General features: G+C 60.9%; 48 protein-coding genes and 2 pseudogenes (2 of these 50 only partly in view). 27 read left to right on the top strand and 23 right to left on the bottom strand.

The genetic code is table 11. The features are described 5' to 3' along the window. From AC07S6_RS09725 to AC07S6_RS09705, 5 genes are all read left to right on the top strand, one after another. Window positions 1-315, top strand: the 3' portion of a protein-coding gene (locus AC07S6_RS09725) for an ABC transporter ATP-binding protein (RefSeq protein WP_495112208.1). It extends 381 nt beyond the left edge of the window; the window shows 315 of its 696 coding nt (coding positions 382-696); its start codon lies off the left edge, out of view; its stop codon occupies window positions 313-315. Window positions 316-328: 13 nt separating this feature from the next. Continuing rightward, window positions 329-1,597 carry a Zn-dependent hydrolase gene (locus AC07S6_RS09720; RefSeq protein ID WP_495112207.1) on the top strand — a complete coding sequence of 423 codons (1,269 nt, stop codon included), beginning with the start codon at window positions 329-331 and terminating at the stop codon, window positions 1,595-1,597. Further along, window positions 1,594-2,997 carry an amidase gene (locus AC07S6_RS09715; protein WP_495112206.1) on the top strand — a complete coding sequence of 468 codons (1,404 nt, stop codon included), beginning with the start codon at window positions 1,594-1,596 and terminating at the stop codon, window positions 2,995-2,997. The genes AC07S6_RS09720 and AC07S6_RS09715 overlap by 4 nt, the downstream gene beginning before the upstream one ends. Window positions 2,998-3,586: 589 nt before the next feature. Further along, window positions 3,587-4,450, top strand: a complete 864-nt coding sequence (locus AC07S6_RS09710; protein ID WP_495112205.1) for a LysR family transcriptional regulator — start codon at window positions 3,587-3,589, stop codon at window positions 4,448-4,450. Between the two features lie 58 nt (window positions 4,451-4,508). Then, entirely contained in the window at window positions 4,509-5,513 is a 1,005-nt protein-coding gene (locus AC07S6_RS09705; RefSeq protein ID WP_054897430.1) for a LacI family DNA-binding transcriptional regulator, read from the top strand. On the opposite strand, the gene AC07S6_RS09700 is transcribed toward AC07S6_RS09705, so the two are convergent. The 6 genes from AC07S6_RS09700 to AC07S6_RS09675 all read right to left on the bottom strand — a co-directional run bounded on the left by AC07S6_RS09700 (window position 5,510) and on the right by AC07S6_RS09675 (window position 12,466). Continuing rightward, window positions 5,510-6,235 (bottom strand): SDR family oxidoreductase, encoded by a 726-nt coding sequence (locus AC07S6_RS09700; RefSeq protein WP_197883089.1) that lies wholly within the window; start codon window positions 6,233-6,235, stop codon window positions 5,510-5,512. The genes AC07S6_RS09705 and AC07S6_RS09700 overlap by 4 nt on opposite strands. A 138-nt stretch (window positions 6,236-6,373) precedes the next feature. Beyond that, window positions 6,374-7,906 (bottom strand): FGGY-family carbohydrate kinase, encoded by a 1,533-nt coding sequence (locus AC07S6_RS09695; RefSeq protein WP_495112204.1) that lies wholly within the window; start codon window positions 7,904-7,906, stop codon window positions 6,374-6,376. Between the two features lies 1 nt (window position 7,907). Further along, the gene (locus AC07S6_RS09690) at window positions 7,908-8,987 is read right to left on the bottom strand and encodes an alcohol dehydrogenase catalytic domain-containing protein (protein WP_034128169.1); all 1,080 of its coding nucleotides are present in this window, start codon (window positions 8,985-8,987) and stop codon (window positions 7,908-7,910) included. Between the two features lie 25 nt (window positions 8,988-9,012). Beyond that, complete coding sequence (locus AC07S6_RS09685) at window positions 9,013-10,005, bottom strand: ABC transporter permease (RefSeq protein ID WP_197883083.1); 993 nt, start codon at window positions 10,003-10,005, stop codon at window positions 9,013-9,015. Then, on the bottom strand, window positions 9,971-11,479 hold the full coding sequence (locus AC07S6_RS09680; RefSeq protein WP_495112203.1) for a sugar ABC transporter ATP-binding protein: 1,509 nt from the start codon (window positions 11,477-11,479) through the stop codon (window positions 9,971-9,973). Before AC07S6_RS09680 ends, AC07S6_RS09685 begins: the two co-directional genes overlap by 35 nt. 63 nt (window positions 11,480-11,542) lie before the next feature. Next, complete coding sequence (locus AC07S6_RS09675) at window positions 11,543-12,466, bottom strand: substrate-binding domain-containing protein (RefSeq protein WP_495112202.1); 924 nt, start codon at window positions 12,464-12,466, stop codon at window positions 11,543-11,545. A 294-nt stretch (window positions 12,467-12,760) separates the two neighbouring features. Here AC07S6_RS09675 and AC07S6_RS09670 point away from each other — a divergent pair, with 294 nt between their 5' ends. Next, a complete protein-coding gene (locus tag AC07S6_RS09670; RefSeq protein ID WP_054897426.1) occupies window positions 12,761-13,432 on the top strand; it encodes a sterol desaturase family protein in 672 nt (223 codons plus the stop codon). A gap of 65 nt (window positions 13,433-13,497) precedes the next feature. Here AC07S6_RS09670 and AC07S6_RS09665 read toward each other — a convergent pair whose 3' ends face one another. The 4 genes from AC07S6_RS09665 to AC07S6_RS09650 all read right to left on the bottom strand — a co-directional run bounded on the left by AC07S6_RS09665 (window position 13,498) and on the right by AC07S6_RS09650 (window position 19,287). Then, on the bottom strand, window positions 13,498-14,934 hold the full coding sequence (locus AC07S6_RS09665; RefSeq protein WP_054897425.1) for a pre-peptidase C-terminal domain-containing protein: 1,437 nt from the start codon (window positions 14,932-14,934) through the stop codon (window positions 13,498-13,500). A 166-nt stretch (window positions 14,935-15,100) separates the two neighbouring features. Then, a complete protein-coding gene (locus AC07S6_RS09660; RefSeq protein ID WP_495112201.1) occupies window positions 15,101-16,165 on the bottom strand; it encodes a lipocalin-like domain-containing protein in 1,065 nt (354 codons plus the stop codon). Further along, window positions 16,155-18,617, bottom strand: coding sequence for an ABC transporter permease (locus AC07S6_RS09655; RefSeq protein ID WP_495112200.1), 2,463 nt, complete (start codon window positions 18,615-18,617; stop codon window positions 16,155-16,157). Before AC07S6_RS09655 ends, AC07S6_RS09660 begins: the two co-directional genes overlap by 11 nt. Window position 18,618: 1 nt before the next feature. Then, on the bottom strand, window positions 18,619-19,287 hold the full coding sequence (locus AC07S6_RS09650) for an ABC transporter ATP-binding protein (RefSeq protein WP_020301318.1): 669 nt from the start codon (window positions 19,285-19,287) through the stop codon (window positions 18,619-18,621). Between the two features lie 274 nt (window positions 19,288-19,561). Between AC07S6_RS09650 and pmrG the strand changes: the two genes are divergently transcribed. The 4 genes from pmrG (at window position 19,562) to AC07S6_RS09630 (ending at window position 24,270) form a co-directional block, all read left to right on the top strand. Next, complete coding sequence (gene pmrG, locus AC07S6_RS09645; RefSeq protein WP_198862020.1) at window positions 19,562-20,242, top strand: lipopolysaccharide core heptose(II)-phosphate phosphatase PmrG; 681 nt, start codon at window positions 19,562-19,564, stop codon at window positions 20,240-20,242. 181 nt (window positions 20,243-20,423) lie between these two features. Further along, window positions 20,424-22,079 carry a lipid IV(A) 4-amino-4-deoxy-L-arabinosyltransferase gene (arnT, locus tag AC07S6_RS09640; RefSeq protein ID WP_197883072.1) on the top strand — a complete coding sequence of 552 codons (1,656 nt, stop codon included), beginning with the start codon at window positions 20,424-20,426 and terminating at the stop codon, window positions 22,077-22,079. A gap of 28 nt (window positions 22,080-22,107) precedes the next feature. Next, entirely contained in the window at window positions 22,108-23,625 is a 1,518-nt protein-coding gene (locus tag AC07S6_RS09635) for an ArnT family glycosyltransferase (RefSeq protein WP_495112199.1), read from the top strand. A gap of 336 nt (window positions 23,626-23,961) precedes the next feature. After that, a complete protein-coding gene (locus AC07S6_RS09630; RefSeq protein ID WP_495112198.1) occupies window positions 23,962-24,270 on the top strand; it encodes a DUF6124 family protein in 309 nt (102 codons plus the stop codon). A gap of 398 nt (window positions 24,271-24,668) precedes the next feature. Here the strand turns inward: AC07S6_RS09630 and AC07S6_RS09625 are convergent, their stop codons facing one another. From AC07S6_RS09625 to AC07S6_RS09600, 6 genes are all read right to left on the bottom strand, one after another. Continuing rightward, window positions 24,669-25,382: an ATP-binding cassette domain-containing protein gene (locus AC07S6_RS09625; protein ID WP_168224105.1), complete on the bottom strand. Its 714-nt coding sequence runs from the start codon at window positions 25,380-25,382 to the stop codon at window positions 24,669-24,671. Next, window positions 25,382-26,125 (bottom strand): ABC transporter permease, encoded by a 744-nt coding sequence (locus AC07S6_RS09620; protein WP_495112197.1) that lies wholly within the window; start codon window positions 26,123-26,125, stop codon window positions 25,382-25,384. The genes AC07S6_RS09625 and AC07S6_RS09620 overlap by 1 nt, the downstream gene beginning before the upstream one ends. A gap of 8 nt (window positions 26,126-26,133) precedes the next feature. After that, on the bottom strand, window positions 26,134-27,333 hold the full coding sequence (locus AC07S6_RS09615; protein ID WP_495112196.1) for a YcaO-like family protein: 1,200 nt from the start codon (window positions 27,331-27,333) through the stop codon (window positions 26,134-26,136). Beyond that, window positions 27,320-28,129: a SagB/ThcOx family dehydrogenase gene (locus AC07S6_RS09610; protein WP_495112195.1), complete on the bottom strand. Its 810-nt coding sequence runs from the start codon at window positions 28,127-28,129 to the stop codon at window positions 27,320-27,322. The genes AC07S6_RS09615 and AC07S6_RS09610 overlap by 14 nt, the downstream gene beginning before the upstream one ends. Next, window positions 28,126-28,983, bottom strand: a complete 858-nt coding sequence (locus AC07S6_RS09605; protein ID WP_495112194.1) for an McbB family protein — start codon at window positions 28,981-28,983, stop codon at window positions 28,126-28,128. Before AC07S6_RS09605 ends, AC07S6_RS09610 begins: the two co-directional genes overlap by 4 nt. Before the next feature lie 64 nt (window positions 28,984-29,047). Beyond that, on the bottom strand, window positions 29,048-29,260 hold the full coding sequence (locus AC07S6_RS09600) for a hypothetical protein (protein WP_495112193.1): 213 nt from the start codon (window positions 29,258-29,260) through the stop codon (window positions 29,048-29,050). Between the two features lie 430 nt (window positions 29,261-29,690). Here AC07S6_RS09600 and AC07S6_RS09595 point away from each other — a divergent pair. Continuing rightward, window positions 29,691-29,968: pseudogene (locus AC07S6_RS09595) on the top strand (DUF6124 family protein). A 710-nt stretch (window positions 29,969-30,678) separates the two neighbouring features. Here AC07S6_RS09595 and AC07S6_RS09590 read toward each other — a convergent pair. Further along, complete coding sequence (locus AC07S6_RS09590; RefSeq protein ID WP_495112192.1) at window positions 30,679-36,948, bottom strand: amino acid adenylation domain-containing protein; 6,270 nt, start codon at window positions 36,946-36,948, stop codon at window positions 30,679-30,681. A 490-nt stretch (window positions 36,949-37,438) separates the two neighbouring features. On the opposite strand from AC07S6_RS09590, the gene AC07S6_RS09585 reads away from it, so the two are divergent. Next, complete coding sequence (locus AC07S6_RS09585) at window positions 37,439-38,233, top strand: helix-turn-helix transcriptional regulator (RefSeq protein ID WP_495112191.1); 795 nt, start codon at window positions 37,439-37,441, stop codon at window positions 38,231-38,233. Continuing rightward, window positions 38,233-39,702, top strand: a complete 1,470-nt coding sequence (locus AC07S6_RS09580; protein WP_495112190.1) for an efflux transporter outer membrane subunit — start codon at window positions 38,233-38,235, stop codon at window positions 39,700-39,702. The genes AC07S6_RS09585 and AC07S6_RS09580 overlap by 1 nt, the downstream gene beginning before the upstream one ends. Here the strand turns inward: AC07S6_RS09580 and hpaA are convergent. After that, complete coding sequence (hpaA, locus tag AC07S6_RS09575; RefSeq protein ID WP_495112189.1) at window positions 39,629-40,489, bottom strand: 4-hydroxyphenylacetate catabolism regulatory protein HpaA; 861 nt, start codon at window positions 40,487-40,489, stop codon at window positions 39,629-39,631. The genes AC07S6_RS09580 and hpaA overlap by 74 nt on opposite strands. A gap of 128 nt (window positions 40,490-40,617) precedes the next feature. On the opposite strand from hpaA, the gene AC07S6_RS09570 reads away from it, so the two are divergent. The 8 genes from AC07S6_RS09570 to hpaI all read left to right on the top strand — a co-directional run bounded on the left by AC07S6_RS09570 (window position 40,618) and on the right by hpaI (window position 47,912). Continuing rightward, on the top strand, window positions 40,618-41,283 hold the full coding sequence (locus AC07S6_RS09570) for a fumarylacetoacetate hydrolase family protein (RefSeq protein WP_495112188.1): 666 nt from the start codon (window positions 40,618-40,620) through the stop codon (window positions 41,281-41,283). Beyond that, complete coding sequence (locus AC07S6_RS09565) at window positions 41,280-42,050, top strand: fumarylacetoacetate hydrolase family protein (protein ID WP_089042195.1); 771 nt, start codon at window positions 41,280-41,282, stop codon at window positions 42,048-42,050. The genes AC07S6_RS09570 and AC07S6_RS09565 overlap by 4 nt, the downstream gene beginning before the upstream one ends. A gap of 5 nt (window positions 42,051-42,055) precedes the next feature. Beyond that, window positions 42,056-43,516: a 5-carboxymethyl-2-hydroxymuconate semialdehyde dehydrogenase gene (gene hpaE / locus AC07S6_RS09560; protein WP_495112187.1), complete on the top strand. Its 1,461-nt coding sequence runs from the start codon at window positions 42,056-42,058 to the stop codon at window positions 43,514-43,516. A 154-nt stretch (window positions 43,517-43,670) separates the two neighbouring features. Further along, a complete protein-coding gene (gene hpaD / locus AC07S6_RS09555; protein ID WP_197883054.1) occupies window positions 43,671-44,528 on the top strand; it encodes a 3,4-dihydroxyphenylacetate 2,3-dioxygenase in 858 nt (285 codons plus the stop codon). A 15-nt stretch (window positions 44,529-44,543) separates the two neighbouring features. Further along, window positions 44,544-44,936 carry a tautomerase family protein gene (locus AC07S6_RS09550; protein WP_197883052.1) on the top strand — a complete coding sequence of 131 codons (393 nt, stop codon included), beginning with the start codon at window positions 44,544-44,546 and terminating at the stop codon, window positions 44,934-44,936. A gap of 39 nt (window positions 44,937-44,975) precedes the next feature. Next, window positions 44,976-46,280: an MFS transporter gene (locus AC07S6_RS09545; RefSeq protein WP_072433831.1), complete on the top strand. Its 1,305-nt coding sequence runs from the start codon at window positions 44,976-44,978 to the stop codon at window positions 46,278-46,280. Between the two features lie 11 nt (window positions 46,281-46,291). Further along, a complete protein-coding gene (gene hpaH, locus AC07S6_RS09540; RefSeq protein WP_014719076.1) occupies window positions 46,292-47,095 on the top strand; it encodes a 2-oxo-hept-4-ene-1,7-dioate hydratase in 804 nt (267 codons plus the stop codon). A 16-nt stretch (window positions 47,096-47,111) separates the two neighbouring features. Then, complete coding sequence (gene hpaI, locus AC07S6_RS09535) at window positions 47,112-47,912, top strand: 4-hydroxy-2-oxoheptanedioate aldolase (protein WP_495112186.1); 801 nt, start codon at window positions 47,112-47,114, stop codon at window positions 47,910-47,912. A gap of 62 nt (window positions 47,913-47,974) precedes the next feature. On the opposite strand, the gene hpaR is transcribed toward hpaI, so the two are convergent. Beyond that, complete coding sequence (hpaR, locus tag AC07S6_RS09530) at window positions 47,975-48,397, bottom strand: homoprotocatechuate degradation operon regulator HpaR (protein WP_014719078.1); 423 nt, start codon at window positions 48,395-48,397, stop codon at window positions 47,975-47,977. Window positions 48,398-48,604: 207 nt separating this feature from the next. On the opposite strand from hpaR, the gene AC07S6_RS09525 reads away from it, so the two are divergent. The 5 genes from AC07S6_RS09525 to AC07S6_RS09505 all read left to right on the top strand — a co-directional run bounded on the left by AC07S6_RS09525 (window position 48,605) and on the right by AC07S6_RS09505 (window position 52,778). Beyond that, entirely contained in the window at window positions 48,605-49,903 is a 1,299-nt protein-coding gene (locus tag AC07S6_RS09525) for an NAD(P)/FAD-dependent oxidoreductase (RefSeq protein ID WP_020301330.1), read from the top strand. 133 nt (window positions 49,904-50,036) lie between these two features. Further along, the gene (locus AC07S6_RS09520; RefSeq protein WP_034134255.1) at window positions 50,037-50,402 is read left to right on the top strand and encodes a cupin domain-containing protein; all 366 of its coding nucleotides are present in this window, start codon (window positions 50,037-50,039) and stop codon (window positions 50,400-50,402) included. 13 nt (window positions 50,403-50,415) lie between these two features. Further along, window positions 50,416-51,237 (top strand): molybdenum cofactor biosynthesis F family protein, encoded by an 822-nt coding sequence (locus AC07S6_RS09515; RefSeq protein WP_495112185.1) that lies wholly within the window; start codon window positions 50,416-50,418, stop codon window positions 51,235-51,237. After that, the gene (locus tag AC07S6_RS09510) at window positions 51,230-52,033 is read left to right on the top strand and encodes an SDR family NAD(P)-dependent oxidoreductase (RefSeq protein ID WP_313042299.1); all 804 of its coding nucleotides are present in this window, start codon (window positions 51,230-51,232) and stop codon (window positions 52,031-52,033) included. The genes AC07S6_RS09515 and AC07S6_RS09510 overlap by 8 nt, the downstream gene beginning before the upstream one ends. After that, a complete protein-coding gene (locus tag AC07S6_RS09505) occupies window positions 52,023-52,778 on the top strand; it encodes an SDR family oxidoreductase (protein ID WP_057974995.1) in 756 nt (251 codons plus the stop codon). The genes AC07S6_RS09510 and AC07S6_RS09505 overlap by 11 nt, the downstream gene beginning before the upstream one ends. Window positions 52,779-52,893: 115 nt before the next feature. Here AC07S6_RS09505 and feaR read toward each other — a convergent pair whose 3' ends face one another. The 3 genes from feaR to AC07S6_RS09490 form a co-directional block, all read right to left on the bottom strand. Beyond that, a complete protein-coding gene (gene feaR / locus AC07S6_RS09500) occupies window positions 52,894-53,835 on the bottom strand; it encodes a transcriptional regulator FeaR (protein WP_181125097.1) in 942 nt (313 codons plus the stop codon). A gap of 114 nt (window positions 53,836-53,949) precedes the next feature. Further along, window positions 53,950-54,516, bottom strand: a complete 567-nt coding sequence (locus AC07S6_RS09495) for a DUF3156 family protein (protein WP_181125096.1) — start codon at window positions 54,514-54,516, stop codon at window positions 53,950-53,952. Further along, window positions 54,479-55,978, bottom strand: a complete 1,500-nt coding sequence (locus AC07S6_RS09490) for an APC family permease (RefSeq protein WP_054897404.1) — start codon at window positions 55,976-55,978, stop codon at window positions 54,479-54,481. The genes AC07S6_RS09495 and AC07S6_RS09490 overlap by 38 nt, the downstream gene beginning before the upstream one ends. A gap of 217 nt (window positions 55,979-56,195) precedes the next feature. Between AC07S6_RS09490 and AC07S6_RS09485 the strand changes: the two genes are divergently transcribed. Continuing rightward, on the top strand, window positions 56,196-57,518 hold the full coding sequence (locus tag AC07S6_RS09485) for an alginate export family protein (protein WP_495112184.1): 1,323 nt from the start codon (window positions 56,196-56,198) through the stop codon (window positions 57,516-57,518). Window positions 57,519-57,550: 32 nt separating this feature from the next. On the opposite strand, the pseudogene AC07S6_RS09480 reads toward AC07S6_RS09485, so the two are convergent. Next, window positions 57,551-57,671 (bottom strand): annotated as a pseudogene (locus AC07S6_RS09480) (flavin reductase family protein) (its annotated part continues 353 nt past the right edge of the window); the annotation flags it as partial.

Raw genomic sequence — 57,671 nt, 5'->3', positions numbered from 1 at the left:
CATGCGTTGTCCGGCGGCGAACAGCAGATGCTGGCCATCGCCCGCGCCCTGCTGAACGACCCCAAGCTGCTGATCCTCGACGAACCCACTGAAGGCCTGGCCCCGGTGATCGTCGACGAGCTGGTGAAGATCCTGCGCAAGGTCAAGGACGAGGGCCTGCCGGTGTTGCTGGTGGAACAGAACCTGATGGTCTGCGACAAGCTCGCCGACCGCCATTACGTGCTCGAACAGGGCCGCGTGGTGTACGAGGGCAGCGCCGCTGACTTCCGCGCCGACCCGACGATCAAAAACCGTTACCTGGCCTTGAGTGCCTGAGTGGAGATTCCTGATGAATAGTCTTGCGCAACCTCTCCAGAGCAATGCCCCGCTGATCAACCGCGACCGTTTGTGGCAGTCGCTGATGGACCTGGCTCGGCTCGGCGCCACGGCCAAGGGCGGCGTGTGTCGCCTGGCCCTCACCGACCTGGACCGCCAGGCCCGCGACCTGTTTGTGCAGTGGTGCGAGGCCGCCGGGTGCAGCATCAGTGTGGATGCCATCGGCAATATCTTCGCCCGCCGTCCTGGCTGCAACCCCGCCCTGCCCCCGGTCATGACCGGCAGCCATATCGACACCCAGCCCACCGGCGGCAAGTTCGACGGTTGCTACGGGGTAATGGCCGGGCTGGAAGTGATCCGCACGCTCAATGACTTGCAGATCGAAACCCAGGCGCCCATCGAAGTGGTGGTGTGGACCAACGAAGAAGGCTCGCGCTTCCCGCCGTGCATGATGGGCTCCGGGGTATTTGCCGGGAAGTTCGACTTGCAGGAGACTCTCGACAAACTCGACGACCAGGGCCTGTCGGTAGGCAGCGAATTGCAGCGCATCGGCTATGCCGGTGCCCGTGCGGTGCTGGGCCATCCGGTGGGCGCTTATTTCGAGGCGCATATCGAGCAAGGCCCGGTGTTGGAGGACCAGGCGATTACCCTGGGCGTAGTGATGGGCTGCCTGGGCCAGAAGTGGTTCGACCTGACCCTCACCGGCGTAGAGGCGCATGCGGGCCCAACGCCCATGCACCTGCGCAAGGATGCCCTGGTGGGTGCTGCCGAGGTGGTCAGCGCGGTCAACCGTATCGCCCATCAGCATCAGCCTCACGCCTGCGGCACCGTCGGCTGCCTTAACCTGCACCCTGGCTCGCGCAACGTGATCCCCGGCCAGGTGCACATGACCATCGACCTGCGTCACCTGCACGCCGACAAGCTGCAAGCCATGGTCGATGAAGTGCGCGCAGTGATCGAAGACGCGGCCGCCCGCCACGGCTTGACGTTTGAACTGACGCCGACTGCCGACTTCCCGCCGCTGGACTTCCACCCGGCCTGCGTCAACGCCGTGCGCGAGGCTGCCCAGGCATTGGGCTTGAGCCATATGGACATCGTCAGCGGCGCCGGGCATGACGCGATTTTCGTCGCTGAACTGGGCCCGGCCGGGATGATCTTTGTGCCGTGCGAAGGCGGCATCAGCCATAACGAAATCGAAAACGCCGCGCCGGATGATCTGGCCGCAGGCTGCGCGGTGTTGCTGCGTGCCATGGTCAACGCGGCGCAGGGAGTTCAAGCATGAGTGAGATCGGCCAATTGACGGCGGTGCAACTGCTGCAACACTTTCGTGACAAGACCTTGTCGCCCGTGGAGGTCACCGAAGACGCGTTGCTGCGCATCGAGCGCTACAACCCGGTGGTGAATGCTTACTGCCATGTCGACCCGCAAGGCGCCCTGGACGCTGCGCGGGAGTCGGAACAACGCTGGTTCAAGGGCGAACCTTGCGGCGCCCTGGATGGCGTGCCGGCGTCGATCAAAGACCTGACGCTGACGGTCGGTATGCCCACGCGCAAGGGCTCACGCACCTCCAGTGCCGAGGGCCCGTGGGACGTGGACGCGCCCTTCTCGGCCTTCATGCGCAAGGCCGGCGCGGTGCTGCTGGGCAAGACAACCACCCCGGAATTCGGCTGGAAAGGCGTCACCGACAACCCGCTGTACGGCATCACCCGCAACCCGTGGGACACGCGCACCACCGCCGGTGGCTCGTCCGGGGGCGCCGGTGCGGCAGCGGCGTTGAACCTGGGCGTGCTGCACCAGGGCAGCGACGCCGGCGGCTCGATCCGTATTCCCTGTGCGTTTACCGGCACCTTCGGGATCAAGCCGACCTTCGGCTATGTGCCGCAATGGCCGGCCAGCTCCATGACGATCCTGTCGCACCTGGGGCCGATGACGCGCACCGTGGAAGACAGTGTGCTGATGCTGCAAGCCGTGGCGCGACCGGATGCACGGGACGGCTTGATCGGCGCGCCGCGAACCACGCCCTGGCTCGTTCCAGGGACGGACTTGAAAGGGTTGCGTATCGCCTATAGCCCCACGTTCGGCTATGTGCAAGTCGACCCGCAAGTCGCCCAGGTGGTGGATCAGGCTGTGCAGGGCCTGGTGCAACTGGGCGCCCATGTCGAGCAGATCGACCCCGGTTTCAGCGACCCGCTGGAGGTGTTCAGCACCCTATGGGCTGCCGGCGCAGCACGCCTGACCGGCACGATGAGCGAGGCGCAAAGGCAACTGCTGGACCCAGGGCTGCTACGCATTGCACAACGGGGCGAGCGCTTGAGCCTGGATGATTTCAACGCAGCCCTGGAAGCCCGGGCGGCGCTGGTCGCACGGATGGCGGCTTTCCATGAGCATTACGATGTGCTGGTGTCACCGATGATGCCGATCACCGCGTTCGAAGCCGGGCACAACGTACCGCCGGGTTCGGGAATGACTGAGTGGATGGAATGGACGCCGTTCACCTACCCGTTCAACCTCACCCAGCAACCGGCGGCGTCAGTGCCCTGCGGGTTGGCGGCAAATGGCTTGCCGGTGGGCTTGCATGTGGTGGGGGCGCGGTTTGCTGATGAGCAGGTGTTGAGGGTATGTCACGCGTATGCACAGGCATTCCCCACAGCGCACTTGCACACACCGAAAATCCCGACCTGAAATACACATAACTGTGGGAGCTGGCTTGCCTGCGATAGCGCGGGTTCAGTCAGCACATTGGCCTCTGACACACCGCCGTCGCAGCTTCTACACAATTTTGTAGGTTGTAGCAGCCAACGGTAACCACGATGCGAAGCGAGCCGCTCTTGATCTTGCTCTTGATCTGCTTTTGATCTTGATCTCAGGCGCCCCGTTAAACCACGCTGGCCGGAATTCGACAGGGATTTGGGGGGTAAACCGGCAGGGATGCCGGTTTAGCCCCCAAATCACTGGCGGATTACGGGCACACCGAGCCTAAGCGAGGTGCCGAGTGGTGGGGCAAGAGCGTTTTGCTTACTTTGCCGCTTTTGCAAAGTGAGCCGCTGTAAGAGCGGAACCCTAAGTGGCCGTTACCGCAGCAATGGATATGTACACAACCCAATTGTGTTGACTGTCAGGCCGCCTTCGCGAGCAAGCCCGCTCCCACAGTTTGATTGCGGGGTGCCAGGTAGAGAAGCGTCGGCTGAAAGGCCGCTATCGCAGGCAAGCCAGCTCCCACAGGTTTGACCGCATTCCTTTACACTGTCCCCCATTCATCCCCGGGGGCTTCATGGACATCGAACTGGCACGCACCTTCCTCGAAATCACCCGCTGCGGCAGCCTGGCCGCAGCGGCCGAGAAACTGCACGTCACCCAGACCGCCATCACTGCTCGTGTCAAAAACCTCGAGAACCAGCTCGGCTGCACGCTGTTCGTGCGCAACCGTGCCGGTGCGCGGCTGACCGCCGACGGCGAGGCCTTCGTGGTGTACGCCAACCAGTTGCTGCAAACCTGGGAAGCCGCCCGCCGTGACCTGCCATTGCCGGACGGCTATCGCAATGTGCTGCATATCGGCGGGGAGGTCAGCTTGTGCAACCCGTTGATGCTCGGCTGGGCCAAGGCGCTGCGCGAGCAGATACCGGGGCACGCCTTGCGCACCGAAGTGCGTGAAGGCGAATACCTGCTGCGCCAACTGGAGCTGGGTGTGCTAGATGCCGCCTTGGTGTTCCAGCCGCAATACTGGCCGGGCTTGCAGGTGGAGCAGGTGCTGGAAGAAAAACTGATTCTGGTGCAACTGGCGAGCAAACCCTCGCCCTACGTGTATATCGACTGGGGCCAGGGTTTTCGCCAGCAACACGACGCTGCCCTGCCCGACCGTGCGCGTACCGCGCTGAGTTTCAACCTGGGGCCGCTGGCGTTGCAGTACATCCTGGAGAATGGCGGGGCTGGTTACTTCCGCACGCGGGTGGTGCAGAGCTACCTGGACAGCGGCGTCATGCAGCGCGTGGCCAAGGCGCCGGAATTCAGCTTTCCGACCTACCTGGTGTATTCGCGGGCGCGAGATTCAGCGGTGTTGCAGCAGGCCTTGGAACTGCTGCGCGAGGTGGTGAAGGCCGAAGGCGACTGGTCGCAACGCTGGGATCCGCTGATTTGAATCACTCTACGCTTGCGCACATGCTAGCCTGCTGGTGTTTACTCTCGCAGTCTTACCGATGAACAAGAAAAAGTCCGTCACCATCAGCGACATTGCCAAACGGGTCGGCATGACCACCATTACGGTGTCCCGCGCTTTGAGCAAACCCGACCTGGTCAAACCCGCCACCCTGGCGCGCATCCTGGAAGTGGCACGCGAGCTGGACTACGTGCCCAACGCTTTCGCCCGTGGGCTCAAGCGCAGTGAAAGCCTGATCATCGGGGTCATCACCGCATCGGTAGACAACCCGTTCTACAGCGAGATGATCAAGGCGATTTCCCGCGAGGCGAAAAAGCACGGCTACACCATCATGCTGGTGGACACCGATGAGCTGGAAGAACTCGAAAGCAAGGCGGTCGATACCCTGCTGGGCTATCGCGTGGCGGGGATCATCCTGTCGCCGGTCTCCGACGAGCCGAGCTACCAGCCCGACTACCTGGAGCGCCTGGGCAACGGCAAGACCCCGGTGGTGCTGCTCGATCGCACGATCCACGACAGCCCGTTCAGCCGCGTGGTGCTCGACAACTACCACAGCGGCCTGCAAGCCGCGCACTACCTGTTACGCCAAACCCCGAACCTCAAGCGCCTGCTGGTGCTGACCGGCCCCGAGCACTCCCGTATCAGCGTGGAGCGCCTCAAAGGCCTGCGGGAAGTGCTGGCCGAACATCCCGACATCCAGGTCGAGGTGCAAGCGGGCGACTACACGCTGATGCCGGCTTACCTGCATACCCTCGATTACCTGGCCGCGCACTCGGCACCGGACGCGATCATGGGTTTCAACCAGTTGATCACCCTGGGCGCCCTGCGCGCGTTGCGCATGCACAACATCGCCCATGACAGCTTGACCATCTGCGGAATCGACCGCCTGCCCTTCGCCGATATCTTTGGCGTGCCGATTGCCTGCGTGGCCCACGACGCGTCCCTGGCCGGCAGCAGTGCGGTGCGCCTGCTACTTGACCGCCTGCAAGACCCGCACAAGCCACGGGACAAAGTGGTCATCGCCGGGCAGTTGGAAAACGGCTAGCGGCTGGTGTAGCCGCCGTCCACCGGCAGGCTCACGCCACTGATCATGCTGGCCGCGTCGCTAAGCAAAAACAGCACCGGCAGCGCCACTTCCGCCGGTTGCGCAAAACGCCCCAAAGGAATCGCTGCCAGCGCCGGGTCGCGCTTGGCCGGGTCGGACCAGGCCATGGCCGCCATCGGCGTCAAGGTCACGGTGGGGTTGACGCTGTTGACGCGTATGCCAAAACGGCCCCACTCGGCGCATTGCACGCGGGTGATCGCATCCAGTGCAGCCTTGGAGGCGCAGTAGCTCAGGTGATCATCCAGCGCCACCAACGACGCCTGGCTGGAGACGTTGACGATGCTGCCGGCCATGTTCGCCTCGATCATCTTTGCCGCGACCCGGCTGGCCACTTGCGCAGCGGCGCGGGCGTTGACACTCATCACTTGGTCGAAGGCGCTGGCGCTGATGGCCGCGGCAGGCTCCAGGCGTGAGATACCGGCGCAGTTGACCAGGCCGTGCAGAGGCGGCAAATCTTGCAGGGTTTTGTCGAGGGCGACGCTGTCAGCGATATCTACGCACAGGGTGTGGCACCCCAATGCAGCCAACGCCTGGGCATCGCGACCGAGAGCGAAGACTTCGGCGCCGCTGGCGATCAGTTGCTGGGCAATTTCGCGACCGATGCCGCTGCTGGCACCAGTGACGAGGATGCGCTGGTGCGAGAAGTCGAAGGTGGTGGTCATAAATAAAGATCTCAAAATCAATGAAGATCCACTGTGGGAGCTGGCTTGCCTGCGATAGCGCAGTGTCAGTCTCCTTATCGGGTGCTGATACACCGCTATCGCAGGCAAGCCAGCTCACACATTTTGGACAGTGTTGAATCAGGGGGTTTGCAGGTTGTGCATGATCGGTTTCAGGGCCGGATACAGCTTCAGGTACTCGGCAAACGCCCGGTCATAGGTCATGACATTCTCCCGCTTGGGCTGCGCCCGCAATTGCAACTGCACCCAGCCGGTGTCCATCTGCCCATCACTCACCAGCCCCACCGTATGCGCCGCCAACAACGCCGCGCCCAGGGCCGCTTCTACCTCTTGCACGATGGTGTACACCGGATAGCGTGTGACGTCGGCGATGATCTGCATCCACAGGTCCGAATGGCTCGCCCCGCCCACCACAATCAAGCGCGGGTCCAGGGAATGCGCGCCCTGGCTGCCCGCTTCGATATTGTGGCGCAGGGCAAAACTCACGCCCTCCAGCACCGCGCGGTATAGGTGAAAGCGACTGTGGTAGAGGTTGAGCCCGACAAAACTGCCGCTGGCGCGGTCATCCCACACCGGGCTGCGCTCGCCCATCAAGTAAGGCAAAAACACCACGCCTTCGCTGCCTGCCGGAATCTTCATCGCGCTCTGCTCGAGCAGCGCCAGGCTGTCTTGCCCCGTGGCCTGGGCCTGCTGTTCTTCGGCCTGGCAGAACTGCTCGCGAAACCAGCTGACCGAGGCCCCGGCGGTGATCGCACCGCCGAAGATGTACAGGTCGCGGTGGCCGTTGTAGACGTGGGGCATGCTCACCAAACCGTGACGTGCATCCACCTGCTGGTTCAGATAGCCCCAGCACATGCTGGTGCCGATCATCGCCACATGATTGCCTGGCTGAGTGACACCCGCCGCCAGGGTCGCCATGGCCGCGTCCACGCCCCCGGCGAGGATCGGCGTGCCCGCCTGCAAGCCCAGGCGGGCAGCCCAGTCTGCGCGCAAACCACCCACCACCTCGCCGGAATACAGCAACCGCTCGGGCATCATCGACTGCGCGATACCCAACGCCTCCAGCATCTCGCCTGACCAGTTGCGCGCCGCCACGTCGTAGACACCACCGATATTCCCGGCGCTGCTGTGGTCCACCGCCAACTCGCCGGTCAGGCACCAATTGATGTAGCTGTTGGGCGGCAACAGGTAACGGGTATTCGCCCACACCTGGGGCTGGTGCTGCTTGAGCCAGAGCATCTTGGTGAAGCCGTAGTAGCTGTCCACCGAGTTGCCGGTGATGGCGAACAAGCGCTCCAGGTCCACCTGTTCACGCACCCAGGCCACCTGCTCGCCGGCGCGGCGGTCCATCCAGATCAGGCACGGGTGCAGCGGCGTCATCTGCGCATCCACGGCAATGCCCGAACCGCCGTACAAACTGCTGATGCACAGCGCCTTGACCTGCGGCGCCGGCACCCCGGCCTTGGCCATGCACTGGGCCACGCAAGTTTCGACAGCATCCAGCCACACCTGCGGCCACTGCTCGGCCCAGCGCACTTTCGGGGTGTCCACCCGGTAGCCGTGGCTGTGCTGGGCAATGATCGTGCCCTGGGCATCCACCAGCAGCGCCTTGGTGCTCTGGGTGCCAATGTCTACACCGATGACGTAGTCCATCTCAGAGCACCGGCTTCAACAGCACCTTGATCGACTTGGTCGAATTGGCCAGTTCAAACGCCTCGGCCCAGTCGTCCAGCGGGAAATCATGGGTGACGATGCCTTGGGAGGTGACCAGGCCACGCTCGAACAGGTCGATGGCGATCGGGTAGCAATACGGGCCCAGGTGCGCGCCGCGCACGTCGAGCTCCTTGCGGTCGCCGATGATCGACCAGTCCACACTGGTCTCGGCGCCAAACACGCTGAACTCGACAAAGCGCCCGAGCTTGCGGATCAGGTCCAGGCCCTGGGTGACGCCGGCCGGTACGCCGGTGGTTTCGATATAGACGTCACAGCCGTAGTTGTCCGTCAGCCCGTTGATGATCTCGCGAGCATTGTCACGGGCGGGGTTGATCACCACATCGGCGCCGAACTTTTTCGCCAGTTCCAGGCGCTCGTCGACCATGTCGATCACCACCAGTTTTTTCGGGGTCTTCAGCGCGGCGACCTGGACCATGCACAGGCCCAAAGTGCCCGCGCCGGCAATCACCACCACGTCGTCGAGCTGGATATCGCCACGGTTGACGGTATGGATCGAGCAGGCCATCGGCTCCACCAGCGCCGAGTCTTCCAGGGACACCGATTCAGGGATCTTGTGCACGATGGCGGTCTTGGGAATGCGCATGTACTGGGCCATGCCGCCTTCGGCCACTTCGCGCTGGAAGCCGAAGATATTGTGCACTTCGCACATCCAGTATTTGCCCGATTTGCAGAAGCGGCACTTGCCACACGGCACGATCTGTTCAGCGATGACCTTGTCACCGACCTTGACCTCAAAGTGCTCCTCGGCGCCCTCGCCGGCTTCGACCACATAGCCGAAAAATTCGTGGCCCGGTACTACCGGCGCCTTGACCCAGGGGTTGTCGCCGCCCCAGAACATCGCCGCGCCCGAGTGGCACTTGCAGTCACTGGCGCAGATGCCGCAGGCGGCGATACGGATCACCAGCTCATTGGCACGCGCCTGGGGTTTGCCGATGCGCTCCAGGCGGTAGTCTTTCGGGCCGTGGCAGACGACGGCTTGCATGTGAGTGTGCTTGTCCATGTGTTCGGTCCTGTGTAGTGAGGTATTAACGATGGCGCTGACGGCTGATGAAAATCGCCAGCAAGATGATCCCGCCCTTGATCACGCTCTGGACGTAGGGCGACACGCCAAGCATGTTCAAACCGTTGTTCAACACGCCCAGCAGCATGGCGCCGAGCAAGGTGCCGATGATCACTCCGCGGCCGCCGGCAATCGACGCACCACCCAGTACCACGGCGGCAATCGCATCCAGCTCGAACGACACGCCGGCATTCGGCTGGCCGCTCATCAAGCGCGAGGTGAGCACCAGCCCGGCAATCGCGGCGGTGAAGCCGCTGATGCCATACACCAGCAGCTTGAAACGCGCCGCTCGCACCCCGGACAAGCGCACCGCTTCTTCATTGCCGCCGATGGCGTAGATGTAGCGGCCGATGCGGGTGTGTTGCAGCAGCACATAGGCCGCCAGGTAGGTGATCAGCATGATCAGGATCGGCACCTGCAGGCCAAACACACTGGCGCGACCGAAGAATGCGAACCACTCTGGCAAGCCGGAAATCGGATAGCCGTCGGTGTACATCAGCCCGAACCCACGGGCGATGCCCATGGTCGCCAGGGTGACGATGATCGGCGGCATATGCAGGTACGCCACGAACAGCCCGTTGCCGATGCCGAAGGCCACGCCCACCAGCAGCCCGGCGCCAATCGCCAGGCCCGGCGGCAACCCGGCGACCATCAGCCCGGCGGTCAAGGTGCCGGACAACGCCATCACCGGCCCCACCGACAAGTCGATGCCACCGGTGAGAATCACGCAGGTCATGCCCACCGCGATGATTGCGTTGATCGACACCTGGCGGGCGATGTTGGAGAGATTGCTGGCAGTGAGGAAGGTGTCACTGGCGAGGATCATCACCAGGGTCACCACCACCAGCCCGACAAAGGGATAAAATGCCGGCGAACGCAGCAGCCGCGCCAGGTTCAGGCGCAAGCGGCCGGTGCCGACGGTGTTAATGGACGTATTCACTTGAGCCCCCTGTTGCATGGCGCATGACCTCTTGAGGATTGACGGCGGACGCTTCCAGTACCTTGACGATGGCGCCCTTGTGGAACACGGCGACGCGGTCGCACATGCCGATGACTTCGGGCAGCTCGGAGGAAATCATGATGATCGCGTAGCCCTGTTCGGTGAGGCTGCGCATCAACGCGTAGATCTGCGCCTTGGCACCCACGTCGATGCCGCGTGTGGGTTCGTCGAACACCAGCACGTCGCAGTGGTGGTTGATCCAGCGGGCGATCACGACTTTTTGCTGGTTGCCGCCGCTGAGGTTCACCACAAGGCTTTCGCCACTAGGTGCCTTGATCGACAGCTGGCGCATCAGCGCTTCGACGCTGGCGCACTCGCGGGCCTTGTCGATCAGGCCCGAGGCGTGCTGATACTTGGGCAAATTGTTCAGCGAGATATTTTCGCGAATGCTGAAGGCGGTGATCAGCCCTTCGCTCTTGCGGCTTTCGGGGAGCAGGCCGATGCCGCAGGCCAGGGCTTGGGCCGGGTCATCGAGGCTGACTTTTTCCCCGCGCAGCCACACGTCTTTGCTCACCGTGGGCAGCGCGCCCATCATGCCCAGGGCCAGTTCGGTGCGGCCCGAGCCCACCAGGCCGGCGAAGCCCAGGATCTCGCCTTTGTGCAAATTGAAACGGTTGTGGGGGCCGTTGCGCACCAGCTGGATATCCTTGACCTCCAGCAGCAACGGGCCGCGCGCGGTAGTGGGTTTAGGCGGAAAACTGCATTCCAGGCGGCGGCCGACCATCATCTCGACCAGGCGGTCGATGTCGCTGTCGGCCACCTCGGTGACGCCTGCATTGCCGCCGTCGCGCAGCACGCTGATGCGGTCGCAGACCTGGAAAATCTCTTCCAGGTGGTGGGAGATAAAAATCACCGCCACGCCCTGGCGCTTGAGTTCGCGCATGATCTCGAACAGCAACTCGGCTTCACTGGGGGTCAGCGTCGCGGTCGGCTCATCGAGCACCAGCAGGCGTGCGTCCAAAGCCAGGGCCTTGGCGATTTCGACAAACTGCTGCTCGGCCACGCTCAGGTGCTTGACCGCGCAGTGCAGATCGATACTGACCCCGAGGCGCTCGAACAACGCCTGCGCGGCCTCGGCCATTTCGCGCTTGCGCAACAGGCCGAAGCGGTTGCTCAGTTCATGGCCGAGGAAGATATTTTCTACCGCCGTGAGGTAGGGAATCAGGCTGAACTCCTGGAACACAATGCCAATCCCGGCGGCAATCGCATCCCGATAGGTCGCAAATTGTCGGGCCTGCCCGTCGATAAGGATCTGCCCTTCGTCCTGGTGCTCGACCCCGCCCAGAATCTTCATCAGGGTGGATTTGCCCGCGCCATTTTCCCCGAGCAAGGCGTGGATTTCGCCGCGCTCCACTTGCAGGTTGATGGCCTTGAGGGCCTGCACCCCAGGGTAACGCTTACAGATGTTTTCCAGCTTCAGAAGACTGCTCATACCGCCGACCTCGCACTCAGAAGGAAGACCTGAGCCCCACGAACTACGCGGGGCCTGGGGGGTTTACCAGCTGAAGTCCTTGGACTTGGCCTGGTCGATCAGGGTTATGTCCACCGGCACGCTGGCCGGTACTTGGGCGCCCCACTTCTTGGCCAGGGCGATGCCCAGGGCTAGGCGGATCTGGTCGCGGGGGTATTGGGCCGAGGTGGCGATGAAATGGCTGCCGGGTTTCTGGATCGCCTTGATCGCTTCCGGCGCACCGTCGACGCTGACCAGCTTCACGTCCATACCGCTGGCTTCGATGGCCGACAGCGCGCCGAGGGAGCCATTGTCATTCACGCTGAAAATGCCCTTGAGGGTGGGCTGGGCCTGCAACATGTTTTCGGTGACGGTCAGGGCCTGATCGCGTTCCTGTTTGCCGTTCTGGATGCTGACGATCTTGATGTCCGGGTGCTTGGCCACCGCCTCTTTGCAGCCGCGCACACGTTCGAGGATCGGCACCACGGCGATGCCGTCAAGGATAGCGATGTTGCCTTTGTCACCGATGGTTTTGGCCAGGTACTCACAGGCCTGGAAACCAGCGTCGAAGTTCTTCGAGCCCACGAACGAATCCAACGGGCCATCTGCCTGGGCATCCACCGCCACCACTACGACGCCGGCAGCATGGGCCGACTTGACAGCTGATTGCACACCGACCGAATCAGTGGGGTTGATCAGCAGGATGTCGATGCCCTTTTGTAGCATGTCTTCGACATCACTGACCTGCTTGGACACGTCGTGGCGGGCGTCGGTGATGATCAGCTTGGCACCGATGGTCGCGCCAGCTTCTTCCAGGGCGTTTTTCATGGTGACGAAATAGGGGTTGTTGATTTCCTGGAACGAGGCGCCGATGCGGATGGGCTTGGCAGCGTCGGCAAACGCGGGGGTCACGCTGCCCAGAGTGATGCTGGCAGCCAGTAAACACAGGGTTTTTGGGAGCATTTTCATGGCGTGGGTCTCTGTTTTGTTTTTATTTTTAGAGCAAATGTTATCGTTAACATTTCGCCAGAAACTAACAAGTAATTCAGACCTGTGCAAGCCTCCACTGGTCGGTCTCGGGCAAAAATGTGGGAGCTGGCTTGCCTGCGATGGCGCAGTGTCAGTCTACTTATCTGGCCCTGATACACCGCCATCGCAGGCAAGCCAGTTCCCACAGGGGGATGCGGTGGTCAGTAAAAACTCGCACATCCGCTTACGCCAACTAAGCTCAGCCTCAAATAAAAACACAGCGAGCAGCCGGCCATGCCCCACCCGACCGAGACTTTCCGCGACCGTTACCGCGCAAGCGTCAACCCGCGTTACAACCCCTGGCTGCACGCCGCATTCGTGCTTGGCTACGGCATCGCCTGCATCACGCTGGCCTGGTCCTCCACCGCCGATATCACCGCCCTGCAGTGGCTGACCGTGCCCCTGACCCTGCTGTTCTTCAACCTGTGCATCTACCTCGTGCACCGCCACCTGGGCCATCACAAACATGCATTCGCCCGGCTGTTCTACGCACGCCACACCGGCGATCATCACAGCTTCTTCACCCCCGGCCACATGACCTACGACAGCCCTCGGGACTGGCGCGTCATCCTGTTTCCAGCCTGGCTGATCATGCTGCACAGCCTGGCCATCACCCTTCCCGCCTGGTGGCTGCTCAGCCAACTGAGCCCCAACGTTGCCGGGTTGTTTGCAGGCTGCATGATCCTTGGCTACCTGCTCTACGAAGTGTTCCATGCCTGCGAACACCTGCCTGCCGAACACCCGGTGGCACGCCTGCCATGGATTCGCCAGATGCACCGCCTGCATGCCCTGCATCACCGTCGTGAGCTGATGCAGGGGCGTAACTTCAATATCGTGCTGCCGTTGATGGACTATTTGTTTGGCACTTTGTATTGGGAGCCGCGTTCTCACGATAGCCAGAAATGATCAGGAAAAAGCCACAAAAAAGGGGCAGCCTCTAGAGGCCGCCCCTTCTGCTTCACATCACGCTGTCAGTGGATGATGTCCTGAGTGCAGATATGCCCCAGGCTGACGTATTGCACGTTCTCACCGCCAACGCCCACACCAGGGAACTCAGCCAGCTCAATACGCCAGCCACCCTCGTTGTAGGTGGTACGCCACTTGTAAGGCACACCAGTGCTGCTGTCGTTGATCACCGTTGTGTAGTCACCGAAGCACGTACCGATATTAGCCGTGGCCTCTGATACACCCGCGCTGTTGGTAGTCGCTTTGTAGTCAACCCAACGGTAGTTCAAGTCGACGAAGTGGTTATCGACGCGCAATACCGGCGTGACCCCCAGCAACGGCGCACCGGTGGAGTCCGACCATTGGGTCGACCAGTTCAACAGCCGAGCGGTTTGCGTGGCCAGCCACACTTCCGTCACCCGCACGATGTTGTCACCTTTGACACTGCTGGTGTTCAAGCGCGGTGTGGAACCCAGGCTCAGTTGGTAATACTTGCTCGGGTCCTGCGCCACAGCCGGGTTGGCCCGTACACGCACCTTCACCGTGGTGCCCGGCGCGACGCTCGGGTAGGTCGAGGTAGAACCGGCCGGCACGGTGACCCAGTTGGCGCCATCAAAGCGGTCGAAGATCCACTGGTTTCGGCTGCCGTTCTCGTCGCCCGCCAGGTACATGCTCACGCTTTGGCCACGTACCGCCGTGAAGTCGAAGTAATCGACATCGTTGGCGCTGTCGAGATTGCCGCTGACCTTGTTCATCGAATCGGGCAATACGAACGCGGTTTGCGCGCTGTCGTTGGGCTCGAACGCGTCGATGTTGCTGTCCACCGCCACGCCGAAACTGAACTGCGCGTTATCGGCGACCTTGGCCACCATGTACCAGTAGTAGTCGCCGGCCGGCAGCACGCCGTTGAGGTATTCATCGGCATTGCCTGCAGCATCCGACGAACCGACCACACTCAGGTTGCCCTGGCCGTCATCCTGAAACAGGGTCAGCGACATATCCGCGCCTGCGCTCTGGTTGACCAGTTGCACCTGCACCCGCGCGTTCTGCGGCAGGTTGAAGTGGTAGGCAAACTCGTTACCGGCCTGCACCGCATCGACGGTGTAAAGCGTGTTGATATCCAGGGTTGGAAACAGCGGTTCAAACGCCGCGATAGCCGCACCTTTCAACGCGCCTTGCGCCGGCTTTTTCAACTCACTCACCACGCTGTCGAACGGCTCGGACTTGAGGGATCGGGTCACGGCCTTGGACTGACCAGACTTGGCCACCAGCAGTTTTTTCTTGAGTTCGGTCGAAACCTTCGAGGCGTCCAGCTTGCCGCCGGACTTGAGCGCTTTGTTCACGGCCTGCTTGACCGCTTCGGCACTGAGTTTCGCAGGCGCTTGATCAGCCAGGGCAAAGGCCGAAACGAAGCAGGAGGCCATCATGGCCGCGCCTAGCATAAAGGCTTTTTTCGATTTCATTTTTTATCCATCCATAGTTAAAAAATTGAAGCTCAGGTAACCGGTGACATCCGGTCACCTGGGATGGACTGTAGAATAAGACTGTATGCATGTACAGTATTTTTTTGAAAAGCCTGTACGAGTATTACCCGTCGGGTCGTAGGGCAAAACTACCCTGCTATACCCCCTAATACCCCGTCATCTCCAAATACCCCACCCCACCCTCAAACCGCACCGGCCCTTCCCAGTACGGAATACCCAAGTCCATCCACGCCTTCGGGTTGACGGCCTCGGTGGTGATGTCCAGCTGTTTGCCGGGAATTTTCAGCGACCAGCGTGTGGGAATGTTGCGCCCGTCGATGGCCGTGGTGGTCAGCGGTGTGAGTTGGATATCGCTGTTGTGCAAGGTCTGGGTGTGGCCCTGGGCGTCGATCCAGGTGCCGGTGAGGTAACCGTCGCTGTCTTTCTGCCGCACGCGAAACAGCATCAACTGCGCGCCGCGGTCCAGATGCAGGGAGAACCAGTCCCAGCCGGTCTGGCTGGCGGCAAGGGGTTGGCTGCTCCATTCGCGGTCGAGCCAGGCTGGGCCGCTGACCTGGTAGGTGTGGCCGTCGAGGTTGACGCTGCCGCTGGCGGTGAAAAACGGCTGGCTGTAGTAGTACGACGCCTGGCCCTGGTCGGATTTGCGGCTGTAGCCATGGTCGCCTTGCAGCACCAGCGGGCGGCTGGAAGTCAGGTGCAGGTCGTACGCAAATTGCGCGCCACTGGCCTTGAGTTGCATGTCAGCCAGGGGGCTGGCGGCGCCGGGGCGGCTGGCGAAGTTCCAGTCGTCGATCCAGGCGTTGAACGGCTCTGCCTGGGTCCCGGCTTGCCCCACGCCACCCCGGGCCAGGCGTTCGGCGGCGTAGTGGCGGGTGGCGGAGGTGACGGCGGCGTGGCCGAGCCACACGGTTGAATCGCGCCAGCCCGGTTGGACGGGGCCGGCCTTCAATGCGTTGCGAAACAGCGTCCATTGCACGCCGAAGACATTGCCCTGGGCATCCTTGAGGTTGGCCGTGACGTACCACCATTCGATACGAAAGCCGTCGTGGGGCCCGTGGTCCTCGGGGAAACTGAAGACTTTGCCGGGCACCACCTGGGCAAAGTCCGCCGCATCGCTGCCCAGCCCGGCGAAACTGTCCTCGGGTGCGGGCGCCTGGTCGCAGCCGCTCAGCAGTAACCAGGCGATGCACGCCAATGCCTTAATCTTCATGGGCGAACGTCCTCAACAAATCCGCCGGACGGCTGCGGTACAACTGCCATAAGGGCCAGGCCGACGCGAGCAAGGTGGCAAGCATCGCCAGCCCCAGCAATTGCGCAAGCTGCCCGGGGAATACCTGCAGCGGCAGGCGCCAGCCGAAGGCCTGCACGTTGATCACCGCATCCAGGCACCACGCCAGCAACAGCCCCAGCGGCAACGCCAGGATCAACGTGAGTACCGCCAGCAGCCAGGTCTGGCCGAGGTTGAGCAGCATCAATTGTCGGCGCGTCACGCCCAGCGCCCACAACGGCGCGAGTTGGCCGAGTCGGCTTTGGCTCTGGGTCAGCAGGCTGATGAACAGCGCCACGCCGGCGACGCCAAGGGTCAGGCTGTTCAACGCGGCGGTGGCAGCGAAGGTGCGTTCGAAGACCTGGCTGGACCACCCCTTGAGTTGCTGTTGGTCGACGATGCGGCTGTCTTCCAGGGCGAACTCACGCTGCACTTCACGTATCAGCGACGGCACGTCGGCAGGCGCTACCCGCAGGTTGAAGCGTGCCGGTGAGAGCGTCGGCCAATGCGCCAACAGGTGCCGGGCATTGACCAGCAGATGGCCCTTGGGGTTGCCGTAGTCGGCGTAGATGCCGACGATCTTCGGCGCCCAGGTGCCCTGCGGGGTGGGGATGGAAACCGTGTCGCCCAGTTGCACCTTCAGGCGTCGCGCCAGTTGTTCGCTGAGCATCAGGCTGTCGTCTTGCAGCAAGCGGTCCCAGGGCGCGTCCACCGCCTCCAGCAGCGGCCAGTGTTGACGATAAGTGGGGTTGTCGACCACGCCGAACACCTCCGCGGGCCAGCCTTGCAGTTGCACCGCCACCTGCCACGCGGGCAGTACGGCCTGCACCAGGGGCTGGCGGGTCAACCACGTCGTCAGTTGCTCGGCCTGCTGCGGATTTTGCGGGTTGAGGTACAGCTCGGCAGTGAGGCGTTGCTCCAGCCAATGGGTGAAGGTCTGGCGAAAGCCCGAGGTCATGGAGCCGGCGCCGATATTCGCCGCCAGGGCCAACAGCAACGCCATCAGCGCCAGGCTCAAGGCCGGCAGTTGCTGGCGGCAATCGGCCAGGAACCACTGGCCCAGTACCGAGCGACTACGCCCCAGCACGGCTTTCAATAACCCATTGAGCAGCACCGGTAGTGCCAATGCCGCGCCCAACAGCAAGGCCGCCATCAGCACAAACCCGGCGGCCAGGCTATCGCCCAGCCACAGCGCCAACAACGCGATCGCCAGGGCCGCGGACGCCACCCACCCCTGGCGCCGCAGCCAGCGCCCATGGGCTTGATGCCAGGCTTGGGCGTTGGCCAGCGCGAGTAACGGCAAACGCGCCGCTCGCCACAGGCTGCTGGCTCCGGCGAGCAACGCGCCGAGCAGGCTCACACCCAGGCCGGCCAGCCACCACCAGGGGCTCAAGTTCAATTGGCCGGCGACTTCGGCGCCGTACAAGCCGCGCAAACTGGCGGCGACATCCGGCAGCAACAGACTGGCCAGCAGGTAACCGCTGGCGATACCGAGCACACCGCTCAACACCGCCAAAGCGCCCAATTCGACGCCCAGGCTCAGGATCAACATGCGTGCGCTGACCCCACAGGCGCGCAAGGTTCGCAGCAGGCCGCGGCGCTGTTCCAGGGCCAGACCGATGGCCGCATGCACGATAAACAGCCCCACCACAAAGGATAAAAAACCCACCGCATCCAGGTTCAGGTGAAAGCTTTCGGTGAGGCGTGACAGGTTGCTGTCCTCGCCCTGCTTGAGTTGCAACGCGGCGGGTGGCGTGGGGTGGCGGGCGGCGAAAGTGTTGTCCAACAGTAAGCGCGACAGGCGCCCGGGCATGTTGAGCAAGGGTTGGGCAAAACCGATATCCGTCAGCAGCAGGCCGGGCGCCATATCCGCTTGCACCTGCAACGGTGGCAGGCGTTGCCCAGTAGAAGTCAGCGGCTGCTCGCCCTCATGCAACCCCAGCGCCTGCAAAGTTTGCGCAGCGACCCAGGTACGCCCCGGCGGCTCGAAGAACGCCAGCATTTGCGCCTGGCTCAAGCGTTGCCCCGCCACGCTGCCGCTGCCGGGCAACGACACCGGGTCGATGCCCATCAATTGCAGACGCTGTTGGTCACGCCCCTGCAGCACCACCCGCCCCTGCACCACCGGGGATACCGGCCAGCCGGCGCGGCGCAGCTCGGCAAACAGTGCTTGGGGGAAACTGGCGGCGTCCGGCGCAACCAGGCTGGCTTGGGGTTCGCCACCGATCAATTGGCTGGCACGTGCGTAGCTGTCCCGCGCCTGGCTGTTGAGGGCCTGCACACCGGTCAGTAGCGCGGTGGCCAGCCACAGGCCGGTGAGCACGCTGAAAAATTGCACCGGATGACGCCGCCAGTGGCTCAGCAACGCGCGCAGCGTCCAGTAAAACAGCGCCATCTCAGCGAGCGTCCATCGGCACGACACGCCCACGGTGCAGCACCACTTGCCGGTCAAGCCGTGCCGCCAGGCGCGGGCTGTGGGTGACCATCAACAGGCTGGTCGGGCTGTCCCGCAGCAGGTCCAACAGCAGTTGCAGCACTTCATCGCTGGTGGCTTCGTCGAGGTTGCCGGTGGGTTCGTCAGCCAGCAACAAACCCGGTCGCGAGGCCAGCGCCCGCCCGACGGCAACCCGTTGCTGCTGGCCACCGGAGAGTTGCTCGGGGTAACGCCGGAGCAAGTCGCCCAGTCCCAGGCGCTCCACCAATTGCGCTTGCCAGTGCGGGTCGAAACGCCCCGCCAGCCGCGCCTGGAACGCCAGGTTGTCTTCCACGCGCAAGCTGCCGATGAGGTTGAACTGCTGGAAGACCAGACCGATTTGCGTGCGGCGCCAATGGGCCAGTTGCCCTTCGTTGAGTTGGTCGAGGCGCTGCTCGCCGATGCGGATGCTGCCGGCGTCCACTCGGTCCAGCCCGGCCACCAGGTGCAGCAAGGTGCTTTTGCCACTGCCCGATTCGCCCATCAGCGCCAGGCTGCTGCGTTCACCCAGGTGCAGGTCGACGCCGGCCAGGACGGTCAGCGGGCCTTGCGGGGTCGCGTAGTTTTTAACAACACCTTGCACCTGCAACATAAGAACGCTCATCTGAAGGACCAGCAACGAGAATAACGGCTGACGCTCCTGCCCACGCAAATTTTTCACATGGATTTCACCGTCTGCCCATCCACCGAACTTTAAAGTGCCCGCCAACTCGTGGTGACTCACAACTTATTAGTTAATCCAAGTGACCCTCCTAACATGCAAGTGTTCAGCAAAAAGACAGCGGTGCTGTGACAGTCTCCTGCCTCACCAAGGGCAACTACCCAGTCGTGCAGCCTTTTTATAAACACAATAAACAGTGCCGAGGATGAACCGCGTGGCAGACATGATCCTGGCCAACCCCCAACCCAAAAGGTCAAGGTTAAAACGCCTGAGAAAATACCGCCTGCACCTGCTTGGCATCAGCGTTACCGCCTTGTTGTTGACGGGCTTTTTATTCTGGCCCAGCTCGCCCCTGGACCTGGGCGTGGGCAATCGCCTGGTGACCTCTGGGGTGCTCGCCAGTTGGCGTGAGGGTGAGCTGGTGGTGCTGGTGCGCCATGAGGAGCGCTGCGACCGCTCGGCCAACCCCTGCTTCGGCCCTGCCGATGGCCTGACCATCAACGGCACTGAACGCGCCGTTGAACTGGGCAAAGCCTTTGATTCATTGGGCATGTCTCTGACCGACGTGCTCAGTAGCCCCACCACGCGAACCGCCCAGACGTCACTGTTCATGTTCGGCAAGACCGAACTGTCCCCCGGCCCGCTGGCCATCTGCGGCGACGCCATGGACGGTGAAATCCTCGGCCACAAACAGCCGGGACGCAACCTGATGCTGATCACCCACAGCGCCTGCATGAGCGACTTCCAGACCAGCCTGGGCTTCCCTCACGCAGCCGCTGCAGAGTACGGCAGCGCACTGTTCGTCAAGGTGCTGCCCAACGGTACCTTCAAGGCCATGGGCACCATGAACAGCGAAGAGTGGACCGCCGCACTTAAACAACTTTAATTACACTTGTTTACATATTAAGCCGTGGGGCGTTCAGCAAAACGACAGCACCACTCTGGCATGTTTAGCCGCGCCTGTTAGTTATGTTCCTCTACCACAACTTAGTGACCCTTACGATGCTTCGCCCTATTAAGTTAATACCGCCATTGCCCGCACTTGAACGTTATGGAGCGATGTGCGCATGCCCCGCATAAACCCATTGTCCTGGCTATTGCTGGGCGTTGCCGTGTTCTTCCTGTTGCCCCTGGGCTTTCACGGTTTATGGACGCCGGACGAAACTCGCTACGCCCAGGTCAGCCAGGAAATGCTGATGAGCGGTAACTGGGTGGCGCCGCACTTCATGGGCGTGCGTTATTTCGAGAAGCCCGCCGCCGGCTATTGGCTGATCGCCCTCGGCCAGGCGGCGTTCGGTGAAAACCTGTTCGGCGTGCGTATCGCCTCAGTGCTGAGCACGGGTCTGAGCGTGGTGCTGGCTTACCTGCTCGCCCGTCGCGTGTGGAACGAGCCGCGCAAGAGCTTTGCCTGCGCCCTGCTCTATCTGAGTTTTGGCCTGGTGGCCGGGCAAGCCGGGTATGCCAATCTCGACCCGCAATTCACCCTGTGGGTGAACCTGAGCCTGGTGGCGTTGTGGTTTGCCCTGGACTGCCGCACGCCACGGGAACGCCTGGGTGCCTGGGCGGTGTTGGGCGTGGCCTGCGCCATGGGATTCATGACCAAGGGGTTCCTGGCCTGGCTGTTGCCGGTGTTGATCGCCGTGCCCTACCTGGTCTGGCAGCGTCGCGTCGGTGAGTTGATGCGCTACGGGCCGCTGGCGGTGCTGGTTGCCGTGCTGGTATGCCTGCCATGGGCCCTGGCGATCCACCTGCGCGAACCAGATTACTGGCATTTCTTTTTCTGGCATGAGCATATCCGCCGCTTTGCCGCCGACAACGCACAGCATGCGCGGCCGCTGTGGTTCTTCCTGCCGATCATGGTGGTGGCGTGCCTGCCGTGGGCCGCCTTGCTACCCGGCACCCTGCTAAAAACCTGGCAGGAAAAGCGCCAGCCGGCGATTGCCTTTCTCGCGCTGTGGCTGCTGCTGCCCCTGGGCTTTTTCAGCCTGAGCAAAGGTAAATTGCCGACCTACATCATGCCGTGCCTGTTGCCCCTGGCCTTGTTGATGGGCCACGGTTTGATCGACCTGATCAAGCAAGGCAAGGCGCGCACGCTAGTCATCAACGGCGCGCTCAATTTCGTGCTTGGCATGACGGCCATGGTGGCGCTGATCTACCTGCAAATCACCCGCCCGCTGTACAGCAATAGCCATGCGGAGATGTTCAACCTGTCCCTGACGTTTATCGTGCTGCTGGGCTGGATCCTCGCCAACCTGTTGCAAGCGGTGCGCCCGCTGACGTTGTGGGCGATGCCTGCCCTGGGCATTGGTTTGCTGGTGGCATTGCTACCGGCGGGCATGCCGGCCCTGATCGAAGATAACGAAATGCCCGACCAGTTCGTGCTGGAACATCTGGACGAACTGCAACCTACCCGTGCTTTGCTGAGCAATGACCTGGGCCTGGCATCGGCCTTGACCTGGCGCCTGCGCCGGCCCGATGTGGCGTTTTATAACACCCAGGGCGAGCTGCGCTATGGCTTGAACTACCAAGACGCGGCACAGCGCAAGGTCACGCCGGACAGTGTCCAGGCCTGGTTGGCCGAGGCCCGCCAACACGGGTCGGTCGGCGTGCTGATGCAGGTCAAGAGCACCAGCGAACACCGTGAAGAAGGGCAGTTGCCGCCCGGCGGCAAACGCTATCGCAAGGGCAACCTGGTACTGACGATTTACTCCCAACAACCTTGAATGCAGCGCCTGCCACGGGGAACATCCCATGAGTTTCTGGAAAACCGAACGCGGCGCTCTGGTGTTACTGCTGGGTACCTCGGCCTTGCTGCTCTTGCTGGGCCTGGGCAGCCGCGACCTGTGGGGGCCGGAAACGCGCTGGGCGAATATCGCCTTGCAGATGCTGCAAAGCGGTGACTATTTCGACCCATACCTCAAAGGCACGCCGTATTACGACAAACCCCTGCCCTCCTACTGGCTGATCACCGGGTTTGCCCATCTGCTCGGCGGCCTCGGCCCGTGGTCGCTGCGCCTGTCATCGGTGATTGCCGCGTGGTTGAGCATTTGGCTGGTGTACCTGATCGGTGAACGCCTGTTTCGCAAAGGCACCGGGCTGATTGCCGGGTGGATGCTCGCCACCACCTTCTACTTCCTGTTCTGGGCCCGCGTGGCCACCGCCGATGTCCTCACCGTGTGCGGCGTGCTGGCAGCGGTGTGGTGGTATTGGCGTGGGCCGGATGACACGCGGCTGGGGCGCTACACGGTGTTTTTCCTGTTGCTGGCCGCCACCTCACTGTTCAAGGGTTTGATCGGTGTGGTGCTGCCGGGCCTGGTGCTGTTGCCACACTTGCTCAGCGAACACCGCTACAAACGCCACCTCAACCTGCGCTTGGTGCTGGCCCTGCTCATCGCAGGCATCGTGTACGCGATTCCCTTTGTACTGTCCCACCGCTACGGCGCCCCCACTTACGGCGAGAGCGGCCTGGAGTTGGTGTTCCGGGAAAACGTGGTGCGCTTCTTCGACCCCTTCGACCATATGGGGCCGATCTACACCTACCTGATCTACCTGCCGGCCTACACCCTGCCCTGGGCACCCTGCTGGTTACTTGGCCTGTGGCTGGCCGTGCGCAGCTGGCGCAAGGTGCCGCCCAACGTACGCTGGCTAGTGTGGGGCCTGGGCCTGTTGTTTGTATTCTTCACCGCCAGCGGCAGCCGCCGCAGCTACTACGTGTTGCCGCTGGTGCCCTTTGCCCAACTGCTCGGCGCCTGGTGGCTGAGTGAACGCCTGCACAAAAAACCTTCGAGCTGGCCGCGCTGGCAAACAGGCTTTGGCCTCAGCGCAGGCCTGCTCTTGCTGGTGCTGGGCGTGATCTACCCCTGGACCAACGGCAACGGCGGCGTTACCCGCTTCGCCGCCGACCTGCAAACCCAGGCAGAAAAAAGCGCGCCCTGGAACCAATGGCAACTGGTGCTGGTGGAGGTCGACAACAAACTGCCCATGTACCTGCAAAACCACGGCAAACCTTTCTACTACGTCAGCGAAAGCCAGGACTTCCCGCGCCAGGGCGACAGCGCCGCATTCATGGCCTGGCTGGAGAAAACCAGCGGCCAGGGGTTTGATCCGCAACGCACGATAATCGTCGCGCAGTATTCCAAGGACGAGCCCGCGCCGTTGGCGTTCCTGGGGGTGGACCGTCAAGTGGTGACGACGCAACCGGATAATGGGGAGCGGTTGTTCAAGGCGCGTGAGGGAGGGAGTGTGGCGTTTGTTCCGGGGATACGCTGAGGCACTGTGCTTGCTGGCCTTTTGTCATGGTTTGTAAAGGGCCAGCAAGCCGTGTCCCTTTAAATTGCAGGACGTTTCCGAGACAATCTCCGCCGCCTTGTGCCGGTTGGAATCGGTGGCTAGTCTGCGGTCAATCACTGCTCATCAGTGATCGGGTTTAGTCGCTCGTATCTTCCAACACGGCATGGTCTCCATGAGTTTTATGGTGGCTGTGCGTAGGGCACCTTCGGGTGCGCCGGATGTTTCGTGTTGGGCCGGTCGACTAACCTGCGTACAGCCGCCACCCTCGTTTAGTCGCGACGGGTGTCGTCTCCTAATCCAACGCGGAGCTACACCATGAATAAAGTCCTACCCGATCCCCCCCTCGATCCTGCAAAAGACCGTGCCGCCTTTAACCGCGCCATCGACCATTACCTGCCCAGCCAGGGTTTCCACAACGTCAACGACAATCTGAGTTTTGAAGATGCCTTGCTCTACACCGCCAGCTTGCTCGACAGCGCATCGGCAACGGCGCTCGATTGCGGCGAGCTGCTGGATAACCCAGGGCGGGCGAAGATTCTGGCGGTGTGGCATTTGTTGGAGATTGCCAAGACGACGGTAGATCGTTCTATTGAGTGCGTGAAGCCTTTGAAGCCAACAACTTAAAATGTAAAAGCGGGCTTGCTCGTATTCTGTAGGAGCGAGCTTGCTCGCGAAAAACTCACAGGCGCCGCGTTTATTCAGGAGGCACGCGTTATCGTTGAGGTTTTTCGCGAGCAAGCTCGCTCCTACAGTGGTATTGATGCAAATACCTTGATAGCTCAGGCGAACCGGGTCGATGCCATCGCAGGCAAGCCAGCTCCCACATGGGTTCGCAGGGCATCAGTTGGATCAATGTCGGCTGTCAGGCCGTCACGGGAGCAAGCTCCCTCGCCACAGTTACCGGGTCACTCTCAACTGACAAGCGTCGGGCTTGCTCGCTATGGTGATAGCTCCATCGAGGACCACTATCGCGGAGAAACCCGTTCCCATCTCGCAAGCATTCAGACACAGCTACCAACATCTCAAGTTCTGGGCAGGCTCGCAGCGTGAATAAATGCCTCATCCAAAGTACTGCCGCCATACCTGCTCAAAAAGCCCTCGGCATTGGAAAACCGATTAAAGCGTTGTTGGCATAGCATGTAAAAGTCATCGCAGTGAGTGACGATCTCGTCAATGTTATGCGACGACACGAGTATCGCCACACCCTCTGCCGCCGCGCCCTCCAGACACCGCCAAATGTGGTACCGAAATTCCGGGTCAACCCCCGCTGTGGGCTCATCCAAAATCACAAGGTCTGCGTTAACCGACAATAACGACAAGGTGAAAAACCAACGCTTTTCGCCATAGCTACAAAGGGATGATTTCTTCTTCCAGATTTCGCAATAGCGTTCAGCAATACCAGGGCTCCACTTTTCAATTTTTTCCAAGGCGTGCCGCTGGGTTACGCGCGTATCGGAGCAAAAAAGCATCATCATGTTAAAAACATCGAACATTCGAAATACGGGAGGCGTTGCGATGATCTGTGACAGGTAAAGTAGCTTGGAAAATGAATGTTGCACTTCACCGCCATTCAATTTTTTCAGGCCACAGATCACGTCAAAAAACGTAGTTTTTCCGGAACCATTAGGCCCCAATAAACCTATCATTGTGCCGGCCTCGACTTCCAATGAGGCACTCTTGAATAAAATATGCTGACCGTACCTAACGTCCAGTGCATCCACGATTAGCCGTTTCATCAGTACCGACTCCAAACGGGGTTGATGAGTAAAAATCGGAACACAAACCACCCTGTGACAATGATCATTCCTAAAATCGACGCTACCAATGTAGCGGACCCGGTCACCCCCACCAACATCAGGCGATTGGCCCACCCCATCGGATTAAAAAGATCGATTACGTTAAATAGGGAATACGAGGTGCTAAGGCTACCGATACCCAGCGCCAACATAGAGACTGATAATATGGAAAAAAGAGTATTAGTATTTTGAAAGCCTATGGGCACCAGCGTCAACAATAAGGATGGAGTAGAGAAAAGCAAAAAACACATATAGAAACGACCAACAATAACCAACCACTCTTCCAAGGCCATCAAACCAAAATAGCCCCGCGTCAGCACATAAAATACCGAACAATAAATCAGCGACATAAATGAGTACGCTAAAAACTGCCCAGCAAGAAAGGTGACCTTAGTACGCTTTGTATACACAAAGGAGCGCAAAAAACCACTTTCTCTTCGCCCTACTATATAAAACGCCAAACCAAAAAGTGCCACGCTTGAAGAAATGAAAGCGTAAAACCATGAAGTGGCAGATGCGTAGTCACGTAAAGATTCTCCGCCAGTGTATCCAGCGTAAGTAATCAAGTAGAAGGTTACCACTGGGGATATTACGATCCACAACAGGGCGACCGGCTCTTTCAATTGTTCCTTGATAAAAAGCTTTGCCAGCGAGAACGGCTTAGATAATGGGTAGATATGCATAGCTCACCTCACGGAAACGGCACCATTTTGTTCAGACGAGACGAAAACATTAAAGACTCAAAGCTTTTTGAGTAACTATTTCTCAGATTTATGTTTTTTGAATTATTCATATGAAGAAACAGATCAGGTGAAACATACTTTGCAAAGACGCAATTAACCCCATTAATCCTGGCGCGCCGAGAATAAAAATAACCCGACACACCCAACCCGTTAAGCACCGTCAGAAAAACCTCCAATGAAAACTCCAAAGAAGTCTCCCTATCGTCACCATCAGCAACCACATAATCAGTTATTTCACGATAGGTACCATACTCATTACAGGTCATAAAATAGCGAAGATAGTCATCCTCCACTTTTCGCTCATCAGACCCGATCGATTTAAACAAATCCATAAAACGATAAGTTTGCCACAGTTCAAGCAGCGCTTTTTCCAACGCTTCGCCGACGTCACCTGAATAGGACATACCCGCACAATACTTCACATGTCGATCACCATCGTTTTGGCCATAAACCGCCAACAAACAAACCCCAGGAAAACGATTGTCAGAAATATCAAAAATGGAAACCTCACCGGAAAATATTAGCGCATCATATAAATATTTAACATTCCTCCCTCGTAACAGACACTCAACTTTACCGAGAGAGAACAGTGCTTGGCATTGCTTAGTCAGCCAAAACCTCAGTAGAAATTGTCGTTCAAGATACTCTTTTACAGCTCCTAAAAACGCGACATCCACGTTCCAGTAAAAGCTGCACCCACAGGTGTCTCTCAGCGGATATAAAAAATTATCCTTTTCGAGGCCGTGCGCAGAAAGAGAAATACATACAGTGGGAATTAAGCACTCAGAAAAATCAGAAGCTCTCATAACTTGTGTCAGTGAGAAGTGATGTTTTTTAACCTCTTCAATTGATATCAGCCTTGAAGCCGTCTGTGTAAGAGCGCTGGCAAAACCATCAACTTCAGCTCTCGTCAACGAGTCACTAAGAAAGCCGCACTTTATCGACAAAACCTCTCTATAAAAATGACGCCTTTCAAAATACTCTCCCAAGGCAGTTTTGATAGAGCGTGCGCCCCCGCCCACCCCTGACCCGTTAACTGAAAGAGCGTCTGACACCTCTACAGAATTTGGCAAATAAAGCAGTCCGGCAGGTTGAAATAATAATGCTCCAGGAAGATCCGGCTTCTGCATCGCATTAACAAGTTTCATGCTGCCTACCTATTAAGTGAACACATACAGGAAAAAACAGAGCGGGGTTAACCCCTAGCAACTTACATACCATGGAGTCCGTATAAGCAGACCACGGGCGGCAGGCAAGTCCTAATTTTTTTGCTTGAATCTCCACAAGCATATAAATAGAACCAACTTCCATAAGCGCCATGCGATAACCACGATATCTATATTTGAAAATATTTTTAGGCATATAGACTGAATAAATAATAGCCAAACTCGGAAAACCCAGCTGTTCTCCAGACGAACCCATTATAGCCGCCTTCACATATTCAAAATCGACATCCACCTGCATTACTTCAAATCTCCTAGAACTAGGAAGCAAGTGCAAAACGCGCTCTTTAATGGGCCAGTCTGCATTACTCTCAGCGAGTGAACAAATAAAGATCTCAACAGGGTAAAGTGCTCCTGCACTCGGATACCCACGTTTGTGTGCTCCGACACTCCTAGAGACAAGAGGTGACACCAGCTTTTCAAGCACTTCAAAGTTCAGAGACGCTGACAAAAACTTCTCGCATGATTCATTTCTGTATAAGCATTCAGCCCTATCTCCCTCGGACAATCCAAGGCTGACCGTTAGCCCCATATCAGGATAGAGTACGAGCTCATTTCCGGTTAACTGGCTCAGATGTTCTTCGTCCAGTGTATGGAGGCCAGTGCAATGTTGAAACGCCGGATGAAATGTGAAGTTACCTTTACTATGAAAATCAAGCACTGCCTCATAGACGGCAGGGTCTATAAATCTAAAATAATAGTCATGCGGAATATTTTTCACTTCCTTACCTCCAGGCAATCGCACATATACCAGTGGGAACTGGACTCTTGAAATATTCTGCCGTCACTTAATTGCACATACGAGGAGCACAACACATCATCATGATACTTGCGCAATACACCGCTCTCAGTAAAAAACTTCACATTTCTAATAATTGCACCAACAACCACCAACTCTTGATACAAACTTAACTTCTTAAAGGGCACATTGACATGTTCATTTTTACAAAACGCCAATGCCGATGCCCAGTTGTTTTTCACCCGTTTGACTGACTCATTATGAATAAGTCTATCAATGGTACAAAAATGACAAGGATTTCCGACCTCCGAGATATAAGGTTGCCCGATGCAAAAAAAACCGCCCATCGGCCAACAAACGCTAATAGCGCTAGCTGGTGATATTTTTGCCAAGTCAAAATGTATTTCTTTCAGGCCCTCATAATCATAAGAATGGCATAACAACACAATAAAACATCTAAACCCCGCAACAGAACTTACTATATCACTTGAAAAATCTTTAAACTCTACGACACCCGATAACTCTTGTCTAAATAAGTCTTCGATCCCGGCATTCCCTTCCCACGAATGCACAACTATAGTCTTTTCAAAATAAAGCTCCTTAGCCGCCGCAAACGGTATTATTTTCTCCAGAAACTCATATGCACTGGCTGCATTCAAGCCATTATCAGCGAGTATTTCATCCAACTCATCCTTCGTCAGCGCACGAGACATTTGTATCTGTCGCAACGCCTTCAAGATCGGTTGTGAATGCACCTTAGAGATACCGGCATCGGATATTACTAAACTTTCCGTTTCAAAATTGAGTATCTGATAGTTAGGAATGGCTATATTCATTATGTGATCCCCTGTAGGGGTTTCAGGCGCTGCCTAAGAAACCCCGTCAAGTGGGTAAATAAACCTATTCTTTGGCAAGTGCTTGTTCTTCTATCGAGTTGTGACCACATCCACCGGAGCCACCACTTCCTCCATTACATCCACCGCCACCTCCACACCCTCCACTTCCGCCACACCCCCCCTGACTTCCTGAAGCGCCAGCATTGCCAGCATACGGGTTAAATCCATAGTCATTGTCGAAATCATAGATAACTTCGCCATACTCTGTTTTTTTCATTTTCAAGTTCCTCATATTGTCGTGTATCGCCACTAAACCGCAGTGACACTCACAATTTAGTAGACAAGAAGAAACTTGCAACGAAAATAATTTTTCCTTGTAGGAACTCAGTTACATCTGATTAGGAAATTTCACTCATTAAATTCAGAAAACGAATAATTGTCAGAAAGAAGAGGCAATGAATCAACTTTCACACACCGAATTATTCCTTCACAAAATAACATCTTAGAAGTTACCAACTTCGGAATTCAACAACCGTTCTCTGGCGAGTTCTATGTAGGAAGCGGCGTGAAACTTCAAAAATACGGTAATAAATCCGACAAACGGTCCGCCGAGTTAGCGCCTTTAAACAACTTTAAAAGGCCAGCAAGCCGTGTCCCTGGTTTAGTCGCGACGGGTGTCTTCCCCTAATCCAGCGCGGAGCTACACCATGAATAAAGTCGTACCCGATCCCCCCTCGATCCTGCAAAAGACCGTACCGCGTTCAAACGCGCCATCGACCATTACCTGCCCAGCCAGGGTTTCCACAACGTCAACGACGATCTGAGTTTTGAAAATGCCTTGCTCTACACCGCCAGCTTGCTCGACAGCGCTCCGGCAACGGCGCTCGATTGCGGCGAGCTGTTGGCTAGCCCAGGGCGGGCGAAGATGCTGGCGGTGTGGCATTTGTTGGAGATTGCCAAGACGACGGTAGATCGCTCTCTGTAGGAGCGAGCTTGCTCGCGAAAAACTCACAGACGCCGCATTTATTCAGGAGGCGCGCGTTATCGTTGAGGTTTCTCGCGAGCAAGCTCGCTCCTACAGTGGTATTGATGCAAATACCTTGGTAGTTCAGGCGAACCGAGTCGATACCATCGCAGCATAGGTATCTACACAACTTTGTGGGCTGTAACAGCGGACGGTAACCACGATGCGAAGCGAGCCGTTCTTGATCTGCTTTTGATCTCAGGCGCCCCGTTAAACCACGCTGGCCGGAATTGGACAGGGATTTGGGGGGTAAACCGGCAGGGATGCCGGTTTAGCCGCCCCGCGCCATGGATGGCGCGTGGCGGCGGCCCCCCAAATCACTGCGGATTACGGGCACACCGAGCCTGAGCGAGGTGCCGAGTGGTGGGGCAAAAGCGTTTTGCTTACTTTCGCGCTTTTCAAAAGTGAGCCGCCGTTGGGCGGAACCCTAGGCAGCCGTTACCGCAGGAATGGATATGTACACAGTCCAACTGTGTTGACTGACAGTCCGTCTTCGCAGGCAAGCCAGCTCCCACATTTGGATCCTGGGCGCCAGGGAGATAGGCGCCGGCCGTCAGGCCGTCACGGGAGCAAGCTCCCTCGCCACAGGTCCAGCGTCGGCTCTGAATTGTGTAGATACCTATGGCCATCGCAGGCAAGCCAGCTCCCCACATTGGATCGCAGTGCCTGAGCTAAATCCGTCGACGGCGGTTGAGTTGGGGGATGGCGGTTTGGGGAGCTTCCACGCGCGGGGCCTGCGCCGCCGTTTTCGCGGCCAGTTGTGCCAGCGTGGGCTGGCTGAACAAGGTGCGTGCGTCCACGTCCAGCCCGGCCTTGCGCAGGCGGGCTACCAGGTTCACTGCCAACAGGGAGTGCCCGCCCAGTTCAAAGAAGTGGTCATGGCGCCCTACCCGTTCGAGTTTCAATACGTCAGCCCAGATCCCGGCCATCAGGGTTTCCACCTCGCCCACTGGCGCTTCGTAGGCTCGGCTAAGCACGGCCTCCAGCCCTGGCGCCGGCAGGGCCTTGCGGTCGAGTTTGCCGGCGGGGTTGAGGGGCAGTGCGTCGAGTTGCACGAAGGCGGCCGGCACCATGTATTCCGGCAGGTGCTCCAGCACATGGTCACGCAAGGCTTGCAGGCTCGGCGCCTGGCCGCGCAGGGTAAAGTAGGCCACCAGGCGCTCATCGCGAATCAATACCGCCACCTCGTGCAGCGCCGGGTGGGCGGCCAGGTGTGCTTCGATCTCTCCCAGCTCCAGGCGCACACCGCGCAGCTTGACTTGGAAGTCGTTACGCCCAAGGAATTCAAGATTGCCGTCAGGCAGGTAGCGCACCAGGTCGCCGGTGCGATACAGGCGGTCGCCGGGCACGAAGGGGCTGTCGATGAAACGTTCGGCGGTCAGCTGTTCCAAGCCCAGGTAACCACGGGCAACGCCGACGCCGCCGATGTGCAGTTGGCCGCTGATACCCATGGGCACCGGCGCATCATGAGCGTCCAGGACATACAGGCGGGTGTTGTTGATGGCGCGGCCAATCGGTAGTTGCAAGGCGGGCACCGGCGCGCCGGGTTCGAGGGTCCAGGCGCAGCTGTCCACCGTGGCTTCGGTGGGGCCGTACACGTTATGCAAGCGCACCGTGGGCAAGCGCGCCTGCACGCCACGGGCCAAGGCGGCGGTGAGTTCGCCGCCGCCGCACACTATATCGGTGAGGCTGGTGCACAGGGCCGATTCGTCCAGGTCCAGAAACTGCTGCAACATGGCGGGCACGAACTGGATCACCCTGATCTGCTGCTCACAAATCACCTGGGCCAGGTACGCCGGTTCACGGTGCCCATCGGGCCGCGCCAACACCAGGCGCATGCCGTTGCTCAACGGCCAGAACAGCTCCCACACAGAACCATCGAAGCTGAACGGCGCGCGCTGCAACAAGGCGCCGCCTTCGGCGTTCGGGCACAGTTGCGAGCCCCAATGCAACAGGTTGCCCAGGCCACGGTGCTCGATCATCACACCCTTGGGCGTGCCGGTGGAGCCCGAGGTGTACATCACGTAGGCGAGATTGGCGACGCTCAAGCCTGGCACGCTTGGATTGTCGATCGGCGCCTGATTCCAAGTGCAGTGGTCGAAGTCGATCAGCGGGATCGAGACATCGCCCACCCCTTCGCGAGTGGCAGCTTGTACCAACAGTGCCACTGGCTGGCTGTCTGTGAGCATGTAGGCCAGGCGCTCGCGTGGGTAACCTGGGTCGAGCGGCACATAGGCACCGCCCGCCTTGAGAATTCCCAATAAGCCCACCACCAAGTCCAACCCACGTTCCACGCACAACGCCACCCGCGAGTCCGGCTGTACGCCGTGCTCACGCAAGTGAAAGGCCAATTGGTTGGCACGTTCGTTGAGTTGGCGGTAGGTCAATGCGTGCTGACCCGCCTGCACCGCGATGGCATCGGGGGTTCGCCGCGCGTGGGCTTCAAACAGCGCTTGCACGGTCAGCGTTTGTGGGTAGTCGGTGGAGGTTGCGTTGAAGTCCACCAATAGAGTGTGCAATTGGCTCGCGGGCAGCACCTGCACACTACGCAGCGGCATATCCGGCGTGTTTTCCAATGCGTCCAGCAGGCCGTTCAGCGCGGTGTCGAAGTAGCTCAAGACAGGTTCAGCGCCCACTGTGTCCGGGGCCATGACCTTGACCCGGAAGCCGCTGGCCGTGTCGTCCACCGTGAGCATCAACGGGTAACTGAGGATGTCTTCACTGCTAAGCAAGGCAATGCCCGGCACAAGGTTCAGCCCAGGGTCCGCCGAGGTGTGACGATAGTTGAGCAAACTGTTGAACAGTTCCGGCACGCCGCTGCGACGCTGGGCCAACGCCAGGGACGCCTGTTCATGGGCGAGCAAAGCGCTCAGTTGCGCGTGAGTGTCGTGCAGCGCATCCGCCACGTTTTTCCCGGCCAGGCGCAGGCGCAGCGGCAAGGTGTTGATAAACATGCCCAAGGCCCGCTCGGCCCCCTCGCCGGCTTGCAAGCGGCCGAGCAGCACGGTACCGAACACCACATCTTCGCGGCCGGCGACACGGCTGAGCACCTGAGCCCAGGCCAAGTGGAAAAGGCTCGCGGCACTCACCCCCAGGGCTCGGGCCTGGCTGCGCAGGCGCAGATTGAGCGCGTCGCTGAGCGAGCGCTGCGCCTCTTCGGTCTCGGCACGCAGGGCCTGACGCTTCTGTAGGCCGAACGCCAAGGTCGGCTCATCGACATCCGCCAGACGCTCTCGAAAGAACGCCTCGTGCGCCGCCTGGCGAGCCGTTGAGCGGGCCTGCGCGACCATGTTGCGATAAGGCACGGGCACAGGCAGTTGCGCCTGTTGACCCAGCAGATGGGCACGAATCTCGTCCACCAGCAGCGTGGTCGACGTGGCATCGTTGACCAGATGATGAAAGCGCAGCCTGGCAACCCAGCGCTGGTGCTGGGGCTCCTCGGCGTAATCCAGGGCCATCAGCGGCGCGTGGCGCAAGTCCAGGGGTTGCGCCGGTTCGCGCAGCACTTCAACCCGCAGCTGCGCCTGGCGCCACACCACCTGCATCGGTTGTTCCAGGGCATCCCACACCAGGCTGGTGCGCAAAATATCGTGGCGATCGATCACCTGTTGCAGGGCACTGGCGAAGGCATCCAGCTGCTCGCGGCGCGCGAAGCTGAACAGCGCCTGTTGCTGGTACGGGTCGTGCGCGTCGGTGAGGTGGTGGTAGAGCAACCCTTCCTGCAACGGCGCCAGCGGATAGATATCCTGCACGTTGGCGGCGCCGCCAGGGATGCTGGCGACGATGCGGTCAAGGCTGGTTTGGTCAAGTTCGGCAAGAACGAGCAAATCCTTGGTGATATGGGTGCAACCGGCCGGGATTCGATTGGCCGGCACCGCCTGTTCGTGACCGAAGCACGCCGCCGCCAGCGCCGCCAGGGTGGGCTGGCCGAACAGCACTTGCACATCGGCGCGCAGGCCGGCCTCGCGCATGCGCTGCACCAGTTGCACCGCCAACAGCGAATGCCCGCCAAGCTCGAAGAAATGGTCATGGCGGCCCACTGGCTGCACGTGCAGCAACTCGGCCCAGATCTGCGCCAGTGTGGTCTCCACGCCCTCTTGGGGCGTTTCGAAGCGGCGGGTGATAAAGGCTTCCTGGGTCGGTGACGGCAAGGCTCGGCGGTCGAGCTTGCCGTTGGTGGTGAGGGGCAACGCGTCGAGGCACACGTAAGCCGCCGGCAGCATGTAGTCCGGCAGCGAGGCTTGCAGGTGAGTGCGCAGCACTTCGATTTCCACAGGCTGACGTGGCACAAACCACGCCCATAATTGCCCGTCGCGAAACTGCACCACTGCATCCTGAAGCGCCGGATGGCTGGCCAGGGCCGACTCGATTTCCCCCAGCTCGATGCGCACGCCACGGATTTTTACCTGGTCGTCATTGCGCCCCAGGTAGTCAAGATTGCCGTCTGGCAGCCAGCGCGCCAGGTCGCCGGTGCGGTACATGCGACCGCCGCTGAAAGGGTCGTCGATAAACCGTTCGGCACTCAACTCGGCACGGTTCAGGTACCCCCGCGCCACGCCCTTGCCGCCGACATACAACTCCCCCGCCACGCCAATCGGCACCGGGCGTTGCTGCGCGTCCAGCAGGTAGACCCGGGCATCGGCGACCGGCGCGCCGATATGCAACGGCTGGCCCACCTCAACGCGCCCCGAGGTCGCCACAACGGTGGCTTCGGTGGGGCCATAGTTGTTCACCACCGCAAACGTCTGCGCCTGGGTGAAGGTGCGCAGGCGGTCGCCGCCGATCAGCAAGGTGCGCAAGGTGGGATGCCCCAGCCCCTGGCTGAAGGCATATTCGGCCACAGGCGTGGGCAGGAAACACACATCCAATGGTTGCGACCGCCACCAGCCGAGCAACGCGTCGATATCTTCCGCACCTTCATGGGCCGGTGGCAGGTGCAAGGTCGCACCCACGCACAACGCCGGCCAGACTTCCCAGGCCATGGCATCAAAACCGAAGCCGGCGACGCTGGCAGTGTGGCTGCCCGCATGCAGGTCGAACGCTTGGCAATGCCAGTCCACCAGGTTCGACACGCTGTGATGTTCGACCATCACACCCTTGGGCAACCCGGTGGAACCCGAGGTGTAAATCACATAAGCCAGGTTCGACGGCGTGACGGCAACCTGAGGGTTACTGTCGATGGATGCGCTGCCAGGCTCCAGCGCGATCACCGGTACCGTCGAGACGGGCAGACGCTGGCGTAAATCGCGCTGAGTCAGGATGGCCGCGGGCGCGCTGTCGTGCAGCAGGTACTCCAGGCGTTCGCCGGGATGGGCCGGGTCCAGCGGCACGTAGCAGGCGCCGGACTTGAGGATCGCCAACAGCCCCGCCAGGGTGTCAAGGCCACGCCGGGCCAGGATTGCGACACGGTCATCGGGCTGTACGCCGAGTGCCACTAATTGATAGGCCAGTGCATTAGCCTGGCGGTTGAGTTGGGTGTAGCTCAGTGAGCGGTCCTGATACACCGCCGCAATCGCGTGGGGCGTGCGTGCGGCCTGGGCCTCAATGCGCTGGTGCAGGGTTTGCGGCGTAGCGTTGGCCTGCGCGGTGGCGTTCCAGTGCAGCAGTCGGGCCTGCTCCTCGGGCAGCAGCATGCAAAACTCGCCGATGGTCAGCGCAGTGTCCTCCAACCCCTGCTCCAGCAGCCCGATGAAACGCTGGGCCAACGCCTGCACATCGTGCGCCTGGAAATACGCCTCGTTGTAGACGCAATGCAGCCACGCATTGTCCTGGTAACGGTTGCTGCGCAAGTGAATGGCGAGCGGTAGCGCTTCATGGTGATTGGAGACTTTGATCGCGCGGGCCTGGACCTGACCGAAGCGCAGGTCGTGGTCGTCCTGCTCGAACGATACCGACACGTCGAAGAGTTGCCCGCGATCTGTTCGGCGCAAGCCCAGCTCGCGGTTCATCTCACTCAACGGGAAGCGCTGATGACGAAAATCCTGCTTGAGCTGATCACGGATGCCCCGTACCAGAGCACCGAAAGACACGCCCTCGTTGAACGCAAAACGTACCGCGCTGACCTGGGTGAAGAGGCCCACAGTGGCGCGAAAACGCGCGTTGGAGCGGTTGAGAATCGGCAGGCCCACTCCCCATTCCTGCCGTTGGCTGGTGCGGGTGAAATACACATACATCGCCGCCAGCAACACATGAAAGGCCGACGCCTGGTAGTGGTTGGCAACCTGCTCCATGCGGCTCTGCAACTGCACCGGAAAGCCTTGCACCCAGGTGTTGCTCGACGTCTTGGTGTTGTGCCTGGGGGTGAGCAGCGGCTCCGGCAGCACCTGGTATTTGCCCAGCCAATAATCACGGTCGCGGGCGTAGCGGGCCGATTGCAGGTAGCGTTGGTCGGTGTCGATAAAGTCGATGTAGGAAGGCGCCAGTGGCTCGGTGGCGCGCCCCTGCTCCAGGGCGCTGTAGAGCTGCGCGAGGGATTGCAGCATCTGGCCGAAGCCCCAGCCGTCGAGGATCAGGTGATGAGCCTGGGTACCGAGGCGGTAGTGATCATCATGAAGTTTGACCAGGAAAAAACGGCACAGTGGCTCGCCGCTCAGGGCGTAGGGCCGAGCCATTTGCGCCTGCATCAAGGTTTGGCTTGCCGCGGATGGGTCGGGCAGCGCGGAGAAATCATGCAGCGCCATTTCCACCTTCAGCTCCGGGGCGAATGTTTGCCCAGGCAGGCCATTGGCGTCGGTGTGCAGTTGGGTGCGTAGTGCATCGTGACGGGCCACCAGTAGTGCGACAGCATGCTGCATGCGTTCGGGCTCGACGGTGCCGGCAAAATCCAGGTAGCCGCCAATGTTGTACAGCGGCGAATCGCCCACGCGCTGTTGGTCGAGCCAAATGTCTTGTTGGGCGCCAGTGAGGGGGAAGCGGGCCGGCTGGCTGGAGGAATGCTGCATAAGATCCTTCTCATGGGGGTCAGGCACTGGCCGCGCAGAGGTGGCCCATTACGCCGAAGTTGCCGGATTGGAGCATGGCCGCCGAGGGGTGTCTGACACCCGAAACCCGGACATTCAAATGGATGGATAGGCCTTGATCGAAGGTTCATGGCTGAAACGATTAAAGCGTTGTAGGAGATTGGCTACAGCTCATCCATGCCGAGCCTCTGGATAACCCGTTGATTTTAATAATTCATTATTTACATCAATAACTTAGCTAAAACTAAAAATAACTTACACCTGTACGTAGCCGGCTTAATTCACGAGAAACGTCGGATTAATGGCGCAGCTTTTATGGCAGCTTGTGTCCCTCGTTTCCGCTACATACGTAGGACAAATCCCTATGGCTAAATAAAATCTCGAACGCCGAGTTACGTTCAAGCAGTACGGAGTGCCCTGCACAGGCCCTGGGCAACCGTTGACGGTTTTCGACATCAAGGATGAGATGGCTATGAGTCTGACCCCAAGTATTGGCGACACCTGCGGCCCGCATTTTTATGCCGAAATGGGCGAGTTGATTTCAAACAGCGGCGACGAACATTTCGCCGCCACGATGTTGCAACTGGTGGGCAAGTGGGTACCGATTCACCTGGTGGACCTCAGCGAATGGACCCTGGATGAACTGCGTGACCGCGTGCTGGACATCAAGTTACTGGGCAGCGCCGGGGTGAAAAAGGATTTGTCGGTGCCCCAGACCTTGCATGCGCTGAACGACCACCCGCTGTTGCGGCAGATGCTGCACATGCAAGACCCGCTGCTGATCCAGATGAACGCCAAGGCCAACAGCGCGCATCCGCGCGGTACTTCGCACCAGTGCAATCTGGTATCGCGCCAGGGCAATCGACGCTGTGTGATTTCGTTCTACCGCCCGCCGACGCAGCAGGGGTTCTCCCTGGCTGAGTTGTCGTTTCTCAAGTGCTTGTCGGACACGCTGTTGCCGTTGATGGAACGGCACGCCCAGAGCCTGCGCCAGTCGCCGCACGCCGAGACTGAGCCGGCCCATACCCTGTTGGAACAATCGCAGTTGCAGCGTGAGTTCTACAAACGCTTGTCTTTGAGCGACATCACCCTTTCGGCGCGGGAACAGGAGGTGTGCCTGGGCCTGCTGACCGGCGGTACCGTGCCGCAAATCGCGGAGAAACTCAGTGTCAAAAACAGCTCGATCGAGACCTACCTCAAGCGCGCCGCCGCCAAGCTGGGCGTGAGCGGCCGGCATGGCCTGGCCAAATGGATGGTGGGCGCCTGATGAACACACGAGCACTGTGCACCGTCGGCATGGCCTGGATGCTCGGCGGTTGCTCGCTGATCCCCGAGTACCAGCGGCCAGCGGCACCGACGCCTGCGCAGTATCCCCAGGGCGGCGTGTACCGCTTGGCACAGGCCGGCACCCAGGCGCAAAACCCGGACTGGCAGCAGCTGTTCCGCGACCCGGCGCTGCAACAGCTGATTAATGATGCGTTGGTCAACAATCGCGACCTGCGAGTGGCGGCCCTGAATGTGCAAGCGTTCCAGGCCCAGTACCGAATCCAGCGCGCGGATCTGTTCCCGGCGATCTCTGCCACAGGCGCCGGCAAGCGCCAGAAGCTGCCGGGGAGCGTGACCGGCACCGGCAAGTCAGCGATAACCTCCAATTACTCCGCCACCTTGGGCCTGAGCGCTTACGAACTGGATCTGTTCGGCCGCGTGCGCAGCCTCAGCGAACAGGCGCTGCTCACTTACCTGGGCACCGAACAAGCGCGGCGCAGTACGCAATTGAGCCTGGTGGCCAACGTCGCCAATGCCTACCTGACCTGGCGCGCCGATCAGGAACTGCTGGCCCTGTCCGAGCAAACCCTGGTCGCCAACGACCACAGCTGGCAATTGACCAGCCGCAGTAAAAGCGCAGGCAAAGCCTCGGCGCTGGACGTGGTGCAAGCGCGCACAGCAGTGGAAAGTACCCGCGCCAGCGTAGCCCGCTATGAACGCCAGGTGGCCCAGGACCTCAACAACCTCACGCTGCTGGTGGGTGGCCCGGTGGATGAACACCTGCCTGCGCGCCCATTGGCCGACGATCTGGTCGCCCGCGTGCCCGCCGGCTTGCCCTCGGACCTGCTGCAACGCCGCCCGGATATCCTCCAGGCCGAATACCAACTGCAGGCGGCCAACGCCAATATCGGTGCGGCCCGTGCTGCGTTCTTTCCTTCCGTGACCCTGACGGCAAACGCCGGCAGCACCAGCAAGGAGCTGTCGGGGCTGTTCAAGGGCGGCTCGGGTAGCTGGACCTTTCAGCCGCAGATCAACCTGCCGATCTTCAACGCCGGCAGCCTGCGCGCCAGCCTCGATTACGCCAGGCTGCAGAAGGACATCACGGTGGCCCAGTACGAAAAATCCATCCAGGGCGCCTTCCAGGAAGTTGCCGACGGCCTCGCCGCACGCCAGACCTTCAACGACCAACTGGCGGCGCAACGGGATTTCGTCGCCGCCAACCAGAACTACTATGACCTGGCCCAGCACCGTTACCGCAGCGGCGTGGACAGCAACCTGACATTCCTCGATGCGCAGCGTGCGCTGTTCAGCGCGCAACAGGCGCTGATTGTGGACCGGCTGGCGCAGTTGGTCGCCGAGGTGAATTTGTATACCGCACTGGGGGGCGCCTGGGATATCAGCGCAACCCCGACTGCCGCAGCCGGTACTCCCCCGGTGTCATCTGTGCATAGCGCAAAAAAAACCGGCTGAAATACGCAGGGTCCTTGAACCCCAGCTGGTAGCAGATTTCATTCGCGGAACTGCCGGTAAACAACAGCAGGCGCTTGGCCTCTTGCATCAGCCGTTCAAGGATCAGGCGCTTGGACGGCAGGTCAGCAATGCGTCGGCACACTTCATTGAGCCGCGCCTGGGTCACGCCAATGCCCTCGGCATAACGCGCCAACGGCCAATGTTCCAGGTAGTGGGCTTCGATCAGCTCGTTGAAACGATGGAAGATGCGCAGGTCTTCATGGGCTGTCGGGCGTGCCGGCTGGGCGTGGGCGCACAGGCGCAGCAGGCGGATCATGATCAACCGCGTCAGGCTGTCGAGGGCGGCGGCGCGCCCTGCCCGTTCGGCGTTGATCTCACTGCACAGCGCCTCGAAGAGTTGTTCCAACCCCTCAGCGTCGCCAGTCAAGGCCACACATGCCGCACCAGAGGCAAGGCTGGGGTCGGCGTCGATCAAACTCCACACCAGCTGCTGGCGCACCGTCAACACATGCCCGTCGGCATCAGCTTCGGTGACAAAAGCATGGGCCACCGTGGGCGGCGTGAGAAAAAACATCGGTCCCGATTCAACGTACTGGCGGTCATCCAGATACACCCGCACTGCACCACTCTTGACGTAATGCACCTGGAAAAACCGGTCATGGCGATGCACCGCCATATTGCGCCCGAAAAACCCCGCCAGGTTGCCGAGCTTGTCGTAATGCACCTCGGCGTCGCTGTAGCGCTGGTCGTAGACCTGCCCGATGTTGATGTTGGGAATCGGCTTCACGGGGCTCTCTTCTTGTTGTTGTGAGGCCAGCGCAGTGTGCCACGCTTGACGGTAGTTAACATATTAATTATAACGTTAACAACTTAACGAACGGCCTGTGCAGCCGTCGTCACCGCCAGGAGAAACGCATGAGCCGTACCCTGCATGATGTTGCCAGCGGCACCCTGTTCGGCGTTGCGCTGAACTACCAGGGCCTGCTGGACCAGCATCTCGCCGCCTTCCAACAACCGCCCTACCAGCAGCCGCCGACCAAGCCGGTGCTGTTTATCAAAACCCCCAACACCCGCAATGCCCATGGCGGCGTAGTGCTGCAGCCTGCGGGCGAGCGCCTGCAGCCGGGCCCGGCGCTGGGTGTGGTGATCGGCCAGCGCGCCAGCCGTGTCAGCCTGGAGAACGCCATGGCGCATGTGGCCGGGTATGTGGTGGTGAATGAATTCAGCCTGCCGGAAGACAGCTACTACCGCCCCGCCGTCAAAGCCAAATGCCGCGATGGGTTTTGCGCCCTGGGCCCGCAGTTGGTGGCGCGGGATCAAGTGGCCAACCCCAATCAATTGAGCCTCAAGCTGTTCGTCAATGGCGAGCTGCGCCAGGAAAGCTCTACCGCCGATTGGGTACGCGACATCCCGCAATTGATCGCCGAGATCAGCGAGTTCATGACCCTGTACCCCGGCGATGTACTGATCACCGGCACCCCGCAAGGCCGCGTGGATGTGCAGCCAGGCGACCAGGTTGAGGTCGATATCACCGGCATTGGCCGCCTGAGCAACACCATTGCAGCGCAGGCATCGGCATGAAACGCGCACGTATCCACTTTGAAGGTGCAACCCACAACGTATTGGTGCAAGCCGACTGCAGCGTGCGCCTGGAGGATGGGCGGTTGCTGGCCGAGGACCAGGTGCAATGGCTGCCACCCGCCACCGGCAACATGTTCGCCCTGGGTTTGAACTACGCCGACCACGCCGCCGAACTGGCCTTTACGCCGCCGACCGAACCGCTGGCATTCATCAAATCGGTGGGCACCTACACCGGCCACCGCCAAGTCACCTGGCGCCCGGACAACGTCGCCTACATGCACTACGAGTGCGAGCTGGTGGCGGTGATCGGCAAGACCGCGCGCAACGTCAAGCGCGCCGACGCCCTGGACTACCTTGCCGGTTACACGGTGTGCAACGACTACGCGATCCGCGACTACCTCGAGAATTACTACCGCCCCAACCTGCGCGTGAAAAACCGCGACTCCACCACCCCGGTCGGCCCATGGATTGTCGACGTGGCCGATGTGCCCGACCCAGGCAACCTGAAGCTGCGTACCTGGATCAACGGCGAACTGCGCCAGGAAGGCAGCACGAAAGACATGATTTTCGATATCCCCTACCTCATCGAATACCTGTCCAGCTTCATGACCCTGCAACCGGGCGACATGATCGCCACCGGCACGCCCGAGGGCCTGGCCGATGTGGTGCCGGGGGATGAGGTAGTGGTGGAAGTCGAAGGCGTGGGCCGCCTGGTCAACCGTATCGTCAGTGAAACGGAGTTTTTCTCCGCGCGCAAAGAGGCTTGAACAACATGATCAAACACTGGATCAACGGCCGTGAGGTCGAGAGCAAAGACGTCTTCATCAACTACAACCCGGCCACCGGCGAGGCCATCGGCGAAGTCGCCAGCGGCGGCGCCGAAGAAGTCGCGCAAGCCGTAGCGGCGGCGAAGGCCGCGTTCCCCAAGTGGGCCAATACGCCGGCCAAAGAGCGCGCGCGCTTGATGCGCAAGCTGGGCGAGCTGATCGAACAGAACGTGCCACACCTGGCCGAGCTGGAAACCCTGGACACCGGCCTGCCAATCCACCAGACCAAGAACGTGTTGATCCCGCGTGCCTCGCACAACTTCGATTTCTTCGCTGAAGTCTGCACCCGCATGGACGGCCACACCTACCCGGTGGATGACCAGATGCTCAACTACACCCTGTACCAGCCGGTGGGCGTGTGCGGGCTGGTATCGCCGTGGAACGTGCCGTTCATGACCGCCACCTGGAAGACCGCGCCGTGCCTGGCGCTGGGCAATACGGCGGTGTTGAAGATGTCGGAGCTGTCGCCGCTGACCGCCAATGAACTGGGGCGCCTGGCGGTGGAAGCCGGGATTCCCGACGGCGTGCTCAATGTGATCCAGGGCTACGGCGCCACCGCCGGTGATGCACTGGTGCGCCACCCGGATGTACGGGCGATTTCCTTTACCGGCGGCACCGCCACCGGTAAGAAAATCATGCAGAGCGCTGGCCTGAAAAAGTACTCCATGGAACTGGGAGGCAAGTCGCCGGTGCTGATTTTTGAAGACGCCGACCTGGAACGTGCCCTGGATGCAGCCCTGTTCACGATCTTCTCCCTCAACGGCGAGCGCTGCACCGCTGGCAGCCGGATCTTCATCCAGGAAAGTGTCTACCCGCAATTTGTCGCCGAGTTCGCGGCGCGAGCCAAGCGCTTGATCGTCGGCGACCCCCAGGACCCGAAGACTCAGGTCGGCTCGATGATCACCCAGGCCCATTACGACAAGGTCACCGGCTACATCAAGATCGGCCTGGAGGAAGGCGCCACGCTGCTGGCTGGCGGCCTGGAACGCCCGGCCAACCTGCCGGCGCACCTGAGCCGCGGCCAGTTTATCCAGCCAACGGTGTTTGCCGACGTGAACAACCGGATGCGCATCGCCCAGGAAGAAATCTTCGGCCCGGTGGTGTGCCTGATCCCGTTCAAAGACGAAGCTGAAGCGCTGCAATTGGCCAACGACACCGAATACGGGCTGGCCTCCTACATCTGGACCCAGGACATCGGCAAGGCCCACCGCCTGGCGCGCGGTATCGAAGCGGGCATGGTATTTATCAACAGCCAGAACGTACGGGATCTGCGCCAGCCGTTTGGCGGAGTCAAAGGCTCGGGCACCGGGCGTGAAGGCGGCCAGTACAGCTTTGAAGTGTTTGCCGAGATCAAGAACGTGTGTATTTCCATGGGCAGTCATCACATTCCGCGCTGGGGCGTGTAGCCCAAGATCAAACAAGCCTCCTGTGGGAGCCGGGCTTGCCCGCGATGCAGACACCGCGGTCCTTCAGCCGTACCGAGTCGATGCCATCGCAGGTAAGCCAGCTCCCGCATGGACCTCAACGGCCTTACAAGAATAATTATTCAGGAGAATCAACATGGGCGAAGTGGTTCTGGCAGCGAAGATCTGCCACGTACCGTCGATGTACCTGTCGGAACTGCCCGGCAAGCATCACGGCTGTCGCGAAGCGGCGATTGCCGGGCACAAGGAGATCGGCCGGCGTGCCCGCGAACTCGGGGCAGACACTGCGGTGGTGTTCGACGTGCACTGGCTGGTCAACAGCGGCTACCACGTCAATTGCGGCGAGCAGTTCCAGGGCACCTACACCAGCAACGAACTGCCGCACTTCATCAAGAACATGGACTACGCCTACCCCGGCTGCCCTGAACTGGGTGAGCTGATCGCCGCCGAAGCCAACCTGGCTGGCGTGCGTAGCATGGCCCACAACATCCCGAGCCTGGAACTTGAATACGGCACCCTGGTGCCCATGCGCTACATGCATATGGGCGTGCCCGACGCAGAGAAATTCAAGGTCATTTCCATCGCTGCCTGGTGCGCCTGGCATCGCCTGGAAGACAGCTTTGCCTTCGGCGCCGCCGTGCGCCGGGCGATCGAAAAGAGCGACCGCAAGGTGCTGGTGCTGGCGTCCGGCTCGCTGTCCCATCGGTTCTCGGACGACCGCCAGGCTGAGGCGAATATCCACAACTGGACCCGCGAATTCGACAAGCAGGTGGACCTGCATGTCGTGCAAATGTGGAAGCAAGGCCGCTTCAGGGAGTTCTGCGCCATGTTGCCCGACTACGCCGAACACTGTTTTGGCGAAGGCAAGATGCACGACACCGCCATGCTCCTGGGCCTGCTGGGTGGGCCCGACTATGCCAAGCCGGCCGAGATCATCACGCCGCCGTTCGGCAGTTCGGGCACCGGCCAGATCAACGCGATTTTCCCGCTTTAACCCTGGGAGAGCCCCATGCCGCACTTTATCGCTGAGTACACCGACAACCTCGAACAGCAGGCCGATTTGCCCGGCCTGTTTGAAAAAGTCCACCGCGTGCTGGGCGACAGCGGCGTGTTTCCGTTGGGCGGCATTCGCAGTCGTGGCGTGCGCCTGGACACCTGGCGCATGGCCGATGGCAAGCACGACTATGCCTTTGTGCACATGACCCTCAAGGTCGGCCATGGCCGCGACCTGACCACGCGCGAGGCCGTCGCCCAAGCGGTGTTCGCGGTGATCACCGCGCACTTCGCCGAGCTGCAGGCACAGCGCTTGCTCGCGTTGTCGTTCGAGATGATCGAGCTGCACCCGCAGCTCAATTTCAAGCAGAACAATGTGCACGCGTTCCTGAACAACGCGGCGAGCTGAAACGACCCCGGCTCCTATAACTACAAGAAGAACACCACCATGAGCACAGCCCATTCCACTGCAAGCCTGCGGCTTGCCGAGCACGACCGCACCCATCGTTTGGTGACCTGGCGCCTGATGCCCTTGTTGCTGGTGTGTTACCTGTTCGCCCATCTGGACCGCATCAACATCGGCTTTGCCAAGATGCAGATGAGCAGCGACCTGCACTTCAGCGACACCGTGTATGGCTTCGGCGCCGGCCTGTTCTTCATTGCCTACGCACTGTTCGGCGTGCCCAGCAACATTGCCCTGGACCGTGTCGGGCCACGGCGCTGGATCGCCTGCCTGATGGTGGTGTGGGGTCTGCTCTCCACCGGCATGTTGTGGGTGGAGAGCGCGCGCGGGTTCTACGTGCTGCGCTTTCTGCTGGGTGTGGCCGAGGCCGGGTTTTTCCCGGGGATCCTGGTATTCCTCAACCGCTGGTACCCGGCGCGTCGTCGCGCCCAGGTCACTGCCTTGTTTGCCATTGCGGTGCCCATGGCCGGAGTGCTGGGCGGGCCGATTTCCGGGGCGATCCTAGAGAACTTCCACGACGTCGGCAGCCTGCGCGGCTGGCAATGGATGTTCCTGATCGAAGGCGCGCCCGTGGTGCTGCTGGGCCTGGTGGTGCTCAAGTGGTTGCCGGACAGTTTCGAGTCGGTGCACTGGCTGACTGCCGAGCAAAAACAGCAACTGCGCACCCAACTGAGCAACGAGGAACAGCGCAAGACCATCACCTCGTTCGGCGGCATCCTGCGTGACCCGCAGGTGTGGCTGCTGGTGGCCGTGTACTTTGCGGTGATGCTGGCGGTCAACACCCTGGCGTTCTGGATGCCCACCCTGATCCACGGCGCCGGCATCGGCCGCGACAGCCAGGTCGGCTTGCTCAGCGCCGTGCCGTACCTGGCCGGTTGCTTCTTTATGCTCGGCTGTGGGCGCTCGTCCGACCGCCACCGCGAGCGCCGCTGGCACCTGTGCGTGCCATTGCTGATGGCGGCGCTCGGCATCGCCGTGGCGGGCCTGGCGCCCGCCAATGCGCTGCTGGTGATGGGCGGGCTGGTGGTCGCCGGCATGGGCGCCAGTGCCGCGCTGCCGATGTTCTGGCAACTGCCACCGGCGTTTCTCTCCCACACCACCCAGGCGGCAGGCATCGCCATGATCAGCTCGTTCGGCAGCATCGCGGCGTTCCTCGCGCCCTACCTGATCGGCTGGATGCGCGACGCCACCCAGAGCGCCAGCCTGGCCCTGTACGTACTCGCGCTGTTTATCGCCCTCGGTGGCTTGCTGGTGCTGCGCACCCAGGCCGCCATCGTCAACCCACACTAGAGACCGTTGCCATGCTCGACTCCCAGCAAATCCTTGCGGCCGCCGCCCACCTGGACCGCGCCGAACGCAGCCGCGAACAGGTGCGCCAGTTTTCCCTCGACTACCCCGATATGACGATCGACGACGCCTACGCCATCCAGCGTGAATGGGTCGCGCAGAAGATCAAGGACGGGCGCACGCTCAAGGGCCACAAGATCGGCCTCACATCACGGGCCATGCAGGTGTCGTCGAATATCACCGAACCCGATTACGGTGCCCTGCTCGACGACATGTTTTTCGACGAAGGCAGCGACATTCCCTTCGAGCGTTTCATCGTGCCGCGGGTGGAGGTGGAACTGGCTTTCATCCTCGGCAAGCCGCTCAAAGGCCCCAACTGCACGGTGTTCGATGTGCTCGACGCCACCGAGTGGGTGATCCCGGCGCTGGAAATCATCGACGCCCGCATCCAGCAGGTCGACCCGCATACCAACGCCACCCGCAAGGTGTTCGACACCATCTCCGACAACGCCGCCAATGCCGGTGTGGTCCTCGGCGGCCGCGCCGTGCGCCCCACCGAGATCGACCTGCGCAAGGTGCCGGCGGTGCTGTATCGCAACGGCGTGATCGAAGAGTCCGGGGTGTCGGCGGCGGTGCTCAACCACCCGGCCAAAGGCGTGGCGTGGCTGGCCAACAAGCTGGCGCCCTATGACGTCACCCTGCTGCCCGGCCAGGTGATTCTCGGCGGCTCGTTTACCCGCCCCGTGGCGGCCCGCCCTGGCGATACCTTCCACGTCGACTACGACCTGCTCGGCTCGATTGCCTGCCGCTTCGTCTGAACCCAGGAGTGCTGTCATGGACATGCCTGTCAACCGCTTCAAGCAACGCCTGCACAACCGCGAGGTACAGATCGGCCTGTGGCTCGGCCTTGCCAACGCCTACTGCGCGGAACTGGCGGCCAACGCCGGTTTCGACTGGCTGCTGATCGACGGCGAACATGCGCCCAACCAGCTGGGGGATATGCTCGCGCAATTACAGGCCATCGCGCCCTACCCCAGCCAGGCGTTGATTCGCCCGGTGATCGGCGACTCGGCGCTGATCAAACAACTGCTGGATATCGGCGCCCAGACGCTGCTGGTACCCATGGTCGAAAACGCCGCCCAGGCCCGGGAACTGGTGCGCGCCCTGCGCTACCCGCCCCAGGGTATTCGCGGGGTCGGCAGCGCCCTGGCCCGCGCCTCGCGCTGGAACAGCATCGCCGATTACCTCGACCAGGCCGACGCGCAGATGTGCCTGCTGGTGCAGATTGAGAATGCCGAGGGCCTGGCCAATCTGGACGCCATCGCCGCCGTCGAAGGCGTGGATGGGGTGTTTATCGGCCCGGCAGATTTGAGCGCGTCCATGGGCCACCGGGGTAACCCGGGGCACCCGCAGGTACAGGCGGCGATTGAGGACGCCATCGTGCGTATCGTCAAGGCGGGTAAGGCCGCAGGGATTCTCAGTGCAGATGAAAATCGCGCACGACGCTATATCGAGTTGGGGGCGACGTTCGTGGCGGTGGGGGTGGATACCACGGTGTTGATGCGGGGGCTGCAAAGCCTGGCCGGGAAGTTCAAAGACGTGCCTGTGGCTGCCAATACCGGTGGTGTCTACTGAAATCCATGTGGGAGCTGGCTTGCCTGCTCCCACAGTTGACCGGTGGTGGTTCAGTCACTAGGTCAGCGCTTGATGTTCTTCAAGTCATCCAGCAACCCCAACAAGGTCTGGAATTTCTCTTCGCCAAACTGATCCTGCAAGCGCTGGTAGTTGGCCTCCATGCACTGGCTCATGGACTCAAAACTCGCTTTGCCCTTGTCCGCCAGGGTAATCAGCACCCGGCGCTGGTCCTGTTCGGCCTTGCGCCGGTGCACCATGCCGGCCGCTTCCATGCGCACCAGCACGCCGGTCATGCTCGGCTTGAGGATGCAGGCCAGTTCCGCCAGTTGGTAGATCTCCAACTCACCATGCTGTTCAAGGATGCGGATGATGCGCCATTGCTGTTCGGTCAGGCCGTGTTCATTCAGGGATGGACGGAAAAAACTCATCGCGGCCTCGCGCGCTTGCAGCAAGGCCAGGGTCAGGGATTGTCGAGGTGTGGACATAGGGCTCAGGGTCACGAAGTATTTAGTTAATAGTTTAACGAAACTCTAACATTCCCGGCCGGCGAGCGCGCTATAACTTGTAGGTGCCCTCGCCCGTGGCGCGCTGAATCAAAAAACCGGGCACGCAGGATCAAGACTTCCAGCCCGCCAGGGGCCCTAATGGAGGCATCCGCTTTAGCGCCTTCCTTCACTTTTTCAGGCTGCGCCATGATCAACATCGAAACCCCCACGTACTACACCGCCACCAAAAAATACAACCTCAGCTTTCCCACCCTGGAACAGGATATCGACGCAGACGTCGTGGTCATCGGCGGCGGCTTTTCCGGGATCAACACGGCCCTTGAGCTGGCGGAAAAAGGCATCACTAACATTGTGGTGCTCGAAGCGCGCTACCTGGGCTTTGGCGGCACGGGCCGCAACGGTGGGCAGATCATGGCAGGCATCGGCCATGACCTGGAGAAGATCAAGAAGGACGTGGGCGAAGACGGCCTGCGCCAAGTGTTCGAGATCAGCGACCTGGGCGCCGACATCATCAAGAACCGCATCGCCAAGTACAACATCGACGCGGACTTTTGCCACGGCTACGGCTACATGGGCTTCAACGCCCGCCAGGAAAAAACCCTGCGCGCCTGGGAGAAGGACTTCAAGTCGATCAACAGCCAGCACGAAATCCGCTTTCTCGGCGGCTCCGACGTGCAGCAGATCATCGGCTCCACCGCCTACACCAGCGCCCTGTTGCACATGGGTGGCGGGCATGTGCACTCGCTGAACCTGCTGCTGGGCGAAGCTACCGCACTGGCCAGCCATGGCGTGAAGATCTTCGAGAACAGCCCGGCGCTGGAAGTCAGCTACGGCGAGCGCATCACCGTGCGCACCGGTCGTGGTTCGGTACGCGCCAGCAAGTTGCTGTGGGCCTGTGACAGCTTTCTCAACAAGCTGGAGCCAGAACTGCACCGCTCGACCATCAACACCTACGCGTTCCAGATGATGACCGAGCCGTTGTCCGAGGAGTTGATCCAGCGTATCAGCCCGATCCGTGGGGCCTACAGCGACATCCGCCCGGTGATCGACTACTACCGCGTGACCAATGAAAACCGCCTGCTGTTCGGCGCCGCCACGCCTTTGGTGGAGCACATTCCCGGTGACCTGAAAGCCTGGAACCGTCACCTGATGCTGAAGATTTTCCCCTACCTCAAGGACGTGAAAATCGACCTGGCCTGGGGCGGCCCGATGGCGTGCAGCCCGAACCTGTTCCCGCAGGTGGGCACCTTGCCGGGGCGCAGCAATGCGTTTTTCGTGCAGGGCTATTCCGGCTTCGGCGTCACCCCCAGCCACATCATCTGCAAGGTGCTGGCCGAAGGCATGAGCGAAGGCTCGGCGCGCTATGACCTGGTCAGCTCGATTCACCGCCCCACCATCATCGGCAAGGACGCGATTCGCCCGCTGCTGCTGACGGCGGGCAAATCCTGGCACCAACTTTCCGGCTACTGGAACGGTCGCCGCTAACCCCTGTAGGAGCGCGCTTGCCAGCGAAAAACTTCAACGATAACGCGTGCTTCCTGAATGAACGCGGCGCCGGTGAGTTTTTCGCGAGCAAGCTCGCTCCTACAAAAATCTCGTACTTATCGGAGCATCTGCCATGACACTTACCACCCTCAAACATAACGTCCAGCTGTCGGAACTCGACGCCTGGGGCACCGTGGCCGACCTCGGCTCGCAAATCCTCGAAGGCGAAGTACGCGCCTTCGGCAAGATGACCTTTGGCGCGCCCACCGATGCGGTCAGCAGTGCGTACTTCGGCACGACCCAGGGCAAGTTCCGCATGGTCTACCCGTTCGCCGAACAGGCCACGATAGTCACCGGTGAAGTGGTGCTGACCGACGAGTCCACCGGCCAATCCACCCGCTACAAAGCCGGTGACAGCTGGTTCGTGACCAAGGGCACGCCGGTGCTGTGGGAAGTGGTCAGCGAGAGTTTCGTCAAACACTACTTCGCCGTCGTGTAAGGGAGGGGTTGCCATGTCGAATTCATCTGACTGGATCACCGTAGGCGCCCTGGCTGAGGGGTTTGCACCTGAGGCCTTCATCCTGCCGAACCCGGCCGACCTGGCCGGCCAGACCTTCACCCTGCACTTTGCCAATGGCTGGCAGATCGAACACCGCTTCGAACAGGAACGCCTGGCCTGGCACGCCGCCGATGGCCACTCCAGCGGCAGCGCCGCCTACCGCGCCAGCTCGATTCGCCCGGGCCTGTACCTGGTGGACTTTATCAAGCACGAGGCCGGGCAAAGCTGGTCGATCAGCCTGGTGCTGGACACACCAAATGCTTCCTTTACCGCGGTGATTGGCCGGATGCCGGAACCGGCAGAGACCCACGAAGGCCTTTACCACCGCGCCCTGGCCGGCAAACCGCTGACCTCGGTACAGGTTGACTTCCTCCATGGCAGCCTCGACCGGCCGTGGCAGAACGGCCACTGCCTGCACGCCCCCACCGACGAGTTGGTTGGCCTGCGCAACCAGTATCGCTACAGCCCCAGCGAGGTCTATGAGCACATCTACCTCAACCCGCAATTCTACGCCTGGCAATGCCTTGAGGGCGTGGAGAAAGGCCTGTGCGACACCGACCGCTGCCATTACTACAAGATCGCCGAACAGCTGTACCTGTTCGTGTGGCAGGAGAAGATCGTACCGACCCTCGGCCTGGTGCTGATCGACCTGCAACAGCACCGCAGCGACGGCAAGATCTTCGGCTATGCCGGGACGTCCTTCGACGCGCTGTCGAACTTCCCGATCAGTTCCTATTGCCAGGTGCTCAACCGCACGGAGTACCCCCGTGACTGAGCCGCGCACGGTGGTGATCACCGGGGCCGGCACCGGCATCGGCGCTGCCTGCGCACGCTTGTACGCACAGGAAGGCGCGCATCTGGTGCTGATCGGTCGGCGTCGTGAGCCACTGGAACAGGTGGCGCTGGACACCGGCGGGCTGATCCTGGTGGGCGATGCCGCCTGCCCGGACACCTGGGACGGCTTCATCCAACAAATCCGCAGCCACTTCGGGCGCCTCGATGTGCTGCTGGCCTGTGCCGGTGGTCACGGGCTGGGCAGCGCGACCCAGACCAGCCCGGCCACCTGGGAAGGCGCGCTGCGCAGCAACCTCGACAGTGCGTTTTACAGCGCCCGCGCCTGCCTGCCGCTGTTGCAGGAAAGCGCCGGGAACATGGTGCTGATTGGCTCCATCGCCTCATTGGCGGCAGGCCCCGAGGTGTGTGGCTACACCACAGCCAAGCATGCGCTGCTCGGGCTCAACCGCTCGCTGGCCCGTGATTATGGGCCCCATGGCGTGCGCGTGAACGCGGTGTGCCCAGGCTGGGTGCACACGCCGATGGCCGACGCGGAGATGCAGCCGTTGATGGAGGCGTACGGCGAAACCTTGCAGCAGGCCTATGCGCGTGTGTGTGCCGATGTACCGCTGCGGCGTGCCGCCCGTGCCGACGAGATCGCCAAGGTGTGCCGCTTCCTGGCCAGCGACGACGCCTCGATCATTACCGGCGCCACGTTGGTGGCGGACGGTGGCTCCAGCATCGTCGACGTGCCGACGCTGGCGTTTACGCGCCTGGAGCCTGCCCATGACGAATGACCTGGATTTCAGCGGCCAGGTCGTGCTGGTCACCGGCGGCGCCCAGGGCATTGGCCTGGGCATCGTCCAGGCCTTTGCCCAACGCGGTGCGCGAGTGGTGATTGCCGACCGTAGGGTTGAACAGGCTGAAGCCCTGGCTGCCGGGTTATGCGCCCAGGGGCATCACGTTGACGCCGTTGGCGTTGATCTGGCGGATGCCGAAGCGGTGTTCGCCTGCGTCCAAGGCTTGGCGCAACTGGATGTGCTGGTGCACAACGCCGGGTACTTTCCGCTGACCGCCTTTGCCGACATCACCCCAACGATCCTGGAGCGCACCCTGGCGGTGAACCTGTCGGCGCTGTTCTGGCTGACCCAGGCGGCGTTGCCGATGTTTCGCGAACAAGGCCGGGGCTGCGTGCTGGTGACGTCTTCGGTCACCGGCAACCGGGTGGGTTACCCGGGGCTGAGCCACTATGCGGCGTCCAAAGCTGGGGTGAATGGGTTTATCCGCAATGCCGCGCTGGAGCTGGCGCCGTTGAATGTGCGGGTCAACGGCGTGGAGCCCGGCATGATCGCCACTCCGGCGATGGATAACCTGGGCGATGCGGCCGTGAATGACAGCATCGCCCGCCGTGTGCCGTTGGGGCGCCTGGGCGCGGCGGCGGATATTGCCGGGGCGATGGTGTTTCTGGCCTCTGACCTGGCGGGCTATATCACCGGGCAGACGCTGGTGGTGGATGGTGGCGCGACTCTGCCCGAAATCTGAAACCCGATCGTTCCCACGCTCTGCGTGGGAATGCATCCTGTGACGCTCCGCGTCACGACTTGGAGCGGGACGCGGAGCGTCCGGGGCGGCGTTCCCACGCGGAGCGTGGGAACGATCACGCTTGCACCGCCTGCAACCGGCTGGAACGAAAATCCTTCGGCGATACCTCGAACTGCTTCTTGAACGAGCGGCTGAAATGCGCCGAGTCGGTAAAACCCCACTTGTAGGCAATCGAGGTGATCGACTCGCTGCGCAGGAAGGGGTTGGTCAAGTCGTCTGCGCTGCGCTTGAGCCGTGCGCGCTGGATGTAGCGGCAGACGCTGTCGTCCTGTTCCTCGAACAAGCGGTACAGGTGCCGTACCGAGATATTCAGGCGGTTGGCCAGGCCGATCGGGCTCAGGCCTGGCTGGCTCAGCGACTCATCGATGACTTTTTGTACATAGCTGCGCAGGTTATTGCCGTGCAACGCAGCAACGCCCTCGCGGCACTCATCGCCCTGCTCCAACGCCGAACCCAGCAGCGAGACGAAGGCCGCTTGCAGCGCTTCCACTTGCGTGGCGTCTTCGTCGGTATCGTCCTTGCACAGTTGGTCCATCAGCACATGCAGCATGCGCCCGCAGGCTTTGGTCGAGGAGATCTTGCCGAAGGCCCGTGCCTGGCCACCCAGGTGCTTGCACACCGCACTGCGCGACAGGGACAACGAGGCGTGTTCGATCAGGCCGAAAGGGGTAATTTCAATGGAGCCTACCGAGTCCATCAACAGCATTTCGCCGGGGGCCAGTTGTACGGTCTGGTCGTTCTGAGTGATTTGCGAATAGCCGCTGCGCTGGCTGACCAGAAAACATTCCTGGTCGTTGTCATGGTCGGCGTGGTGCGTCGGGCGCTTGATCAGCCCGGCATTGGTGCGCAGGATGGCCAGGCCACGCGGCAGGTTATGGATCTCGCCGATAAACAGCGAACGGTTGAAAGCCAGTTCGGTATCGAAGTGGCCGCACGCGTCGCGCAGTTCGCGGTTCCAGCTGTCGAGCCCGTCGGGTGCATGCTGTGGGATGCTCATGGGGTGTCTCCGCAGTGGCGTTATTCTTGTTGTTCTGGTGCATTAGTTAACATGTTATCTATATGCACGCAACAACAACCTGTTTGCCCTTTGCAGAAGCACTAATGGTGCCAATCAGAGGTCCGACAATACCCGCCGCAATCCGGCCAGTACGACCAAGAGATACCCGCGTTGCTCGGTGCTCAACGCAATGTAGCGCCGGAACGCCGGCACGCGGTTGACCACCTCGCTGCCGCCCATATGCTCCAGGCGCACGCACCATTGCTGGTCTTGCAGCTCGATGCGCAGGCGCTTGAAATCCAGCGGCATCAACGCTTGGAACAACACGCTGTCAGCCTGCAAACGCGCCTGCAACTCACGGCCCAGTGCCTGGTTGCCAGCGCGGCGCCGCACATGAATACCGCTGCGCCGGATCGCGCCGCCATGGTGCACCTCGAAGCTGCCAGCGCCACCCGCTGCCGCAGGAACGCGCAGGACACATTCGGTCAGCACCAGGTGCATCAACAACTGCGACTCGGTGCGCTCGACAATCTCGAAGGCCACACCGCCCACTTCAAGGCTTGCCAGGCCCAGGTCACGCCGCAGGTGGGCCAGGGTCACCCCCGGCCGATACCCGCTGGGTGCGCGGTCAGCACGAAACAGCTCAAACAGTTTTTGCCGCAAGGTCGCTATAACCCTCATGGGTGTGCCCCGGTTCGTGATTGAATTCCTTGGCCAACACCTCTTCCACGCAGGCGGGCTTGAAGGGGTTGACCTTCTGCACCACCAGGGTCCAGAACAGCGCATAGGTGGCCGTCACGCCGAGCATCACGCCAAACGGCACATAAATGTCAGCCGGGTTCATGCCGGGCGGGGTGATAAACCACATGCCCAACAGGATGCCGATGCTGGAGACGATCTGCGGCAGCGGGAACCACGGCGAGCGATAGGCGCGGGGCAAGTCCGGACGCCGAATGCGCAGGATCACCACCGACAGCGTCACCAACAGGTAGGCAAAACTCCAGGCACACACCGCCGCCAGCACCAGGTGCATGATGTTGTCAGTGTTGCCGCCCAGGTACAGCGCATGCAGGCACGGAATCAACATGGCCACCAGGATGCACAACAGCGGCGTCTTGAAACGCGGGTGCAGGTAGGTGAACACCTTGGGCAAGGCGCCATCCACCGCCATGCCGTAGAGGATGCGCGGCACCCCGGCCATCAGGGTATTGATGGTCGCAGCGCCAGCGAACAGAAAGCCGATACCCAGCCACAACGGGCCGATCTGCCCCATTACCTGTTCGGCAAATCGGGGGATGGCCATGGGCGTGTCCAGCAGGTGCACGCCGGACGCGGCGTCGAGCACGACGTTTTCCACCTGGCGCTTCATCGCCGCGCCATAGATGAACATGCACGTCGCCACGCCCATCAGCCCGAGCATCATCGCCCGTGGCATCACCTTGGCCGATTGGCGCAGGTCCGGCGCCAGCGGGGTGACGAACTCGCAACCCACGAACATGAACATCGCCATGCCCACCAGCGACAGCACGGTGACCAGGTCGGTGCCCACCAGCGACTCACCGAACCAGCCCTCCAATTGCACCGCCGGCGCGGCGATCAGGCCCAGTACGCCGAACACCATCAGGGTGGTCCACATGCCGAAGGTCAGGATGATCTCGGCGCGGCCAAATGCGCTGACGCCAAAGGCATTCAGCACGCCGAACACCAGCACGAAACCGACGCCCAGCAACCACGAGCCGCCGGCCGACTCTGCCAGGGTATTGAGGTGTTCGAAGTTCACCAGGGCCATGACGCCGGCAAGGATAGTTTCGGCAGTGCCGGCGAACACATGCACGATCAGGTAGGCCGACAAGGTCCCGGTGATCGCAAAGAACCGGCCCATGCCGCAGTTGATGTAGTCGTACACCGAACCGGTGGTGGGCAGCATCGAGGCGGCCTCGGCAAAGGTTGTCGCCTGGGCCAGCATCATCACCACGGCGATCAGCATCGCCAGGGCAAACGCGCTGCCACCGATGCCAAAACCCATGGTGGCGGTGAGAATCACCGGGCTGGCCATGATCAGGCCGATGGTGCTGGCCAACGCAGTGGGAAAACCTACCGTACCCCGGTTGAGGTGTGCGGTGAGTCGGTCGTTGATCGACATGGAGGGGTCCTCGAAGCGGTTTTTTTTAATGTGTCGGCACTCTGCGCCCCACTCCCGTTGATCGTCTTGCCCCTGTCTGCCGCCGGTTTTGTTGCTGCCTGCCAAGGCCTGCTGCCTGGCGGCCAGAGTCAATTGTCTGGCACGCAGGGAAAAGACTTGGCCTCACACCGCTCGCCCTAATGCGCCCTCACTCTTAACCAAGATGGGGGCAATAACAATGGAGCACACACTGAAAAACCGCTGCCTGCGCCAGACGGTCGGCCTGGGCGTGGCACTGTTGGTGGGCCAGGCGCAGGCCATCGAGTTGTATGCCGACGCCGACACTCAGGTCACCGGCAACTTCCTCGCCGTGTACGGTATGTTCAACAGCCCGAAGAACTACGATGGGCGCAGCGGCGGCGCCACTTGGCGTGAGGCGTTCATCAAGTACGGCCTGAGCGTCGAACAGCGCCTGGGCAACCTGGGCGGTGTGTATGGCACGGCCAATCTGGTGAGTTCCGGTACCTGGGGCGACGGCGATGCGGCCGGGTTGACCAACGGCACCGAGCGCACCACCAAGTTTGACGAAGCCTTCGCCGGCTGGCGGTCTGGCGAGTTGTTACCGGCGCTGGGCAAGGACGGCCTGGACCTGTCGTTCGGTCGCCAGATCATCATGCTCGGCGACGGTTTTATCCTTAACGACGACGGCCCCAACCTGGGCAATGGCGTCGGCGACGGCGAGTTCAATCGCGGCGGCGCCTACTACATCGCCGCACGCCATGCCTTCGATAAGACGGCGGTGATTCGCCTGGGCGGCAAGGACGGTGTGCACGGCAGCCTGATGTGGATCAAGTCCGACAACCGCGCCCAGGCCCTCACTGAAATGGCCGCCGGCACCCTGGAATACAGTGCCGCGCCGGGCACCCTGGGGTTGACCTATATTCACGGCATCGATGTGGATGAGCGCTTCGCCACCGACCTGCAGCGCCAGCGCAAAGGCATGAACCTCTACAGCCTGCGCGGCACCGGCAATGCCGGTATCGACAACGCGCACTTCGCCTTCGAACTGGCGCGCCAAAGCCGCCGCGACGGCCAGGAAAATGCCGGTTACGCCGAAGCCGGCTACACCTTCGCCAACCTGCCGTGGTCACCGGACCTGACCTACCGCTACGCCCGTTATTCGAAGAACTGGGACGGCATGTTCTCAGGCTTCAACCGTGGCTACGGCACCTGGGTGCAGGGCGAAGTGGCGGGCAACTATTCCGGCCCCTTCAACAGTAATACCGCCGTGCAGCACGTGGCGCTCAAGGTCAAACCACTGGAGAACGTCACCCTGGGGGCGCTGTTCTTCGACTACAACACCGTCAGTACCCGCGGCCAATTGAACCTGGATGGCCGCGAACTGGACCTGTATGCCGAATGGGCCGTCAACGAGCACCTGATCATCACGCCGCTGCTCGGCCTGTACAAACCGAATAAATCAGCCGAAAACGGCGGCAATCAGATCGGCGGCAACGGCACCAATGTCTACAGCCAACTGGTGGTCGCCGTGCCGTTCTAAACCGCCTCGGGCGCGCACGGAGGCAGCGCCCGCACCTCGGCATAGGCGCCCTGATGATAGAGCAGCGGCGCACGGCCAAAATCATCAAAGGCCACCACCTTGCCGATCATGATCCAATGGTCGCCGCCGTCCACCTGCTGGTATTTCTCACAG

Source organism: Pseudomonas sp. GW821-FHT07B01, assembly GCF_059419065.1.
This window is presented reverse-complemented; position numbering and strand designations above follow the sequence as displayed.

Excerpts from the sequence above, each read along its gene's own strand:
- AC07S6_RS09720 (WP_495112207.1), top strand. The coding sequence starts at position 329 with ATGAATAGTCTTGCGCAACCTCTCCAGAGCAATGCCCCGCTGATCAAC.
- AC07S6_RS09715 (WP_495112206.1), top strand. The coding sequence starts at position 1,594 with ATGAGTGAGATCGGCCAATTGACGGCGGTGCAACTGCTGCAACACTTT.
- AC07S6_RS09710 (WP_495112205.1), top strand. The coding sequence starts at position 3,587 with ATGGACATCGAACTGGCACGCACCTTCCTCGAAATCACCCGCTGCGGC.
- AC07S6_RS09705 (WP_054897430.1), top strand. The coding sequence starts at position 4,509 with ATGAACAAGAAAAAGTCCGTCACCATCAGCGACATTGCCAAACGGGTC.
- AC07S6_RS09700 (WP_197883089.1), bottom strand. The coding sequence starts at position 6,235 with ATGACCACCACCTTCGACTTCTCGCACCAGCGCATCCTCGTCACTGGT.
- AC07S6_RS09695 (WP_495112204.1), bottom strand. The coding sequence starts at position 7,906 with ATGGACTACGTCATCGGTGTAGACATTGGCACCCAGAGCACCAAGGCG.
- AC07S6_RS09690 (WP_034128169.1), bottom strand. The coding sequence starts at position 8,987 with ATGGACAAGCACACTCACATGCAAGCCGTCGTCTGCCACGGCCCGAAA.
- AC07S6_RS09685 (WP_197883083.1), bottom strand. The coding sequence starts at position 10,005 with ATGCAACAGGGGGCTCAAGTGAATACGTCCATTAACACCGTCGGCACC.
- AC07S6_RS09680 (WP_495112203.1), bottom strand. The coding sequence starts at position 11,479 with ATGAGCAGTCTTCTGAAGCTGGAAAACATCTGTAAGCGTTACCCTGGG.
- AC07S6_RS09675 (WP_495112202.1), bottom strand. The coding sequence starts at position 12,466 with ATGAAAATGCTCCCAAAAACCCTGTGTTTACTGGCTGCCAGCATCACT.
- AC07S6_RS09670 (WP_054897426.1), top strand. The coding sequence starts at position 12,761 with ATGCCCCACCCGACCGAGACTTTCCGCGACCGTTACCGCGCAAGCGTC.
- AC07S6_RS09665 (WP_054897425.1), bottom strand. The coding sequence starts at position 14,934 with ATGAAATCGAAAAAAGCCTTTATGCTAGGCGCGGCCATGATGGCCTCC.
- AC07S6_RS09660 (WP_495112201.1), bottom strand. The coding sequence starts at position 16,165 with ATGAAGATTAAGGCATTGGCGTGCATCGCCTGGTTACTGCTGAGCGGC.
- AC07S6_RS09655 (WP_495112200.1), bottom strand. The coding sequence starts at position 18,617 with ATGGCGCTGTTTTACTGGACGCTGCGCGCGTTGCTGAGCCACTGGCGG.
- AC07S6_RS09650 (WP_020301318.1), bottom strand. The coding sequence starts at position 19,287 with ATGTTGCAGGTGCAAGGTGTTGTTAAAAACTACGCGACCCCGCAAGGC.
- pmrG (WP_198862020.1), top strand. The coding sequence starts at position 19,562 with ATGAACCGCGTGGCAGACATGATCCTGGCCAACCCCCAACCCAAAAGG.
- arnT (WP_197883072.1), top strand. The coding sequence starts at position 20,424 with ATGCCCCGCATAAACCCATTGTCCTGGCTATTGCTGGGCGTTGCCGTG.
- AC07S6_RS09635 (WP_495112199.1), top strand. The coding sequence starts at position 22,108 with ATGAGTTTCTGGAAAACCGAACGCGGCGCTCTGGTGTTACTGCTGGGT.
- AC07S6_RS09630 (WP_495112198.1), top strand. The coding sequence starts at position 23,962 with ATGAATAAAGTCCTACCCGATCCCCCCCTCGATCCTGCAAAAGACCGT.
- AC07S6_RS09625 (WP_168224105.1), bottom strand. The coding sequence starts at position 25,382 with ATGAAACGGCTAATCGTGGATGCACTGGACGTTAGGTACGGTCAGCAT.
- AC07S6_RS09620 (WP_495112197.1), bottom strand. The coding sequence starts at position 26,125 with ATGCATATCTACCCATTATCTAAGCCGTTCTCGCTGGCAAAGCTTTTT.
- AC07S6_RS09615 (WP_495112196.1), bottom strand. The coding sequence starts at position 27,333 with ATGAAACTTGTTAATGCGATGCAGAAGCCGGATCTTCCTGGAGCATTA.
- AC07S6_RS09605 (WP_495112194.1), bottom strand. The coding sequence starts at position 28,983 with ATGAATATAGCCATTCCTAACTATCAGATACTCAATTTTGAAACGGAA.
- AC07S6_RS09600 (WP_495112193.1), bottom strand. The coding sequence starts at position 29,260 with ATGAAAAAAACAGAGTATGGCGAAGTTATCTATGATTTCGACAATGAC.
- AC07S6_RS09590 (WP_495112192.1), bottom strand. The coding sequence starts at position 36,948 with ATGCAGCATTCCTCCAGCCAGCCGGCCCGCTTCCCCCTCACTGGCGCC.
- AC07S6_RS09585 (WP_495112191.1), top strand. The coding sequence starts at position 37,439 with ATGAGTCTGACCCCAAGTATTGGCGACACCTGCGGCCCGCATTTTTAT.
- AC07S6_RS09580 (WP_495112190.1), top strand. The coding sequence starts at position 38,233 with ATGAACACACGAGCACTGTGCACCGTCGGCATGGCCTGGATGCTCGGC.
- AC07S6_RS09570 (WP_495112188.1), top strand. The coding sequence starts at position 40,618 with ATGAGCCGTACCCTGCATGATGTTGCCAGCGGCACCCTGTTCGGCGTT.
- AC07S6_RS09565 (WP_089042195.1), top strand. The coding sequence starts at position 41,280 with ATGAAACGCGCACGTATCCACTTTGAAGGTGCAACCCACAACGTATTG.
- hpaE (WP_495112187.1), top strand. The coding sequence starts at position 42,056 with ATGATCAAACACTGGATCAACGGCCGTGAGGTCGAGAGCAAAGACGTC.
- hpaD (WP_197883054.1), top strand. The coding sequence starts at position 43,671 with ATGGGCGAAGTGGTTCTGGCAGCGAAGATCTGCCACGTACCGTCGATG.
- AC07S6_RS09550 (WP_197883052.1), top strand. The coding sequence starts at position 44,544 with ATGCCGCACTTTATCGCTGAGTACACCGACAACCTCGAACAGCAGGCC.
- AC07S6_RS09545 (WP_072433831.1), top strand. The coding sequence starts at position 44,976 with ATGAGCACAGCCCATTCCACTGCAAGCCTGCGGCTTGCCGAGCACGAC.
- hpaH (WP_014719076.1), top strand. The coding sequence starts at position 46,292 with ATGCTCGACTCCCAGCAAATCCTTGCGGCCGCCGCCCACCTGGACCGC.
- hpaI (WP_495112186.1), top strand. The coding sequence starts at position 47,112 with ATGGACATGCCTGTCAACCGCTTCAAGCAACGCCTGCACAACCGCGAG.
- hpaR (WP_014719078.1), bottom strand. The coding sequence starts at position 48,397 with ATGTCCACACCTCGACAATCCCTGACCCTGGCCTTGCTGCAAGCGCGC.
- AC07S6_RS09525 (WP_020301330.1), top strand. The coding sequence starts at position 48,605 with ATGATCAACATCGAAACCCCCACGTACTACACCGCCACCAAAAAATAC.
- AC07S6_RS09520 (WP_034134255.1), top strand. The coding sequence starts at position 50,037 with ATGACACTTACCACCCTCAAACATAACGTCCAGCTGTCGGAACTCGAC.
- AC07S6_RS09515 (WP_495112185.1), top strand. The coding sequence starts at position 50,416 with ATGTCGAATTCATCTGACTGGATCACCGTAGGCGCCCTGGCTGAGGGG.
- AC07S6_RS09505 (WP_057974995.1), top strand. The coding sequence starts at position 52,023 with ATGACGAATGACCTGGATTTCAGCGGCCAGGTCGTGCTGGTCACCGGC.
- feaR (WP_181125097.1), bottom strand. The coding sequence starts at position 53,835 with ATGAGCATCCCACAGCATGCACCCGACGGGCTCGACAGCTGGAACCGC.
- AC07S6_RS09495 (WP_181125096.1), bottom strand. The coding sequence starts at position 54,516 with ATGAGGGTTATAGCGACCTTGCGGCAAAAACTGTTTGAGCTGTTTCGT.
- AC07S6_RS09490 (WP_054897404.1), bottom strand. The coding sequence starts at position 55,978 with ATGTCGATCAACGACCGACTCACCGCACACCTCAACCGGGGTACGGTA.
- AC07S6_RS09485 (WP_495112184.1), top strand. The coding sequence starts at position 56,196 with ATGGAGCACACACTGAAAAACCGCTGCCTGCGCCAGACGGTCGGCCTG.